The sequence below is a fragment of the Martinezella miluonensis genome (assembly GCF_900094545.1).
In the GTDB taxonomy this organism is placed as follows: Bacteria; Pseudomonadota; Alphaproteobacteria; order Rhizobiales; family Rhizobiaceae; genus Rhizobium; species Rhizobium miluonense.
In genome coordinates this window covers 1-45383 of record NZ_FMAH01000052.1, presented here as the reverse complement: position 1 = coordinate 45383, position 45383 = coordinate 1, and the positions used below count along the sequence as shown (strand labels likewise).

The window sequence follows — 45383 nt, the reverse complement described above, 5'->3', positions numbered from 1 at the left end:
CGCCTACATGACCTTTCCCAAAGAGCACCGGGCGAAGTTGCACTCGACGAATCCAATCGAACGTCTCAACGGCGAGATCAAACGCCGCACCGAGGTTGTCGGTATCTTTCCGAACGATGAAGCCATCATCCGTCTCGTCGGCGCACTGCTCATGGAGGCGAACGACGAGTGGACCGTCCAGCGAGGGAGATACCTGACCCTTGAGACCATGGCTCAAATGAGCGATGATCCCCAAATCAGCTTGCCTGCTGTGGCGCGCTGATAATCGCTCCGACCTGGGGCGGAAAGCACGGCAAGCAGCCGGTAGCTACACCACCTACATGGACACGATCGCGAAACTCAAGCGCCTCGGAATCCACGCCCCGAAACGGGGCCGATAAAGCTTAGGAAACAAGTATTTAATTGTGCCGCGCACAACATTGTTTTGCACCGCAGAATGTAAAAAACTTGGCATACAACGAATAAAAGAACACACTAATGATTGTTCTGATCCGTTTTCTCTCGGGAGGAGAAACATCATGGAACTGCTTCGCCTGCTCACCCCCTTCGACTATACGTTGATGCTGCTTCTGGCCGCCATCTTTGTATTTAGCGTGTTGGAAGGCGGGCATAAAAAGCACTAGGCGCGCCCGCCTGAAGGCGATGCAGCTTGCCGTCACGCGATCGCGTCCTGAATGGAAGCGCCTCGTGTCTTTGCATGAAAGGCTCAGGCGATCGAATTGCCGGCGTGAAGATTTGGAACGCGCCTAGGTCGATTGCAGCTGCGCCATTACCTGATGATGAAGGTAAGCCGCAGCTTCCTTCGCCTCCTGCTGGTGGCTCGTCCAGTCATCTCGTCTTTTCCCCAGATAGGCATCGCGCACATAGGCGAGAGTTTTCGCGGCGAACTCCCCGCGCTCGCCGCCAGCCGCATTTGAGCGAGACTAAGCAGCACATTTCGCTCATCGCCTGGCAAATTCGCAAGCAAGGACGCCCCCGCACTTCGCGCGGCGGACGTGATCGTTGGGAATTCGGGCATTGAAAATGTAGAGGCTGGCCCCAGCAGCGTTACGCTCTTGCCGCGCCTGAGCCAGCGGAAGGATGATTTCAAGGTCGAAAAGAGGTTCGGGAACAGCGCCGGCTTCGAAGCTTGCAGCCTTTCGCTATAGATGAATTCGCTTTGCTGCAAACGCCGGCGCGGAAAGATCGGATTCCCGCAATACCATAAGCTCGATGCAGCCCGGCTAACTGGGACTGACAGGGTGACGCCCGAAAACCCTCAGCAGGCGAGCGCGCAGCCTCTATCATGGAGCGTGCCCATCCAAGAGCCATTGCGAGGCATCGCGTCGCAAGTAGATTATCCAGCCTCTAATGAATTGGCTTTTACTGCCATGTATCATCGCATGAAATAACGCCCCTCTCTTCACGAATCCCACGTATTTCCTTCGCAAGCCTCGCGCAAACGATCCTTGAGAGAATTTTCCTTGTCGGCAAAACGCTGGACAAAAGGAGATATATTCATGGGATACGACTGGGACGGCAGCAAAACACGACGAATACGAAAACTGAAATACGGGATCTCTCTGCTCCTCTTCGCAATATTCCTGGCCGCGCCGACGATGTTCCTGCTGCATCTCCGTTGATGCCGAGGCGCCCTCGCCTGTGGGTCTTATTTGCCTGAGATCGATGCGGGGGACAGAGTACTCCAAACGCAATCCGACCGGAGAGACGGATCGAGACGCTACGCCTGGGCCGTAACGCAAGCGGCACCCGAGCCTTGCTCGCTCATCGCCTTCGGAAGAAGAAGATGATCCCTGCTAGGATTAAAATAGCCGGAATGCCGATAATGCTGAAAAAGAGCGCACATGACTTGGAAACCGCGCCCAAGCCGTCGGCGTCAATCAGCGTCAAATTTCAGCTAAGTGCTTGAAAAGATGGTGGGTGATGTAGGGCTCGAACCTACGACCCGCTGATTAAGAGTCAGCTGCTCTACCAACTGAGCTAATCACCCGTACCGCTTGCTGGCGGCGTGACCGGGCATATAAATAGGATCGGTTTGATTGTCCAGCGGCCAAACGAATTTTCTTTGATTATTTCTCAAAAAAATTTCGGAGGCCGCCGAAAAGCCTTTAAAATCAAAGCTCAAGAATTCCGGAGGCAACACGCACGGCTTGGCCGCCAATGCGGGCATTGGCGATCTGGCCGCCGTCGACATCGAGATGAAGATGAATCAGCGAGGGGCGTCCCATCTCGATTCCCTGCTCGATAATCACGGGATGATGTCCATCCGGCAGTCCGTCGAATTGATTGATCGCTCCGGAGAGCGCCGCCACCGCCGCACCCGTCGCTGGATCCTCGACAATACCCATCCCCACAGGGAACATGCGAGCATGGAACTTGGCGACATGATTGATGCCGCCGCGACAATAGATGAAGGCGGAGGCAAGCGCGCCGTCGACGAAGGGAACCGTCTTTTCCCAAAGCTGCAGATCGAATTCCAGCCGCTCGGCAGCGCCGACATCGTGCACAGGCACGAGAAGGAACGGCACACCGGCGCTCCAGATGGAGGGGACGTGATTCTCGAAACCGATCTCTGTGATCTTCAGGCTGAGCGCATTGGCAATATCGGCCCTGTCGAGCGGCAGCGGGATCTGTTGCGATTTTCTCGGCAGATCGAATTCGGCAAAGCTCGCCTTGCTCTGCCTAAGTTTGATCGCGCAGCGCACCGGCCCGACCCGCTCGTCCAGCACGCAAACGAGATCGAGATCGCCGCCATGGCTGGCATGGGTCTTCTCCGCAAGCGCGATCGCCGTGCCGACGGTTGGATGCCCGGCAAAGGGCAGTTCGCGGCCGGGCGTGAATATGCGCAGGCTGGCAGTGTGCGCCTGATTCTGCGGCGGCAGCACGAACACCGTCTCAGAGAGATTCATCTCCCTGGCGATCGCCTGCATCGCCTCGTCGCTCAAGCCCTCGGCATCGAAGATGATCGCTAGAGGATTGCCCGCCAGCTTGCTGTCGGTGAACACATCATAGACACTGTAGCTGCGCGCCAATCCCGCCTCCATTCACGCTTCCACATTTGATTATTCATAACGGCAAGCGACTCCAGCGCAAGCCCAAGCTATTTCCCTCTTCCGAAGAACCAGGCGAGGATAGGCAGCATCGCCACGCTGTAGTGATGCGCCGCCGGATCGGCCGAGCGAATGGCGACCGCTCCATCGACCTCGTCTTCTTCGGAAACCAGCATATGCTCTTCGATCCTGCGCAGCATATCCTCAGCTGTCCAGGGGAAGTGAAAAACGCGAAAAAGAGTGACCGAACGGTTCACATGCGTGCCGTAATAGCCAGGCTCGACGACCGCATCGTTGAGATCGAGGCCGGTCTCCTCCAAAACCTCGCGGCGCATATTGCCCTCGACATCGCAATACCCGTCCACGACGTCGCTTTCATCCATCGATCCGGCGGCGCAATAGACCTGGCCAGGATTGGCCGTATGCGGCGCCATGCGGATTGCGATCAGCGCTCCATCGGAGGAAATCGCCACAGCAAAGGCAAAGAGGTGAAAGCCACCCGCCGCTCTTTGCTTGCGCCACCAGAGAAAGGTGGAAAATGGCGCCAGATAGGCTTCTGCCCTCACCACGCCATCGCTGATCGACACTCGATGCTGGAACACCATACGACCATCATAAAGCGACGGATTGGCGGCAACTTCCTTTGCCCAATTCTCTCGCACCGCTTCCAACTCGTGCTGATGGAAAGGATGTTCGCCGGGCAACACGGCAAGATCCATCCGCGAAACGGGAAAAACACTGCCTTCCGGCGGCCAGCCGGCCAAGTCGTTCTGTTCTGAAATGGTCATATCAGGTCCAATGTCATGACGACGGGGCAATGGTCGGAGGCTTTTGGCCTGTCCCAGCCGACGCGCGGATAGCGCTCCACCTCCTGCCCCGGTGGAAATATTGTTCGAAAAGGCTGACCCGAACGGACAATGTCGGGCGCGCGCGTTGCATTGGCGCGCGCCAGAGCCGGTGACAGCCAGATATAGTCGAGCTGGCAGAGCCGCTGCTCCTGCGGTCCGCGGGCGTGATAGAGCGTCCAACGGTCGAGCTCTTCCCGGCGGCTCACGATATTTTCAGCAAAGCCATCATGGCTGAAAACATCGAGCGCGCTCTCCTTTTCTTCCATGCGCGGCTCGAAACGATAGCCGGTGCGGCGCGTGCCAATGACGTCGATCCACTCCTGATAGTCGTTCATGTCGCCGCAGATGGCAAAATTCTTCGTCGCCGTATGACCTGCGCCGAAACGATCTTCCATGATGCGGCGAACGGCCAAGGTCTCTGCGCGGCGGATCGGCATGGTCGCATGACGCCCATCCACGCCTTCGCGCGCCGGCCCCATCGATTTCAGATGAACCACATAGAGCGAGAACGGCACACCGCCAATATGAAGATGCAGTTCCAGGCAATCGCGCTTGAAGATTTTGTCTTCCGCATGAAGGCCGAGCTCAGCGAGTTCATCGTTGAAAAGGCCGAAATCGCCGTAGGTCACCATGGCGTGACTTTTGATGTCGTTGAGCACGATCGGCTGGCCATCGCGCGTTTCCTCGCGCATCATCACGGCGACATCGATGCCGCGGCTGTCATTACCCTCGATCAAATATTTCTGGCGATAGCCATTGCCGACCATGCGGTAGAGATAGCCATATTCGAAGGCCTGCAGCGCCGCCATGTTGTCGACTTCCTGCAAGCAGATGATGTCGGCATCCGCATCCGCAATCGCCAGCGCCGTCATCTGCCTGGTGTCATCGGTCGCGGCGACCACGCGCGCCGCTTCCAGTTGCTGATAGACCTCCTCGTTGCGAACATCGAAGAGCTGCAGCACGCGATCCTGACGCAGCTGATTGCGAAAACCGGTGTAATCGAAACGGGTCAGAAGGTTTTCGACATTGAATGTCGCAAGGCGCAGGGACATGAAGCATTCCAGTTTGCAAGAAGAGTGTGAGCCGGCTTACTATACTCGCATCAGCCGGCCTTGGCGGTAACGGTCGATTTGAACTTGCCCATCAGATACGGACCGGAAAGAACCGGAGCATATTTCGGCTCTTTACCCGGCGTCAGACATGAGGGCAGGCAGGCGATCTCGGCAAACCAGTTCGGCTGATGGAAGAAAGCAAGGGATTGCCGGCGCTGCATGCCACCCTCTTCCGGCGGCGGATTGACGACGCGGTGGACGGTCGAAACCCAGCGATCATTGGTCCACAGCGCCATCAGGTCGCCGATGTTGATGACGAAGGCCCCGTCGACCGGCGGCACCGGCGTCCAGTTCCCGTCCGGGGCAATGATTTCGAGCCCTTTCGAACCGGGCTGTGGCAACAGGATGGTCAGGCTGCCGTAATCGGTGTGCGCCCCGGCGCGAAGCTGGCCCGGCTGCGGCGGCACATGCTGCTCCGGATAATTCAGCGCCCTCAGTGCGCTGATCGGCGCATCGACATAGGAATCGAAGAAGTGCTCATCGAGACCAAGCGCCGTTGCAAACACGCGCATGATGCGCGCCGCCAGATCCTCCATCGCCCCGTAATAGGCCTTCCATGCCTCAACGAACCCTTCGGGTCCTTCCGGCCAGATGGTGGCGGCATAGCAGAAGCCGAGCGCTTCCGGATCGCCCATGCCTTCGGGAACGGAAAGCGGGCCGCCATTGAAGCTTTCCTTCAGATCCGGCGGCGTATCGACATTGCGCGATTTCGCCAGTGCTTCGGTTCCCGGCCCGAGATAGCCGTAGGGATAAGCGGGATAGAGCGTTTTGGCTTGCTGCTTCACCTCGGCCGGCAGGTCGAAGAATGTCTGCGTCTTCTTCCAAACCTGGCCGATAACGGCATCGGCGACGCCGTGATTGGCAATTGCCAGAAAGCCGGTCGAGCGGCATATCCGATCCACCTCCGCGCCGAGCCGCTTTTTCTCGTCATGATCGGCCGCTTCGAAGGCACCGAGATCGAAAATCGGAAAGCTATGATCGGACATGCGCGACTCCCATTCGTGACGTCGAGCAAATCAAGCATAGGCGGCGGCGGGGAACAACCATCTTGTCCCCTTGCTCGATCAAAGCCGCCATGCCGAGCGGATGGCGACCGGATAATCGTCGCCCGCCGTGACTGGCTCGCGGCTATAGGCGCGCAGCACCTGTCCGTCCGGCATCGACAACCTCACCGCATAACGCTCGCCCTCATAGAGAACGGAATCGACCCGGCAGGAAATACCTTCCGCATCGGCAACCACGTCCTCCGGGCGCACGAGGATATCTGCACTCTCCGAGCCGCCCGCACGGTTGCCCCACAGGCCTCGGAAGGACCGCCAATCGATGCGGCGTGTTCCGCCATCAGGGAAGCCAAGCGACAGAATGGCACCCTGCCCGACAAGGCCACCGACCATCTTGCCTTCTGGGCGCGCATAGATTTCCGCCGGCGGCGCCACCTGCAACAGCCGCCCCTCGGACATGACGGCGACATCGGTGGCGAGCGCCATCGCCTCGCTCTGATCATGCGTCACGTAGATCATGGTGGCACCCGAGCGCTGATGGAACTCCCGGAAAGTTTCCTCCATCTCCTTCTTCAGATGACGGTCGAGGTTGGCGAGCGGCTCGTCGAGCAGCACGACATCGGGCGATGTCACCAGGCAGCGCGCTAGCGCCACGCGCTGGCGCTGGCCGCCGGAGAGGTCGGCGGGCCGACGCTCCGAATAGTCGGCCAAACGCACGGTCGCCAACGCCTCGCGCACCTTTTCGCGGTAGCGTTCGCCGGAAATGCCGCGCACCTTCAGCGGATAGCCGACATTGTCTGTCACGTTCATGTGCGGCCAGAGCGCGTAGGACTGGAACACCATCGCCATGTTGCGCCGCTCTGGCGGCAGCATGTTCCCCGCATCCGCCAACAATCGCTCGCCGAGATGGATGGAGCCATCGGTCGGCTGCTCGAAGCCGGCGATCATCCTGAGAACCGTCGTCTTGCCGCAGCCGGAGGGACCAAGCAGTGCCAGGAAGCCCCCCTCACGCACGTCGAGCGACAAGGCATTCACGGCAGCGCGTCCGCCTGTGCCGAAATCCTTGCTGATGTGATTGAGGATCAGCTTCGCCAAGGCACAACTCCCTTCGGCAGGCGCCTGGCTATGATTTCCAGAAGCACCATCATGACAACGACCATGGCGATGACGATGACCGACATGGCGGAGGCAAGATCGGCGCTGCCGCCATCGTCGAGATTGTAGATGATGACGCCGAGCGTCTGCGTGCCGGCCGACCAGAGCAAAGCCGAAACGGTCAACTCGTTGCAGGCGATGAGGAAGACGAGGATCACCGAGGCACCGGCCGCCGGCGCAATCAGCGGCACGATGATGTCTGTAAGACGACGGAAGAACCCGGCGCCCGAGAGACGCGCGGCCTCCTCCAGCGCCGGATCGAGCTGCAGGAAGGCGCTCATGACCGGCTTCAGGCTGACGGCGAAATAGGCGGAGAAATAGGCAAGCAGGATGATCCAGATCGTCCCGTAAAGCGTGACATTGAGGATCGGCAGAGGTGCAGCAAACACCAGAATGAAGCAGACGGCGATGATGATGCCCGGAAGCGCATAGGGGATCTCGATCATGCCGCTGACGATGCGGCTCAGCATGTCCTTGCGCCGCGTCAGCGCATAGGCCGCAAGCACTGTCACCAGCAGGAGACCGAGTGATGTCATGCCCGCCAGGAACAGCGAATTGGAAAAGGCGGTTCGTGTGACCGTTTGCCGAAACAGGATCTCCGTGAACGCGTTAAGCGATGCTGTCTTCAAAGTCAGCGGCACGCCATAGGTCGGCACCAGCGCGCCAGCGACCAGCGCCAGAAACGGCGCGACGAGCATGACGAACAGGATGGCGCAAAGCATCGGCATCGCAAGATAGCGCCATCGGCCAAGCGAAAAGGCAGCCGCTGCACCGGAAATGCCGATGACGCGATAGTCGCGCCCCTTCAAGGCCCTGCCCTGTACCGCAAGCCCTGCAACCGCAATAACGGCGATCATCGCCGACAACACGGCAATATCGCCGAATGTCCGCGGGCCGAAATTGGAGAATTTCGTGAAGATCAAGGTCGACAGCGTATAGATCGAGGCGGGGATGCCGAGGATCGCGGGAATGCCGAAATTGCCGATAGAGGAGACGAAGGCAATTGCAGCCCCGGCGATGATACCGGGCAGTGACAAGGGCAGGATGATATCGCGGAAGACACGCAGTCCGGATGCGCCCGAGAGCCTCGCGGCCTCGACGCCATCGCGCGGCAGCGCCATCAAACCGGCACGCAGAGCCAGATAGACCAGCGGCGCATGCTGGACGCCATAGAGAAGCGCAATACCGCCGACCGAATAGAGCGGCTGCGGCGAGCCGAGCGGCGGCGCGATATGCAGCGCTTTCAGCAACGGGCTCGATGGTCCGGACATCTGCACCCAGGCGAGTGCCGTCACCTGCGGCGGGATCATCATCGGCAGCACAAAGAGGAAGCCGAGGAGCCCCCTGCCCGAAAGATCGGTCAGAGTCAGCAGGAATGCAAAGAGGCAACCAAGAACAACAGAAACGATGGTGCCAAGCACGGCCGTCTCCATCGTATACCAGGCCGAGCGCCAGAGCGCAGGGTCGCTGATGAGTTCATAGGTGCCGCCCTTGAGCAGCGCCTCGATACCGACAAACGCCAGCCGCGCCAGCGGCAGGACGCTGAGCAGCAGCACGACGGCGACAACAAAAGGAAACAGCCAGGCCGGCTGGCTGTTTCCCCTACGCACATATCCGTACATCTAAAATCCGGGCCGGATTACTTCGACTTGAAGTAGGTGGAGAAGGTCTTCAGGTCCTGATCCGTATTCTTGAGAGCATCGGCGGCATTCAACGGCAAAAGCTTGATGCTGTCACGTGCCGGAAAACCTTCCGGCAGCGGCGTGCCGTTGCGGGCCGGGATATAGCCAAGCTTCAGGAAGCCTTCCTGGCCCTTTTCGGACAGGACGTAATCGACGAACTTCTTGGCGGCATCGGCGTGCTGCGTACTGGCGAGAATGCCGACCGGCTCGGTGACGGCCGAAACGCCTTCCTTCGGGAAGACGAATTCCAGCGGAGCGCCCTTGGCCTTTTCGCGGATCGGCATGTAGTCGACGATCATGCCATAGGCCTTCTCGCCGGATGCGACGGCCTTGAGCACGGCGCCATTGCCGCCCGAAGCGATCGCGCCGTTCTCGGCAAGGTTCTTGTAGTAGTCCCAGCCGAGGCTGCTGACGCCGGCGAGCGTCTGTGCGTGAATGAGAGCAGCGCCCGAAGCAAGCGGGCTCGGCATTGCGACGAGGCCCTTGGCTTCCGGCTTCACCAGATCCTGCCAGCTTGCCGGCTTCAGCGACGCGGCAGTATTATAGACGATGCCGGTGGTGATCAGCTTGGTGGAATAGTAATAGCCATCGGCGTCATAGAGCGACGCATCGTAATTCGCGGCTTCCGGCGACTTGTAGGCCAGGAGCTTGCCGGCTTCTTTCAGGCGCTCGAGGGTCACCGTATCGGCGATCAGCAGAACGTCGGCAGCAGGCGCGCCGGCCTGCATTTCCGCCTGCAGCTTGGCGATGATCTGCGGCGTGCCATCGCGAACCCAATCGACCTTGATGCCGGGATTGGCAGCCATGAAGCCATCGACGGTCGCCTGCGCATCGGCATTCGGCTGACTGGTGTAGAGGACGAGATCGGCGGCGTTGGCAGCACCGGAGAAAAGAGCGATGGCCAAGAGGCCGGCAAAAGCGGAAACAAAGGTCTTCATGAAACGTCCTCGGCTGGGTTGTAGAAGGTTGTCTAGACGCGCGGCTTAACATGATTGTGACAGTTGAATTTGAATAGATTGTCGTTCGTATGATGATTGAATCTTGACCATCGCCGCTTCGCGCTATTTTCTGACGCACGTATTTCAGATGGGATCGAGGAGGACAGATCTATGGAATATCGCCTGCTTGGCCGCTCCGGCCTCAAAGTTTCCACCATCACCATGGGCACCATGACCTTCGGCGGAGTCGGCTGGGCCAAGACCGTTGGCGATCTCGGCATCAAGGAAGCGAAGAAGCTGGTGGACATGTGCGTGGATGCCGGCGTCAACCTGCTCGATACCGCCGACGTCTATTCGCAAGGTGCCTCAGAGGAAATCCTCGGCGAGATCATCGGCGGCCCGCGCAAGAACGGCGTGCTCATCGCCACTAAGGCTCGCTTCTCGATGGGTCCCGGAGTGAACGATACCGGATCTTCCCGCCAGCATCTCATCCAGGCGTGCGAAGCCAGCCTGAAGCGCATGAAGACCGACGTGATCGACCTCTATCAGCTGCATGAGTGGGACGGGCAGACCCCGCTCGAAGAGACGATGGAAGCGCTCGACACCTTGGTTCGCCAGGGCAAGGTCCGCTACATCGGCTGCTCGAACTTTTCCGGCTGGCACATCATGAAGGCACTCGGCGTCAGCGAGCGCGACAGGCGCGAACGCTTCGTCAGCCAGCAGATTCACTACACGCTGGAAGCCCGCGACGCCGAGAACGAACTGGTGCCTGTTAGCATCGACCAGGGCCTCGGCATCCTCGTCTGGAGCCCGATTGCCGGCGGCCTGCTGTCTGGCAAGCATCGCCGCAATCAGGCAACGCCGGAAGGCACGCGCCAGTTCGCCGGCTGGACGGAACCGCCGATCCGCGACGAAAACCGGCTGTGGAATATCGTCGATACGCTGGTGGAGATCGCCGACGGCCGCGACGTCTCGGCAGCCCAAGTTGCGCTCGCCTGGCTTATCGGCCGTAAGGGCGTGACCTCGGTCATCATCGGCGGCCGCACCAAAGCCCAGTTCAAGGACAATCTCGCCAGTGCCGAACTGAAGCTGACGGACGAGGAGCGCAAGCGTCTTGACGATGTCAGCCTATCGCCGCTGATGTACCCCTATTGGCACCAGGGCAACACCGCCAGCGACCGGTTGAGCGAGGCCGACCTTTCGCTGATCGGCCCGCATCTGGCAAAGTAAGAAACTCCTTCTCCCCCTCGGGGAGAAGGTGCCCAAAGGGCGGATGAGGGGGTGGCGTGGCACTTTCAGTGTCCACCACAACGGTGCAACGCCCCCTCAACCAGCGCCCCTTCGACAAGCTCAGGAGCGCATCCTTCTCCCCGCCGGGGAGAAGGTAAATCAGGCCGCCAACGCCCCGATCTCTCTGGCAATCAACTTGCCGAGCCGTGAGATGCCCTCTTCGATCATCTCGTCATTGGCGCAGGAGAAGCTGACACGGAATGTGTTTGCGCCGGTGCCGTCGGCAAAGAAGGCCTGACCGGGAACGAAGGCAACCTTCGCCGTTTCCAGAGACCGTGCCAGCAGCTTCGCCCCATCCATGCCCTTCGGCAGGGTGATCCACACGAACATGCCACCCTGAGGTTTCGTCCAGCTTACGCCGTCCGGCATGTATTTGGCGAGCGCCGCCAGCATACAGTCGCGACGGTGGCTGTAGGTCTTGCGAACCTTGGCAACCTGCGCATCAAAACCGCGTTCGGCAACCTGATGGATGGCGATCTGGTTGATGGTCGAGGAATGGAGATCCGCCGCCTGCTTCATCAGCACCAGTTTGCGAATGACGGGCGCATTGGCAACGACGAAGCCGACACGAAGTCCCGGCGCCAAGGTCTTGGAAAAGCTGCCGCAATAGATCGTGCGCGTGTCGTTGATATTGCCCTTGCGCGCGATTTCCAGCGCTAGGATCGGCGCGACCGGCTCGCCGTCATAGCGCAGCGACTGATAGGCGGCATCTTCGATGACGGCGATATCCAGTTCCTCGGCAAGATCGAGCAGCTTTTCGCGGCCGGCCAGATCGACGGTCTCGCCCGTCGGGTTGGCGAAATCTGCCGAGAGATAGGCAAACTTCACCCGCCCGCCAGCCTTCGTGGCAGCGGCGCTATAAGAATCCGGCGTGCGGTTGCCATTCGGCGTCAGTTGATCATAGGTAGGCTCATAGGCGTTGAAAGCCTGCAGCGCGCCGAGATAGGTCGGCGCCGTAACCAGCGCGGTATCCTTCGGTGACAGAAAGAGCTTGCCGAGATAATCGAGACCCTGCTGCGAACCGGAAACGATGAAGACGTTTTCAAGCTCGCAGGGGATGCCGAGCGCCGCCATCTGTCCAACCAGCCATTCGCGCAGCGGCTTGTAGCCCTCGCTGACCGAATATTGCAGCGCTGCATTCACCGTCGGGCCTGAAAAGATATCGGCATAGGCCTGCTTGAACTCCGCATCCGGAAACAATGCAGGATCGGGAATGCCACCGGCAAACGAGATGATATCAGGCCGCTCCAGCAGCTTCAGCAATTCGCGGATTTCAGAGGCGCGCATACGGCTCGAGCGCGTCGCAAAGATATTTTCCCAATTCAACATGGGGCTTCCTCGTAATTTTTGGTCTTTCCAGCACAAAATCACGCAACAAAAGATAAGTCAACATTGCTGACCTAATTTGTTTGTGAGGGTGACAAGGAAAAGGGATTGCTCAGCAGAAGGACGTCGTTCAAGCAACATGCACGTCGATTTGAACCCCTCTCGAAAGACCTATACACCCAACTGCCGAAGTGTTATTCTTACATTCTGTCAATCGATAGGAAAAACGTAAGAATGGCGACCGCAACCCTCTCATCGAAATTTCAGATATCGATTCCAAAAGAAGTGCGCGATCAACAACACTGGAGCGCGGGCCAGGAATTCGTCTTCATTCCAAAAGGCAAAGGCGTGCTCCTTATGCCTGTTCCGACGTTGGAAGATCTCAGGGGGATGGCGCGTGGCGCAAATCCAGAGAACTACCGCGATCGGGACGACCGCTTTTAATGCGCGTCGTCGATAGTTCCGCGTGGATCGAGTGGATTCTTGATAGCACTGTCGGACGGCAACTGTCCGATCAAATTCCCGAACCCGAAAACTGCATCGTTCCGACGATAGTTCAGCTTGAACTTTCCAAATGGCTTCTTCGAGAACAAGGCGAAGACGCCCTGAACAACTTCATTGCCTATACGATGCTATGCAACGTCATATCGTTGGACACAACAATCGCTCGCCGCGCCGCTGAGATCTCCGTGCAACACAAGCTTGCCACTGCCGATGCGATCATCTATGCGACCGCCCTTCAGCACGAGGCTGACGTTCTGACCTGCGATGCACATTTCAACGGGCTGGAAAGCGTAATCTATCACCCGAAGGCAATAGATTGACATGACAAGCGACAATCCCACCTCTTCCTTTTACGACGAAAACGCCATCATCTACGCTGCACGCGAACGCAACCTGCCGCAAAACCGGCTTGATGAATTCCTGGCTGCTCTTCCAGCAGGTGCCTCCATTCTCGAACTTGGCTGCGGCGCAGGACAGGATGCGGCATATATGATCTCGCGCGGCTTCGACGTGACCCCGACCGATGGCTCTACCGAGCTTGCCAAACAGGCGGAGGCCCTGATCGGTAGACCCGTCCGGATCATGAGGTTCGAGACGCTGGACACCGGCGCTGCTTTTGACGGCATATGGGCGGAGGCTAGCCTCCTTCATGTACCTCGCTCCAACCTCCCAAATGTCTTCGATCGGATTCTACGGGCGTTGAAGGACGGCGGCATCTTCCATGGCAGTTTCAAGGCCGGAGATGCGGAAGGGCACGATACCCTCGGCCGCTACTATAATTATCCCTCGGCCGAATGGCTGATGGCTCTCCTCAGCGAAGGCGGATGGAAAGACATCGCCATGACCGAAGCTGACGGCGGGGGCTTTGACGGCAAGCCGACGAAATGGCTCTACGTCTCAGCCAAAAAATAGAAAGGCCGGAGCTTTCGCCCCGGCCCTCTATTCCGGCAGTGCCGAAAGCTTAGTTGACGGCCTTGTCGACCAGCTTGTTCTTGCCGATCCAGGGCATCATGCCGCGCAGCTTGGCGCCGACTTCTTCGATCTGGTGGCTGTCGTTCAGGCGGCGGATGCCCTTGAAGCGGGCAGCGCCGGAACGATATTCCTGCATCCAGTCCGAGGTGAACTTGCCGGTCTGGATGTCCTTGAGGACGCGCTTCATCTCAGCCTTGGTTTCTTCGGTGATGATGCGCGGACCGGTGACGTATTCGCCCCACTCTGCGGTGTTCGAGATCGAGTAGTTCATGTTGGCGATGCCGCCTTCATAGATCAGGTCGACGATGAGCTTCACTTCGTGCAGGCACTCGAAATAGGCCATTTCCGGAGCGTAACCGGCTTCGACCAGGGTTTCGAAGCCAGCGCGGATCAACTCGACGAGACCGCCGCAGAGAACGACCTGTTCGCCGAAGAGGTCGGTTTCGCACTCTTCGCGGAAGTTGGTTTCGATGATGCCCGAACGGCCGCCGCCAACGCCGCAGGCATAGGAGAGAGCGAGTTCAAGCGCATTGCCGGAAGCGTTCTGGTGAACGGCAACGAGGCAGGGAACGCCGCCGCCCTTCTGGTATTCGCCGCGAACCGTGTGGCCCGGGCCCTTCGGGGCGATCATGACAACGTCGACCGAAGCCTTCGGCTCGATGAGGCCGAAGTGAACGTTGAGGCCGTGAGCAAAAGCGATGGCAGCACCGTCGCGGATGTTCGGAGCGATATCGGCCTTGTAGATGTCGGCCTGGAGTTCGTCCGGGGTCGCCATCATCATCAGGTCGGCCCAGGCAGCTGCTTCGGCAACCGTCATGACCTTGAAGCCATCGGCTTCTGCCTTCTTGACAGTCGGCGAGCCGGCCTTGAGCGCGATCGCAACGTTCTGTGCGCCGCTGTCCTTCAGGTTGAGCGCATGAGCGCGGCCCTGAGAACCGTAGCCGATAACGGCGACCTTCTTCGACTTGATGAGGTTGAGATCGGCATCACGATCGTAATAGACGCGCATTGTTTGTCCTTCCCTTTGCTTGTCTGGTGTAAACTTAGATTTGCTCAGACGGTCGCCGCTGCTTCCGCCAAAACCTTTTCCGTGCCGTAAAGCTTGAGGAAAGCCGTTACAGCCTTCTCCGCCTGACGGCTGGAATCCTTCAAACCGGGTTCACCGAGCAGCATGCGCACATGCAGATCGGAAACGATGAGCCCGTAAAACGTGTGATATGCCTCGTCGGCATCCATGAAGCGCAGCAACCCTGCCCGCTTGCCGGCATCGATCAGGCCGCTGGCACGGCGGTCGATCTGCCGGCGGCCGCGCTCCAGCAAGAGCTTGCCGAGCTTGGAGCCGTCGCGGTTTGACTGGCCGATCGCCAGACGGTTCAGCGCGAGCGAGACGTCGCCCGCCAGAACTTCCAGCAGATCTCGGGCAAAGACGACAAGATGGTCATGCAGGCTCGATACCGTCAGCCGCTCACCGTTGCGCTCGAAGGTGCGCACCTTGCTCGCCTGATAGGCGATCATCGCCGATAGCAGACCGTCGCGGTCGCCGAACCACTTGTAAAGGCTTTCCTTGGAGCAATTGGCAGCGCGCGCGACACCCGAAGTCGTCAGCGCCTTTTCGCCGCCGTCGACGAGCAGACGCAACGCCTGCTCCAGAACGGCGTTCTGGCGCGGCGAAAACTCGCTCGACTGTCCTACTTCGCTCAGCACGATGCTACTCCCAAATGCGTACCGTACGGTACGGTTCGTGAGGCGTTATGCAGCACGCTGCAACGGGCGTCAAGCGGAATTCGTTGCTGCACTGCGCTAAAAAGATGGAGAGTGGTTGCCATGCGGAATGCGCGCCGGATAAGCCTTGCCGACGTATAGGTTTCTGTTCGAGATTCTTTGATGAAAGCCGCATTCGACCATAATCGCGAGGCATCGCTCGCCCAAACCCCGGCCCACAGCCAAACCGGCAAAGGCGAGCGACGGACGCTTGAGCGCATTGTCGGGATCTGCCTTGCGATCGGCCTGATCCCGCTGCCCGCGTCAGCTCATTTAACGGCAAAGCAGCTCAGTAAGCCCGCCGGACACTATTGCGGCAAGCTTCTTTCCAGCGGTGATCTGGTGGATGTCGAAACGTCCCTGCAAGTCGACAGGCGAGGCCATATCTCCGGGACCTATCGCTTCGATGATGACGGCAACACCACAACCGGTACCTTGTCGGAAATCGGGGCGAGCCAAGGCGGCGTACGAACACTGCGTTGGTTCGACAGATATGGAATGGGGTTACTGACGATCCGATTCAGGTCCGACTACCGTCATTTCGAAGGCCTGTGGGGACCACAGGATGTCGATCCCAGCTACACCTGGAACGGCGATGACTGCGATGCTCCGACCAGCTGATCAGAGCCTGGCGCCACGAATAAAGACGGAAACCTATTCGGCTGCCGCGGCACTACGCATGGCCTCGACGTCCTTCAGCGGCGGCAGGCCGTAGAGGCGACTGTACTCCCGGCTGAATTGCGAAGGGCTCTGATACCCAACGCGATGACCGGCCGAACCGACATCGAGCTGCTCAACGATCATCAGCCGCCGCGCTTCATGCAGCCGAAGCTGCTTCTGATATTGCATCGGCGACAGAGCGGTAACGGTCTTGAAATGGTGATGCAACGAGGAAACGCTCATCCCAACGCGCTCGGCCAGCTCTTCGATGCGCAGCGGCTGCGTATAGTTGCCGCGAAGCCAGGCGACGGCACGCGCAACCCTATTGCTCTGGCTTTCCGCCATGGCGACCTGCAGCAGTCTAGGACCGTTCGGGCCTGTCAGCAGACGATAAAGGATCTCCTGCTCGATCAATGGAGCCATGGCCGGAATATCTTCTGGCCGATCAAGTAATCTGAGCAGCCGCAGCGAAGCATCGAGCAGTTCCGGCGACGCCGCATTGATCGCGATCCCACGCACGGGCTCGGCTGTCAGTGCCTGACGCGGAATGCTGACACGCGACAACAGCTCCTTCAGCCGCTCGCTATCGAGCGCCATGCCGAAGCAAAGATAAGGCGCGTCACTGCCGACATTGGTCACCTGCGTCGATACGGGCAGGTCGAGGGCGGTCAAAATATATTCGCCGACACCGTAATTGTAGGTTTCAGCACCGATCGTCAGGCTCTTGCGACCCTGAACCACGATTGCAAAGCAGGGCCGATAAGCCCCATGTTGCCACACCGTCGCGGCCGACTGCCGATAGAGATGAAGACTGTCTATCGGCGTGCGGTGTTCCCCGTCTCCCGTGGCGAAACGTGCAACGATGGATGCGAGTTCCCGATTGGGATTGAAAGGCAGTGTCATTCGCAACCAACTGTTTTCGAGTAGATATCGAAACCTATCTAGGTAACGTCGTTCGATCGCGAAAGACCCGCCGCGCATTTAGATTCGCAGGATCGTACATAAAGCTTGCAGGATCGCTCTAACGCTCCGGCCCGCTCCCATTGCATAGTCGGCCATCCCAATTCCACTCCCACCTCCTCCGAAGAACAAGGAAATCTCCCATGCCTATCGCAAAGGGTTATGCCGCGACCGACGCGTCGAAGCCGCTCACCCCCTTCACCTTCGAACGCCGCGAGCCGAATGAGGACGACGTCGTCATCGAGATCAAGTTCTCCGGCATCTGCCATTCCGACATTCACCAGGCCCGCAACGAATGGGGCAATGCAAAATATCCGATGGTACCGGGTCATGAGATCGCCGGCATCGTTAGCGCCATCGGCTCGAATGTAACCAAATTCAAGGTCGGCGACCGCGTCGGCGTCGGCTGCTTCGTCAATTCGTGCACGACGTGTGCCACCCGCGACCTCGATCTGGAACACTACATGCCGGGCGTGGTCCAGACCTACAACGACTTCGAAGCCGATGGCACAACGCCGACTTATGGCGGCTATTCGGATTCGATCGTTGTCAAGGAAGGCTACGTCCTCTCCATCCCCGAAAATATTCCGCTCGACGCTGCGGCTCCGCTGCTCTGCGCCGGCATCACGCTTTACTCGCCGCTGCACCACTGGAAAGCCGGTCCCGGCAAGAAGGTCGCGATCGTCGGCATGGGCGGCCTCGGCCATATGGGCGTCAAGATCGCCCATGCGATGGGCGCTGATGTCACCGTTCTCAGCCAGTCGCTTTCCAAAAAGGAAGACGGTCTGCGTCTCGGCGCTGACCATTACTACGCGACCAGCGACGCCGAGACCTTCACGACACTCGCCGGCACCTTCGACCTCCTCATCATGACGGTTGGTATCGCTCTCGACTGGAACGCCTATCTCGGCCTGTTGAAGGTCGACGGCAGCATGGTCGTGGTCGGCGCGCCTGAGCATCCGGTCCCGGTCCATGCCTTCTCGCTGATCCCCGGCCGCCGCAGCCTCTCCGGCTCGATGATCGGCTCGATCAAGGAAACCCAGGAAATGCTCGATTTCTGCGGCAAGCACAACATTGCCTCGGAGATCGAGGTGATCAATATCGATCAGGTCAACGAAGCCTATGAGCGCGTGCTGAAGAGCGACGTGCGCTACCGCTTCGTCATCGATATCGCCTCGCTGGCCTAACCAGAAAAGGGGCGGCGTCCGATCCGGACGCCGCCCTCTCCTTATTCCTCGCGCATGGTTTCCTTTTGCGTGATCAGCCGGGCGCTATGCTGCCGGCTGATATAGATCCACAGCCAGCTCCAGGCGACCGCGATGCGCCAGCGTACGCCGATCAGGAAGTAGATGTGGGCAAGACCCCACACCCACCAGGCGAGCCATCCCCTCAGCTTCAGCCAGCCGAAATCGATAATCGCGGCACTCTTGCCGATCGTCGCGAGACTGCCTTGATGGCGATAATGGAACGGACCGGGGGTCGGTTTTCCGGCAAGCTTCGCCTTAATCACCTTGGCGACATAGGCTCCCTGCTGCTTGGCAGCCGGAGCGATTCCCGGCACCGGACTGCCGTCATCGCGCATGACGGCTGCGGTATCCCCGATCACGAAGACATCCCCCTTGCCCGGCGCCCGCAGATCCTTGTCGACCACGGCCCGGCCGGCACGGTCTGCCGGAATATCCAGCCACTTTGCGGCCGGCGATGCTTCAACGCCGGCTGCCCAGACGATGGTGCGGCACGGCACGAAAACATCGCCAATCGTCACGCCCTGCGCGGTGCACGAAGTCACGGGCTTGCCGAAGCGCAGGGCGACACCATGCGATTCCAGCTCGCGGCGCGCATAGTCGGAAAGATCCTCCGCGAAAGCAGCCAGCACCCGCGGGCCGGCTTCGACGAGAATGATCTTCGCCTTGCTTGTATCGATATTGCGGAATTCCTTCGGCAATGTCGTCCTTGCCAATTCCGAGATGATGCCGGCCAGCTCGACGCCCGTCGGCCCTGCCCCGACGATGACGAAGGTCAGGAGCGCCTCACGGATAGCAGGGTCCGTTTCCATTTCCGCCTGCTCGAAGGCCAGCAGCACGCGGCGGCGGATGGTCGTGGCATCCTCGAGCGTCTTCAATCCCGGCGCTACCGGCTCCCATTCGTCATGGCCGAAATAGGCATGGGTGGCGCCGGTCGCCAGCACCAGCGTATCGTAAGGGATCCTTTGTCCGTTCTTCAGAAGTACCTGATGCGCCTCGCTGTCGACACCGACGACTTCGGCGAGCAACGTCGTCACCTCAGGCCTGTCCCTGAAGAAATTGCGGATCGGCCACGCGATCTCCGACGTGGCGAGCAAGGTGGTCGCGACTTGATAGAGAAGCGGCTGAAACAGGTGGTGATTGCGCCGGTCGATCATCGTTATGCGGACGGGAGCGCCTTTCAGATCGTTGACGACCTGCACCCCGCCGAAACCGCCCCCGACAACGACAACACGATGATCCTGCATGGCAACACCTCATGGCTATGTTTCGCTGAAAACGTAGGGTTGAGACGAGTAGGCAGCAACTCTCTTTTATGCATGGCACCCCTGCGCACCCACGATACTGAGAAGCACCTACTGCGCATAACCGACAGGAATGGCCGCGCCACCTTTAAGTTCCTCCATGGAGATCGAGGCTGAGACATCGAAAAGCTCGACCTTGCGCACGAGCTGCTTGTAGATGACGTCATAATGCTCGACGCGCGGCAGCACGATCTTCAGAATATAATCGTAATTGCCTGTGAGCCGATGCGCCTCGACGATCTCCGGAACATCGCCGATCGCCTTGCGGAAGGCCTCGATCCACTCGTCGGCGTGATGCGCCGTCTTGATCATCGCATAGACGGTGGTCGGCACCCCCATCTTCTCGCGATCGAGCACGACGATGCGCCGGGCGATATGGCCGCTTTCCTCCAGCCGCTGGATACGGCGCGAGCAGGCAGAAACCGATAGAGCCACGCGATCGGCAAGTTCCGTCACCGATGTGCCGGCATCGGCCTGCAAAATTTCGAGAATCTTTCGGTCACGTTCGTCAAGCATGTGCGGCAGCCTTTCATTATCGCGCCGTTATTTTGCACAAAATACGATTTATGCGCAAATAATTGCAGATTTGGTTGCCGATCTCACAAAGATTGCAAACATAAGGCGCATGAATCGCAGCACTATTGCCCCACCTACGAACAAGAAGCGGAGAACAGCAGTATGCGCACCATAGGCCTCATCGGCGGCATGAGTTTCGAGAGCTCGGCGGTTTATTATCGCCAGATCAACGAGATGGTCCGCGACCGCCTGGGTGGCCTCTCCTCCGCCGAAGTGCTGATGTACTCCGTCAATTTCGAAGAAATCGTCGCCCTGCAGAAGGCCGGACGCTGGGACGACGCGGCTGCTCGCCTCGGCGGTGTAGCCCATCGCCTGCAGGCAGCAGGCGCCGAATGCGTGCTCATCTGCACCAACACGATGCATCTGATCGCGCCGGAAGTCGCTTCGCGTATTTCCGTGCCGCTTATCCATATCATCGATGAAACCGCAGCAGCGCTGAAGGCCGCAGGCCGGGTAAAGCCGCTGCTGCTTGCCACGCGCTACACGATGGAACATGGCTTCTATGCCGAGCGCATGGCCCAGAACGGCATCTCCATCATGGTTCCCGGCCCCGAAGACAGGACCGTGACCCACGACATTATCTTCAGCGAACTCTGCGCCGGCATCATCAAAGACGAGTCGCGCCGGAAGCTGCATGACATCATCGAGCGCGCCAAGTCCGAAGGCGCCGACAGCGTCATTCTCGGCTGCACCGAGATCTGCCTCATCCTCGATCCGAACGCTCTGATCCTGCCCGGATTCGACACGACAACGATCCATGCCGAAGCCGCTGTCGACTTCGCCCTTGCGGATGAAAAGGCTTGCGGCGCTCGCGCGGCATAGACATTAGTTTACTTGACTCAGTCAAATAAATAATGGACATCGTCTCTTTAGCTGAGGAGGCGATGTCCATGACCCTTGATGCCGAATTCGCAACCATTGATGCCGTCCGCGACTTCAATCGCTTCTATACGAACTTTCTCGGCGTCCTGAACAAGGCCTATCTGGATAGCCCCTACACGCTGACGGAAGCGCGCGTTCTGTTCGAGGTCGGCGTGCGCGGCGATGTTGCTGCCTCGGCGCTGACGCGTGACCTGCATCTGGACCCCGCTTATCTCAGCCGCATCGTCAAACGCTTCCGCGAGGACGGTTTGCTCGAAACGAAGCCCGATCCCGACGACGCGCGCAGCCAGGCCATCAACCTCACCGACAAGGGACAGATCCAGCTCCAGGAATTCGTCCGCCGCTCCCGCGCCCAGATCACCGAATACTTCGACAGGCTTTCGATCGGCGAGCCCGAGCGTATCGTCGAAGCCATGCGGACGATCCAGGACACGCTCGGTGCAAACCGCGGCTCGGCGCCACCCGCCATCATCCGTCATCACCGCTATGGCGACATCGGCTGGATCGTGCAAAGTCAGGCGCGCTTCTACTGCGGGGAACTCGGCTGGGATCATCGTTTCGAGGCCCTTGCCGCCGAAGTCGCCGGAAAATTCTTGGCCAACTTCAACCCGGAAAAGGACCGATGCTGGATCGCCGAGCACAGCGGCCTGAACATCGGCTCCGTCATGATCGCCGACGGCGGCAACGGCATCGCCAAGCTCCGGCTGCTCTATGTCGACAAGATGGCGCGCGGTCTCGGCCTCGGCAAACTGCTGGTCGACGAATGCATCCGCTTTTCCCGCAAGGCCGGCTATACAAAGCTCTCGCTCTGGACAAACGACATCCTCGATACCGCGCGGGCTATCTACATCAAGGCCGGCTTCAGGCTCGTGGCCGAGGAAAAACACCGCATGTTCGGCCCGGAATTGAACGGCCAGACATGGGAGCTTGATCTGTAAGGGCAGATCCGTGCGCACAGACGGGCGCGACAAGGACGCGATCCAGGTGGCGATCAACGATCAATAACGGCAACGAAACCGGCCACTAGACCGCCCGTCGCCGACAGCAGCGGGCAACGATTATGTTGCGGCGCAAAAATCGCTTGATTTGGAAACGATCATTTCCTAAAAGAGTCGCATGACGACGGACACCATCGATATCGCGCCCAGGCTGCGCGGTCGCCCCAGGGAATTCGACATGAACGCAGCGCTCGATGAAGCGCTGCGGGTCTTTTCCGAGCGCGGCTATCATGCCGCCTCGATCAGCGAGTTGACCGAAGCGATGAGCCTGACCGCCGGCAGCGTCTACAAGGCCTTCGGCGATAAGCGCGGCGTATTTCTCGCCGCCTTCGATCGCTATCGCCGCGTACGGCAGCGACTGATCGACGAAGTTCTTGCCAAGGCCCCAAATGCGCATGAAAAACTGCGCATATTGGTGACCTTCTTTGCCGAGGCATCATGCGGCGAGATCGGCCGCAGAGGTTGTCTCGTGGTCGGTAGCGCGACCGAACTTGCACTTTTCGACGAGGAGGTCGCCAACCGCGTCGGCGTGGCTTTCGATTTCGATGAGCGGCGCATCCTGGAACTTATTCGCCTGGGTCAGACGGATGGATCCGTGGCGACGCATGTCGACCCAGAAAGCACGGCTTGCGCCTTGCTTGCCCTCACCAAGGGCATGCGCGTCATCGGAAAAACCGGCCGTAAAACTGAACACATGCTCGCCGCCGCGGAGGCGGCAATGAAACTGCTGAATTGATTTTTCATGGAATTTTCCGGGCAAACTTCCCTGCCCGCATCGAGGACAAGACATGTCTGCAAATGCCGCCGCCAGACGGGAGAGCACACCGCTCCCTGAAGAGACCATTTCGCCACTGCTGACCTTTATGTTTGCCGCCGCCTGTGGGCTGGTGGCTGCCAATCTCTATTATGGCCAGCCGCTGGCCGGCCCCATCAGCCAGTCGCTCGGCTTCACACCCGCCGCCACCGGCCTCATCGTCACGTTGACGCAGATCGGCTACGGCCTCGGCCTGTTGCTGATCGTCCCGCTCGGCGACCTTTTGGAAAACCGCAGGCTCATCCTGACGCTGGTGGCGCTCTCAGCCGTAGCACTGGTCGGTGCGGCCTTCGCCTCGTCGCCGTCGCTGTTCCTGCTCGCTTCGCTCTGTATCGGCCTCGCCTCCGTTGCGGTGCAGGTCCTCGTGCCCTTTGCCGCCCATATGGCACCTGACGCCAGCCGCGGCGCCGTCGTCGGCAACGTCATGAGCGGCCTGCTCTGCGGCATCATGCTCGCCCGCCCTGCTGCAAGCTTTCTGTCCGAGCTATTGTCCTGGCATGCGGTCTATATCATCTCGGCCGGCATCATGATCGCGCTGATCGTCATCCTGCGCGCAGCCCTGCCGACCCGCGTGCCACACACGAAGCTGCACTATGGACAGCTGCTGTCCTCCATGGGGCATCTCGCGCTTCATACCCCTGTCCTGCAGCGGCGTGCGCTGTATCAGGCATGCATGTTCGGCGCCTTCAGCCTCTTCTGGACGACAACGCCGCTGCTGCTGGCAAGCCCTGCCTTCGGCCTGACGCAAAACGGTATTGCCCTTTTCGCACTCGCCGGTGCGGCAGGTGCCGTCGCTTCGCCGATTGCCGGACGTGTTGCGGACCGCGGCTGGACAAAGCTCGCCACCACCTTCGCTCTGGTGATTGCGATCGTCGCTTTCCTGATCGGCCATTTTTCCGGTAGCGGATCGTTGCTGGCACTGATCATGCTGACGCTGTCAGGCATCATGCTCGATTTCGGCGTCCAAACCAATCTCGTGCTTGGTCAACGCGCCATCTTCGCGCTCAGCGCCGAACATCGCAGCCGTCTCAACGGGCTCTATATGGCGACCTTCTTTGCCGGCGGCGCCCTCGGCTCGGCGCTCGGCGGCTGGGCCTATGCCACCGGCGGGTGGAACATGGCGTCCTGGATCGGCGTCGCCTTCCCGGTCATTGCTCTGCTCGCCTTCCTGACAGAACGCAAGAACTGATCAGAACGGCTGCGGCACAGCCTGCCGCAGCCAGTCACATTCCTGCAAGCCCGCACCATTGAAGGGATCGACCAGCGTGCCGGAAACGATGCCCGCCAGGATTTGCGGCGCCGGCGGCACCCTGGCGATAGTGGCGACCAGTCGGTCGCGAATCCACGCCAATGCAGCCGAATCCGATTGGTAAAAGGGCGTGAATGCCAGTGACAACAGCTGGAACAACCGCACATGCATCCGCCGCGCTTTGGCATAGGCCGAAAGCGCGGCCTCCAGCTTGTCATGTTCCGCAAGCGCATGCGCCAACGCCGCCACATCGAGCAGGGCCATGTTGGCGCCCTGCCCGAGCTGAGGGCTGGTGGAGTGGGCCGCGTCGCCAACAAAAACCGTCCGCCCGCTATAGGGCACCATCACCGTGCGATGGGCGTAGCGCGCCAACGTCAGCTGCTCCCAATCGCCAATTTGCTCCAGCAACGGCTCGCATTCCGGCCAGTAGCCGCGGATCGTGTCCTTCCAGCGGTCGAGTCCACGCTTGCGCACTTCATCGGCATCCGCGACTTTCAGGCTCCAGAACAATGCCGCCTGTTTCGGCATATCCGGCTTTCTGCCGCCGATCGGCAAGACGCCGATCATCACGCTCGCCTTGTCGTAACGCTGCGTCAGCGACGCTTGATCGACCAGGCCGTCGGGACAATCGAGCGTCGCCCAGAAGGCGCCGTAGGTGAGGTTCCGCGCGCGCGGCTTGACGGGTGACGCCGCCACCAGCTCCGAACGCGCGCCGCTGGCATCGATGACAAGATCGTAAGGTCCGAGGCGCTCACCGCCTTCGACGGAAAGATAGCTGCCACCACCTTCCTCAATCACGCCGACAACGCGCTGCCCTGTGTAAATCGGATGTCTCCGCGCAGAGACCTCATCATAAAGCGTGTCGAACAGTGCGGCGCGATGGACGCCGAGCCCGTAGCGACCGCCCGGCAACGCATTGTAGCGCACATCGAGGACAATGCGGCCACGGGTGGCTTCCGTGCCGAACAAGCGGTCGATCCGATTGCCGGCCGCATGGATCGCCGGGCCGAGCCCAAGCGATTCCAGCACGGTCAGCCCCGTCGGCTGCAGCATCAAAGCAGAGCCGACCGGCGCGGGGCTATCGAAGCGTTCAATAATGTCGGTCGCGTGACCGGCGCGGGTCAGAAAAAGAGAGGCGGCAAGGCCGGCAGGCCCGGCGCCGACAATGGCGATCTTCAGAGGCTTCACTGTGGGGCTCAGTCCGGCGATTGATCAAAACTGGCGCGCGCCGCGCGCACGGCGTCGTGATTGGCCTCAGCCCAATTCAAAAGCTGCGCCAGCGGCTCATAAAGCGAATAACCAAGATCGGTCATGCGGTACTCGACGCTCGGGGGTTTGGTCGGAAAAACCTCGCGGCCGATATAGCCATCGCGCTGGAGCTCGCGTAGCGTCTGTGTCAGCATGCGCTGCGAGATATCGGGCACCATGCGGCGCAGCTCGCCAAAGCGATAGGACCGCTGTGCCAGTGCTTCCAGCAACAGCACCGACCACTTGCCGCCGATTTGCGAGATCAGATCCCGCACCGGGCAGTCTGTAAAAGTGACCTTGCTGATATCGACGGCACGCAACGGTACCTTCGTGCTACGCAGATTGACGACAGTGCTTGTGCTCAAGGCGGTTCCCTTTTGGTAACGTAGAGCCAAAAAACTGCCTCCTTTACAGATCGAAGTCAAACCCCAATCTAGTGCTAGTCTCTTTTTGAGAGCAACCAGACTCCTGCAAATCTGCGGCGGTCAAACAAGGAAAAAGACATGAGCAGCACTCTTCTCGTCACCGGCGCCGCCGGGCAGCTTGGCCAGCGCGTCATTCATCACCTGCTGGAGACTTATAAGGTCGCGCCCGGCCGCATCATTGCAGCAACCCGCAGCCCGGAGAAGCTTGCCGACCTAGCCGCCAAGGGCGTGGTGACCCGCAAGGCCGATTTCGATGACGCCGCCACCCTGCCGGCCGCCTTCGCCGGTGTCGACCGGCTGCTGATCATCAGCACCGATGCGCTCGCCGTCCCGGGCCTGCGCCTGAAGCAGCAGACGGTTGCCGTCGAGGCCGCGAAAAAGGCCGGCGTGAAGCATATCCTATACACCTCCATGCCGGCCCCGGAAGGTTCGCTCGTCACCTTCGCACCTGACCACCTCGGCACCGAAAACGCCATCGAGGCCAGCGGCATCGGTTACACGATCCTGCGCGACGCCTGGTACTTCGACAACTATCTGCTGGGTCTGCCGCACAGCCTCGAAGTCGGCAAGTGGTATACCGCGACCGGCAATGGCCGCGTCAGCAATATCAGCCGCAACGATTGCGCTCTCGCCATCGCCGCGGCGCTGGCGTCCGACAAGACCGAAAACGCCACCTATACGCTGACTGGCTCAACTGCCCTCACGATCGAGGACGTCGCAAGCGTCGTCAGCAAGATCACCGGCCGGCCGCTTGAGGTCGTGCAGGTCAACGACGAGCAGTTCGCCGCCGGCCTCACCGGCGCCGGCCTGCCGAAATTCGTGATCGACATGCTCGTCTCCGCCGACGCCAACACCCGCGCCGGCAATTTCGACATCCTGACCAACGATTTCAACAAGCTGACCGGTAAGGAACCGCAGACGCTGCGCAGCTTCGTCGAGGAACACAAGGCCGCATTGCTCGGCTGAGTTTTGGAGCGGCTGAGCAAGACGTCTTTGCCGCTACCTCAAGTATAGCCCCTCACCCCAGCCCTCTCCCCGCAAGCGGGGCGAGGGAGTTTTCACGCCTGAAGCATGAGCTCTAATCGAGTGATGGAATCATTGGTTTGCGCTGTTGTCCCTTCTCCCCGCGATGCGGGGAGAAGGCTAGGATGAGGGGCCTGGCACAATAGCTCGCCACCGGCGCTTTACCCGACCAATCCGAAATGTTCAGCTTCAAACCGTCTGCCCACAGGCCCGGCGGAAGCGCCGCACCGTTTCGGCCATGCCGTATTCCAGCGCATCGGCGGTCAAGCCGTGACCGATGGACGTCTCGGCAAGCTTCGGAATGCGCTTGAGGAGCGCAGGCAGGTTGGCGACCGTCAGGTCGTGACCGGCATTGACGTCAAGGCCGTTAGCGAAGGCGGCATCAGCGGTCTTTCCGAGCATCTCCAGAAAGACGGCAGCCCGTTCCGGCGCATCGTAGCAGCCGCCGTAAGGACCGGTGTAGAGCTCGATGCGATCGGCACCGACTTCCTTGGCGATCTTCACGGCGTCGGCATCGCCGTCGCCATCGGCAAACAGCGAAACGCGGCAGCCAATCTTCTTGTACTTGGCAACGACATCAGCCAGCAGAGCACGGTTCTTGCGGAAATCCCAGCCATGATCGGATGTCGCCTGCGTGGGATCGTCCGGTACGAGCGTCACCTGTTCGGGCTCAGCCGAAGCGCAGAGATCGAAGAGCTCATCGGTCGGATAGCCCTCGATGTTGAACTCCGCCTCGGGAAACTCGTCGTCGATCAGCGCACGGATATCGGGCAGATCGGAAAAGCGGATATGCCGCTGATCGGGGCGCGGATGAACAGTCAAACCGCTGGCGCCAGCAGCAAGCGCGATGCGGCCAAGCCCGGTGACGCTCGGCCAGGGAAGATCACGCCGATTGCGCAGCATCGCGATGGCGTTGAGGTTCACGGAAAGCTTGGCAGGCATGATCGAAATCCCTGATTTTCAAAGCGGATGGTAGCGTCGTTTTATGCCATTACGGCCAGCAAAACCAACGAGATTCCGACATCAATCCATGCAAAACTTTGATAGGCGCACCGCACCAGTGTCACTACACAGTGACGGATCTATGGAGAGGCCTGAACGTCGTGCTAGCGGACGATCGTCAGCGTCTCGGCGGCGCGGGTAATGGCGGTATAGAGCCAGCGCTCGCGCGTATCGCGAAACGCCCAGCTCTCATCGAACAGCACCACATTGTTCCATTGCGAACCCTGCGCCTTGTGCACCGTCAGCGCATAGCCATAATCGAACTCGTCATAGCGCTTGCGGGTCGACCACGGGATCTCGCCCTCGACATCCTCAAAGGCCTGCTTCAGCAGCTTGATCTTGGCAGCACCTCGATCCATGTCGTCGTCTTCCGGGCGGATCAAAAGATTGATGCCAGGTTTCGTCGTTTCCCTGGAAGAGGTCATGACCTGCCAGAGCGAGCCGTTGAGCAGCCCCTTGGCGGGATCGTTGCGCAGGCAGACCAGCTTGTCGCCGGATTGCGGATAGTCGGCCGTAAAACCTTTAAGCTCGCGCAAGCGCTGATTGTAGCGTCGGCGCGTCCTGTTGGTGCCGACCAGAACCTGATCGGCCTCCATCACCAGCGGCTGCGTGACCTCGTTCTTCGAGATCACCTGCGCGGTGCCATAGTCGCCGTGCATGATTTCCTTGCCCTCACGCACCTGCATGGCGAGCTGGATAATCGGATTGTCACGGGCCTGGCGATGAATATCCGTGAGCAGATAATCCGGCTCCTCGTTCGTGAAGAAACCGCCGCCGGAAACCGGCGGGAGCTGCCCCGGATCGCCCAGCACCAGAATGGGCGTCCCGAAGCTCATCAGATCCTTGCCGAGCGCTTCGTCCACCATCGAGCATTCGTCGACGATGATCAGCGCGGCCTTGGCGACCGGGCTCTGGCGATTGATGGTGAACATCGGGGCGATGGATGTCTTACCCGTCTCCTCATCCTCGACGGCTTCCTCGCCGCGTGGCCGGTAGATCAGCGAATGGATGGTCTTGGCATTCGAGGCGCCCCGCGAGCGCAACACCTGCGCCGCCTTACCCGTAAAGGCCGCAAACAGCACCTCGCCATCTACATGCTCGGCAAAATGCCGCGCAAGCGTCGTCTTGCCCGTGCCGGCATAGCCGAAAAGGCGAAACAGCGGCGAGCGCCCTTCCTTCAGCCACTTGGCGACTGCCTGGAGCGCTTCATCTTGTTGCGGCGCGAATTGCATGGGCCGAAATGGCAGGATTCGGCGGCAGGAAGCAAGCAGTAAAAAATACCCGGTGGCTAGGGAATAAAATCGGGAGCACCGGTGTCTCATGTCCGGCAACGCAAAATGCGGGGCCTGGACTACTATCGTCCACCACCCGAGGAGAGACATCATGAAGACTCTGAGTTTCCTGGCCGCGCTGGCTGCGGCATCGGCCTTTGCCACAGCAGCTTTCGCCGCAGCCCCCGTCAAGACGGTCGAAAGCGCCAAGGGCAAGGTCCTTGCCGGCGAAAACGGCAAGACGCTCTATACCTTCAAGAACGACAAGGCTGGCGAGTCCAATTGCAACGACGATTGCGCAAAAGCCTGGCCGCCGTTCATGGCCGATGGCAAAGCCAAGGCAGAGGGTGCATATTCGATTATTACCCGCAAGGACGGGATGAAACAGTGGGCAAAGGACGGCATGCCGCTCTACTTCTTCGTCAAGGACGCGAAGTCCGGTGATGTAGCCGGCGACGGCTTCAAGGGCCTCTGGAATGCCGCACGGCCCTGACCGGACCGAAAACGGCGCGGCGGGAGCCTCCCCCGCGCCGGATGGTTTCGAGGCGGAGGTGCTGGCGCTCCTCCCCTCGCTGCGACGCTATTCGCGCAGCCTCACCCGTTCGGATGCCGATGGCGAAGACCTGCTTCAGGATTGTGTTGAGAAGGTTCTGACTCGGCGCAGCCAATGGCGCGGGCTGAACCTGCGCGGCTGGGTGCTCACCATCATGACCAATCTCTATCGCAACGGACTGCGCCAGCAGGGCAACCGCAGCTTCGTCGATATCGATGAAAACAGCCACTTGTCCGCAGCCGAAACCGACAACGACCCACTGCAACGGTCACGCCTGGAAATGGCCCTGAACAGCCTCGGCGAAGACTATCGCGCCGTGCTGATGCTCATCGTCGTCGAAGGCTACAGCTATCAGGATGTCGCGGAAATGCTCGATATCCCGATCGGCACCGTAATGTCGCGCCTATCGCGCGCCCGTCAGAAGATGACCAGCCTGCTGAATACAGACAATATTGTCACGCTTCGGAGACCAAGATGAACGAAAACAATCCGACCGTGACCGAAGCGGACCTTCACGCCTTTGCCGATGGTTTACTGCCGCCGGAAAAGCAGGCGGAATTGAAAGTATGGCTGACCGAAAATCCCGAAGACGCCGCTGCCGTTGCGGCATGGCAGGCGCAGAACGATGAAATCCGGGCCATGTTCTCCCCCTATGCCGTATCGAAGGACGGCGACGCGGACCTCATTTCCAGAAGCGGAAGCACATCCACTGTTCAGGCGTTTCCAGCACGACCAAGCCGCAGACTGATGATGCTCGCCGCCTCGCTGGCGCTATTCGTCGCCGGCGCAGCAGCAGGCCATTTCGGCCCAGATCTTTTCGCACAGCCCGAATTGCAAATGACCGCCATCGAGGCCTTGCCGCAGCAGGCGCATTCAGCCTTCGTCGTCTATGCCAGCGATGTCCGCCATCCGGTCGAAGTCGGCGCGGATCAGGAGGCGCATCTCGCCACCTGGCTCGGCAAGCGCATGAACATTGCCGGCCTCAAGGTGCCGAGCCTGCAGAAACTGGGCTTCCAGCTGGTCGGCGGCCGGCTGCTGCCGATCAACGGCACGCCCGGAGCCCTGTTCATGTATGAAAATGCCAGCGGCCAGCGCCTGACGGTGCTGTTGGGGCGTAATAGGGGAAACACCACGACGAGCTTCCGCTTTGCCAGCAACGACGCCGTCGAAACCTTCTACTGGATCGATGGCCATCTCGGCTATGCCGTCACCGGCGAGATCTCACGCGATATGCTGCGGCAAGTGGCGGACGAATGCTACAAGCAATTCTCGTCCTAGCCTATTAAGAGCGCTGAAGCGTTTCCGCGATTGCCTTAGCGCTGCGGATCGTTTTCCAGCGCGATCGGCTTTCCGTGCGGCGTTGCCTCCACCGCGCGTTGCCAGCTCTTCTGCAAGGTCAGGATCGCATCGGCATCGGCAATGCCCTTCGCCACAAGCAAACCAGACAACGCCGCCACCCAGCAATCGAAATAGTCGCTGCCGTCAGGTGCGCGACCTGGCTTGTGCAATTCGGCTGACAGCCGCTCCGCCCATTCGCTCCAGGCAAACAAGCCCTTCTCATGGAGGTGAACGGTCATAGCAAAAGCGTCCGCCGCCCAGGGCTCTGGAAAGACCGGCTCGCCATCGGTAGACTTCGGCAACCCCGGCGATTGCGCCAGAGGCGATGCAACCTCACACGCGCTCAAGATAGCTCTCCCAAGCATCGATCGAGATCGTCAGCGAAGGATCAGCACCCTCACCCCAAATTTCAACACCGTCGAAAACGACAGTGTAAACCCATTGCGGATTTTCGCCGCGGCCATGAGCGTTGTCGTCGGGGAACACGAACGAGCCCTGCACGGCCTCGACAACACCCCTCTTGGCGCGGGCGTAGCGCGGCAATCTGGTGTGGCCGGTCGGATTGAAATTCTTCGTCCGCACATGATCGCCGACGGCGAAAAGCGGTGTGGTATCGACCGGCCGGTCGCAAGGACCACCTTTGGTCAAAACGCCATCGACCATATCCGCCTTCAAAACCCGCTTCGGCACCCTGCCCTGCTCAAGCGAGTGACCGGTGCGTAGCTCCTCGGCCGTGGCGAAACCGTGCCGCTCCAGCAGCGTATCGACGGCACGAGTCCAGATTTCGTAGTAGCTGGCGCCAAGATAGCTGGCCGGCGGAATGTTTTCGCGCGCATGCCGGCTTTCATCAAGGTTCCAGGCGTCGAAGGCGCCGCAGGAAAGCGTGATGCCGAGCGCACGCTTTTCCCACTCCGCATGAAAATAGGGCTCGTTCGGCTCCGGGGCGACCGGACCGAAGCCCATCTGGCCGCCGAGATCGTGTGGACCGTTCATAGCGCGGCCCCCGGCGCCTTGGCGAGCGCAGTTCCGATCATGGCATCGCGGCTGACAAGATCCGCCAGCGCCGCCTCGTCCATGCCTTCGGAACCGGCGGGCCGCTCCGGGATCACCAGATAGCGAAGTTCCGCCGTCGAATCCCAGACGCGGATTTTGGTTTCCTGTGGCAATGCCAGACCGAATTCGGCCAGCACGCCGCGCGGATCGATCACGGCGCGCGAACGATAGGCCGGCGCCTTGTACCAGACGGGCGGCAGCCCGAGCACGGCCCACGGGTAGCAGGAGCAAAGCGTGCAGACGATCAGATTATGCGTTTCCGGCGTGTTGAACACCGCGCGCATATGCTCGCCCTGGCGGCCGGTAAAGCCGAGGCTTGCGATCGCCGCTGTCGCGTCGCGCCGCAGCCAGTCCGCAAAATCGGGATCGCTCCAGGCCTTCGCCACCACCTGCGCGCCATTGCGCGGCCCGACCTTCGTCTCATAGGTTTCGACGATACGGTCGATCGCCGCCGGGTCGATCAGCCCCTTTTCAGTCAGCAGCGTCTCGAGCGCCTTCACGCGCGCCTGCATGTCGGAATAATGGTTGTCGTGGTGATGGTGATGATCGTGATGATCGTCGTCATCATGCGAGTGTCCGTGGGACATGGCCGTCTCCTATCGCTTGCCGATTACTTTAGCATCGGCCAGAGACTGAGCACCAGCAGGACGGCCATGGTTATGTTGAACCATTTGAGCCGAACGGGATCGGCCAGCCAGTCACGCAGCGCCGAGCCGAAGCCGGCCCAGGTCGACACGCTGGGCACGTTCACGGCGGCAAATGCTAGCCCGACGAGAAGGACGCTGAAGAGATAAAGCTGCTCGTTGGTATAGGTTGCCATGGCGGTAACTGCCATCACCCAGGCTTTGGGATTGACCCATTGGAACGCGGCAGCGCTCATGAAGCTCATCGGCTGCGCAGAATCCTCGCTTTCGGTCAGGCTGCGAGACGTGCCGATCTTCCAGGCGATCCAGACGAGATAGGCGCCGCCCGCGAATTTCAGCACGGTGTAGAGCAGCGGCACAGTATGCAGCACAGCCCCCAGGCCCAGGCCGACGCCGAGCAGCAGCGACAGAAAGCCAACGCCGATGCCGAGCATGTGCGGGATAGTGCGCCGGAAACCGAAATTCACACCAGAAGCAAACAACATCATGTTGTTTGGCCCTGGGGTGATCGAGGTTGTGAATGCAAAAAGTAAGAGGGCCAGAAATGTATCCAGCGCCATAATGCCTCCTTGGACACCGTACGTGACGAGGGGCGGCATCCAAAATTCTTCTCATGATACGCGGTTCGTGCACGCCAACTACGGCGACGCATGGTCGAGCCGACATTAGTTCGCAGGCAATACTAAAGCCATAGGACGATTGTCACGGTGACATCAAGGTCGCCGATTGCAATCCCGTGGAATGAACCTATCCTTCCCTCTGTAAAGCGAGGACATGCCATGCGAGACCCCATCCCGACAGTCACCCTCCCCTCCGGCATTGCCGTTCCCGCGCTTGGTCAGGGGACCTGGAACATGGGGGAGAGTGCCGCCAAGGCCAGAGACGAGATCACCAGCCTAAAAACCGGCCTCGATCTCGGCATGACGCTGATCGACACGGCAGAAATGTATGCCGACGGCGGCTCGGAGGAGATAGTCGGCAAGGCGATCGAAGGACGGCGCGACGAGGTCTTTCTGGTCAGCAAGGTCTACCCCGCCAATGCAAGCCGCAAGGGCGCAGTCGAAGCCTGCGAACGCAGTCTGAGGCGCCTGAACACCGATCGCATCGATCTCTATCTGCTGCATTGGCGCGGAAACTACCCCCTCGAAGAGACCGTGGAGGCTTTCGAAGGACTGAAGGCAGCAGGCAAGATCGAGGCCTGGGGCGTCTCGAATTTCGACGTTGATGATATCGATGAGCTGCTTTCCGTGCCGAATGGCGGCAATGTCGCCGCCAATCAGGTGCTCTACAATCTTGGCCGGCGCGGCATCGAATACGATCTGCTGCCCTGGTGCCAGGACCGCAGCATTCCGATCATGGCCTATTCGCCGATCGAGCAAGGCCGCCTGCTCCATCATCCCGAGCTGATCCGCATTGCCAAGACCTATCAGGCCACGCCAGCCCAGATCGCTCTCGCCTTCCTGCTGGAACGCGACGGCGTGATATCGATTCCGAAATCATCGAATGCGCAGCGTGTCGAGGAGAACCGTGACTCCATAGATGTCGACATGACCGATGAGGATTGGGCCATCCTCGACGCCGCCTTCCCACCGCCATCGCGAAAGAAATCATTGGAAATGCTGTAGGTTCAGGCAGCGGCCTTCTGCTGCGCAACAATCAGCTCGATTGCCCGGAAGACATCGATCTCCTGTCAATCAGCAGGATCGCGATAGGTGGGATAGAGCGAAAAGGCGGCCGCGGCGATCTGGTCGACAGTCCGCCGCTTCGTCCGACGCCCGGCAAGCGTAGCCTTGGTGTAGACGCCGAAATGATCCTCGGTCACGCCCCAGCCTGCATAGAAGGGGGCGGCATAGCAGCGAACCGGAATACCGCGCAGCAGCGCATCGAAACCGAACTGGCTCGAGACCGTCCAGACCTCGTCGACGACATCTAGTATCGACGCTACCGACACTTCATCGTCAAGAAGGATTGCATCGCCTTTTGATGCATCATCTGTAAGATACCACTTACGAAGTCCGGCCATCACATCCGGATGGGTTCGGATCAGGCATTGCGCGCCGCTTGCCAGTCCTTCCGTAAGCATCCGCTCGAAGGAAGCTGGCGAGCCAAGTGCTCTGCCGACCCAAACATCACCAACGACCTGATCGACCAAAAGGATGCGACGCTTTGCCGTCCGCTCGATACGAGGCGGTTGATGAGGAAGATGATTGTATTTCGAAAGCTTGTTGAGAACGATCTGCTCTCGGATGGTGCGGCCGAGATCGCCAGCCTCCTCGGTGCCTTCTATGAGACGCTCAAGCCGCGACGGTCGGCCTGCATCGACAGGTAGGCCGAGATCGTCGATGACGATGGAAAGCGGAACGGCGCCGGCCTTGCCGAGCCCCATGGACCGCAGAAAGCCATCTTCCAAATGCCAATGCCGTAGTTGACGAAACCGCGCAATCCTGGCCGCCGTCTTGGCAGGTGCGCGGCCGCCCCAGGAGACGACACCGCCTATGCCTGGAGAAAGGATCGACGCCAGCTTCTGCGAACCGAAATAATGTCCGAGCCAGGGAAAATCGCCGCGCACGAAGAACGCCGCGCCAAGGCGCATGTCCGCCGGCGGATGCCACGGCTTTTCACCGAGATCAGGCAAAACCTCGCCAGCAACGATTGCCACCTTCTACCCCCGCTGCAAATAGAGCCGACAATCCGGACCGGGCATCGCAGAAATTAAGCGACGCCCGCGAGCCGGTCAACGATGCAGCTCTTACATTCCCTGCGAGCCGCGGTTCATCGCTGCAATGCCGGTGCGGCAGACTTCGATGAGGCCGAGCGGCTTGATGATGGCGATGAACTGATCGATCTTCGAAGACTTGCCGGTGATTTCGAGAATGAAGTGCTCGACGGTCGCATCCACCACCTTGGCATGGAAGGCATCGGCCAGCCGCAGCGTTTCGGCGCGGGTCTCGCCGCTTCCCGTGACCTTCAGCAGCGCCACTTCGCGCTCGATCGGCCGTTCCTGGCCAAGTTCGCGGGCACGCACCGTGAGATCGACGACGCGGTGAACGGGAACAATACGCTCCAGCTGGGCCTTGATCTGCTCCAGCACCTGCGGCGTGCCGCGGGTTACGACGGTGATGCGCGACAGATGCGCCTGATGCTCGGTCTCAGAGACGGTCAGGCTTTCGATGTTGTAGCCCCGGCCGGAGAAGAGGCCGATGACGCGGGCGAGAACGCCGGGCTCGTTGTCGACGAGTACCGAAAGCGTATGGCTCTCGGCCGCCGCGGTTTCCGGCGAAATGAAATAGGCTGAGCCCGTGGGTTGAAGGTGTGCGTTCATTATTCCTGTTCCGTTTCCTCGGTTTTGTTCGGTATGCCAGCGAGATCGGCCGAGGCGCGGCTCCCGCCGCGCCCCTGGCTATCGATCAAACCAGCTGGCGACCCTTGGCGTCGATGGCGTTGGCAACGGCCTCATCGGTCGCTTCGTCCGGCAATAGCATCTCATTATGCGCCTTGCCCGAGGGGATCATCGGGAAGCAGTTGGCGAGATTGGCGACGCGGCAATCGAAAATGACCGGCTTGTTGACGTCGATCATCTCCTGGATGGCGGCATCGAGATCGCCCGGCTTCTCGCAACGCAGGCCGACTGCGCCATAGGCCTCGGCCAGCTTGACGAAATCGGGCATCGCTTCCGTATAGGAGTTCGACAGGCGGTTGCCATGCAGCAACTGCTGCCACTGACGAACCATGCCCATATACTGGTTGTTCAGGATGAAGATCTTGATCGGCGCGTTATGCTGAATCGCCGCCGACATTTCCTGAATGCACATCTGGATCGAGGCATCGCCGGCAATATCGATGACCAGGCTTTCCGGATGAGCGATCTGCACGCCGAGCGCGGCCGGCAGGCCGTAGCCCATGGTGCCGAGGCCGCCCGAGGTCATCCAGCGGTTCGGCTGTTCGAAACCGTAGAACTGTGCCGCCCACATCTGGTGCTGGCCGACTTCGGTCGTGATGTAGGTATCGCGATGCTTGGTCAGCTCATAGAGACGCTGGATCGCATATTGCGGCATGATGACGTCATCGCTCGGCTTGTAGGCGAACGAATTGCGCGCACGCCAGCGAGTGATGCTGGTCCACCAATCGCCGAGGCGGTCGGCGGCCGGCTTCTGCGGCAGCGCCCGCCACAGGCGGACCATATCTTCCAGAACATTGCCGACATCGCCGAGGATGCCGATATCGACGTGAACGTTCTTGTTGATCGAGGAAGGATCGATGTCGATGTGGATCTTCTTCGAATTCGGCGAGAAGGCATTGAGGCGGCCGGTAATGCGGTCGTCGAAGCGCGCGCCGATACAGACCATGACATCGCAATCATGCATCGCCATGTTGGCTTCGTAAGAACCATGCATGCCGAGCATGCCGAGCCAGTTCTTGCCCGAAGCCGGATAGGCGCCGAGACCCATCAGCGTCGAAGTGATCGGGAAACCTGTCAGCTCGACGAGTTCGCGCAGCAGCCTGGAAGCTTCCGGACCGGAGTTGACGACACCGCCGCCGGAATAGATGACCGGCTGGCGTGCATTCTTCATCAGTTCGATCGCCTGGGTGATTTTGTTGAGATCGCCCTGAACCTTTGGCTGGTAGCTCTTCTGGGCGTCATGCGCTTCCGGCGGCGTATAGGTGCCGGTGGCGAACTGAACGTCCTTCGGGATGTCGACGACAACAGGACCAGGACGGCCGGTCTGCGCGATGCGGAAGGCTTCATGAATAACGGCGGCCAGCTGGTTGACGTCCTTGACCAGCCAGTTGTGCTTGGTGCAGGGCCTGGTGATGCCGACCGTATCGCATTCCTGGAAAGCGTCCGAGCCGATCAGCGACGTCGGAACCTGACCCGTCAGGCAGACGAGCGGGATCGAGTCCATCAAGGCATCCTGCAGCGGCGTGACGGCATTGGTCGCGCCCGGACCGGAAGTAACCAGCATGACGCCGACCTTGCCGGTGGAGCGGGCATAGCCTTCGGCCGCATGGCCGGCGCCCTGTTCGTGGCGAACCAGAATATGCTGGATGTCGTCCTGCTGGAAGATCTCGTCGTAGATCGGAAGCACCGCGCCGCCCGGATAACCGAAGATGTGTTCGACGCCGTTGTCCTTGAGCGCCTGCAACACGATCTCCGCGCCTGTCATTCGATTGCCGCTCGCCTGATTATCTGTGCCGGTCATACGTTTGTTCCGCTGTCTGCTGGAGGTTTGGGAAGATGAAATCTCGATTTCGGGCATAAAAAAAGGCCCCTCGGGGAGCCTGTCATCTAGCGCATGGGTGGCTGTCGCCGGATGGTTACACCATCCTGCCCATGCGCCTTCCCACCACGATAAGAATAATCGAGTTTTTCATGGGCCGAAGTGATAGACAGAAAATTTCGAAGCGTCAACGCGTGAAGCAATAAAAAATCGCGCTCGCCCCTATACCAGATAAAAAGCGCCTATTGCCGACAGGGTTTTGTTAAGCCGCACTCCCTATGCTTTACCATCTAACGCTTGGGGTAGCCGTTTGCTCAACAACGATCTGCAGACATCAGGCAAAGCGGGAGATCTTGATCGCCGCGATAAGCTAAAGCCGGGAAATCGTTTCCTAGGCCGCGTCGTCGCCTGCAACGGCTCGCGGGCAACGATAGCAGCCGTCGCAGAAGCTGGCGGCACCGATCTGACCGAACTCTGGTCTGTCGGAAAGCTGATCTCCATCAGCGTCGGGAAGAACCGCGTCGCCGCCCTTGTCTATTCCATGAACACCGAAAGCGTCGGCTGGGGCGAAGGGCAGGACAACCTCTTCCGCATCGAAGTGGAATTGCTGGGCGAGGTTCGGGTCGAGCCGGACGGCCGTGAAGAATTTTCCAGCGGCATTTCCGCCTATCCCTATCTCGGCGCCATCGCGCACCGCATCCGCGCCAGCGACCTCATGCGTATCTTCGATGCCGGCAAGGGCGACAGCTGCGTCGTCGGCAAGCTGACGCAGGACGAAAGCATCGACGCCTCCATCCATATTCCATCGATGCTGTCGAAGCATTTCGCCGTCGTCGGTTCGACCGGCGTCGGCAAGTCGACCGCCGTTTCGCTGCTATTGCACAAAGCGATAAGCGCCGATCCGAAACTGCGCGTGCTGATCCTCGACCCGCACAACGAATTTGCCGCCGCCTTTCCCCGCCATGCCGTCGTTATCGATACGGATACGCTTGACCTCCCCTTCTGGTTGATGCGGCTCGAAGAGTTCGGTGAAGTCGTCTTTCGCGGTCGCCCGGCGATACCGGAAGAGCTCGACGCCCTGCGCGATCTTATTCCCGAAGCCAAACGCGCCTTTAGGGGCAGCGATTCCGCATTGATGCGACGCCAGACCGAAAGGGCCTCGGTGACGGCCGATACGCCGCTCCCTTACCGCATGGCCGATCTGCTGGCGCTGATCGACGAGCGCATCGGCCGGCTGGAAGGCCGTCAGGAAAAGCCACATCTGCGCTCGCTTAAGATGCGCATCATCTCCGCGATCAACGATCCGCGCTATCACTTCATGTTCTCCAACAACACGATCACCGATACGATCACGGAGACCATCGCCAAGATCTTCCGCATTCCCGGCGACGGCAAACCGATCTGCACCTTTCAGCTTGCCGGAATCCCGTCCGAAGTCATCAATTCCGTAGCCTCGGTTCTCTGCCGCATGGCGTTCGAACTGGCGCTCTGGAGCGACGGCGCAATCCACATGCTGGTCGTCTGCGAAGAAGCGCATCGCTACATTCCCGCCGATCAGAGCCTCGGCTTCTTCCCGACGCGGCAAGCGATCGCCCGCATCGCCAAGGAAGGGCGAAAGTACGGCGTGTCGCTTGGCATCATCACCCAGCGTCCCGGCGAACTCGACCAGACGATCCTGTCGCAATGCTCGACGCTCTTTGCGATGCGTCTTGCCAACGACCACGACCAGGAAATCATCCGCTCGGCCATACCGAACTCCTCGATCTCGACGACCAGCTTCCTGTCGTCGATCGGCAATGGCGAAGCCATCGCCTTCGGCGCGGCCATTGCCGTGCCGATGCGCATGCGCTTCTCTCGCGTCAATGAACACCTGCTGCCGAAAGCGACCGGCAGCGTGGCGAAGGTCAGCGACGAGTCGCCGGATACCGTCGACCTGCGCACGATCGTCAACCGTATGCGCGCGATTTCCGGCCCCGATATCGGCTCCCTGCAGCAAAGCTACGGCGCTGCCAGCGAGGCACTCGCCAATATCAGGAACGATCCTGATGATATGCCGGTCGAGCAGCCCGCATGGCGCCCGGCGGAAGCACAGGCGCCGCTGAACGAACCCTATCGACCGGATATGCTGCCCCGTGCCGCCGCCCCACAGACTGCCGCACCGGTACAGACGTCGATCGACAGCAGGCTTGCCGAACTGCGCCGCGAATTCCGCAGCAGCGACCCGGCAATCCCACGCACCGTCCCTGCAAGGGAGGAGGTACCTGCGCCGCCAAGGCGGGAACCTGGCCTCTCACTGCGGGACAGCCTTTTGAAGAAGCCGCTGGGCAGTCTTTACGACAAGGACTGACGCCGCAAATCAGGGGCTGAGCCGTTCCCAGCTTTCGTCCATCTGATTGCGAAACCAGGTCATCTGCCGCTTGGCATATTGTCGGGTCGCAGCCGCTCCGGTTTCGAGAACTTCATCGCGCGTCATCTCGCCTTTCAGCATGGCGGCGATCTGCGACACGCCGATCGCCTTCATGACCGGCATATCCGGTGACAATTCCTGCGCCAGCAGGGATCGAACCTCGTCTTCCGCGCCCATCGCCAGCATTTTCTCAAAGCGGCCGTTGATGCGCTGATGCAGCACCTCACGGTCGGGCAGCACGACGATCTTCCGCGCGCGGTCGGGATCGATCACGACAGGGCCTTGCTTGCCCTGATAGGCCGCGATGGATTGGCCGGTCGCTTCGATCACCTCCAGCGCACGAACGATACGCTGGCCATCCTGGCGGTTGAGGCTTTCCGCAACCGAAGCATCTCGATCAGCCAGTTCGCAATGCAGAACTTCTGCCCCTTCCGCCAGGAGCCGCGCACGCAGGCGGTCGCGAATCTCGGCGGGAATGGCGGGCATATCTGAGAGGCCGCCTGCCAGCGCCTTGAAATAAAGGCCTGTCCCGCCAACGAAAACGGGCAATCGCCCATGCTCGCGCAAGCGCTCGACAAGTTCGGTAGCCTCGCGCAGCCAGGCGCCTGTGGAGTAAGCCTGCCCCGCAGGGACATGACCATAAAGATGGTGCGGAATGTCCTCCATATCCTCTTCGGAAGGCCGGGCGGTCAGGACGCGTAGAGTATCGTAGACCTGCATACTATCGGCATTGATGACCACGCCATCGTGTGAACGCGCCAATTCGACCGCAAGCGCGGACTTGCCGCTCGCTGTCGGCCCGGTTATCAGGATCGCGTCGATATTGCTCATAAGGTTTCTGCTCATGACCTTCGTTGCCACGCTTATTGCCAATCCGTCAAACCCCGTTCTTGCTCCGGCGATAGCCGAACAGGCAGCGGAAGCCATCAGAGCCTCAGGACTTTACTGGCTGGCCGACGGCATTGCCTGCGATATCGCGCTGCGCGACGATACGGATCTACAAGCCGCAGAAGCCGACATCCTGACCGTGATCAGCAGCAAGCCGATCGATCTCGTCATTCAGCAAGCGGAAACCCGCCGCAAGAAGCTGCTGATCGCCGACATGGACTCGACCATGATCGGCCAGGAATGCATCGATGAACTGGCAGCCGAGGTCGGCCTCAAGGAGAAAGTCGCCGATATCACTGCGCGCGCGATGAACGGCGAGATCGCCTTCGAGCCGGCTCTGCGCGAGCGCGTCGCTCTGCTGAAGGGACTGCCACTTTCCGTTGTTGACGAGGTTATTGCAAAGCGCATCACGCTGACGCCGGGCGGTCCTGAACTGATCGCCACCATGAAGGCGAAGGGCTATTACACCGCCCTCGTCTCGGGCGGCTTTACCGTTTTCACCAGCCGCATCGCAGCGACGCTAGGCTTCGATGAAAACCGAGCCAACATCCTGCTGGAGGAAAGCGGCCTGCTGACTGGCTTCGTCAAGGAGCCCATTCTCGGCAAGCAGGCCAAGGTCGATGCCTTGAACGAGATTGCCGAAGAACTCGGCATTTCCACCGACGACGCTATAGCCGTCGGCGACGGCGCCAACGATCTTGGCATGCTGCAGCTTGCCGGCTCCGGCGTTGCGCTGCATGCCAAGCCAACGGTCTCCGCTCAGGCCAGAATGCGTATCGACCATGGCGACCTCACCGCCCTGCTCTACATCCAGGGCTATCGCAAGACGGACTTCATCAAACCGTAGAACGGCGCAAACCGCCGGATCGGGGCCACAGATGATCATCACCGAAACCGACCGACTCATCATCCGCAACTGGCGCGAGACGGACCGCGACCTGGCCTACGAGATCAATTCCGACGAGACCGTCATGGAGTTCTTCCCCTTCCGCCGCAACCGCAAGGAAGCGGACGCCTTCTTCGACCGCGTTCACTCGATGATCACGGAAACCGGATTTGGGCTCTACGCGCTGGAGCTGAAGGAAGGCGGCGAGGCAATCGGCTATTGCGGGCTGATGAGGACGGATCACCTCGAACCGGCCATTCCGGCGGGAACGATCGAGATCGGCTGGCGGCTGGTGACGCGACAATGGGGTAAGGGACTGGTCAGCGAGGCGGCGCGCGCTTTGCTGGCTTATGGCTTCGAAAAGCTCGGTCTGAACGAGATCGTTTCCTTCGCCGTGCATAATAATGTCAGATCGACCGCCGTGATGGAGCGGATCGGCCTGCATCGTGTCGAGGGCGGCGATTTCGATCATCCCAATGTGCCGGACACTCACCCTCATCTCAAACGCCACGTTCTCTATCGGCTGACTGCTGCCGAGTGGCGCTCAAAGCAATGACCCCTATCGAAACACTGCGACTGATCCTGCGGCCATGCTTGGATGAGGATCGCGAGCTGTTCCATGAGCTCAGCGCCGATCCGGCCGTGCTTGAGTTCTTCCCCTTCCGCCGCAGCCGCGAGGATGCAGACGCCATCTTCGCCATGATCCAGGACATGACGCCTGAACCCGGCTTCGACCTTCTCGTCATGGTCTTGAAGCACAGCGGCGAGACAATCGGGTTCTGCGGGCTATCGAAATTGCAGCTCGCGCCCATTCTGCCGCAGGATGTCGTGGAGATCGGCTGGCGAATCTCAGCACGCCATTGGAACAATGGCTATGCGACCGAATCCGGCTTGGCCCTTCTGCACCAAGCCTTCACCATCCTAGAGATCAAAGAAATCCTGTCGATTGCGGTGCATGACAACAGGCGCGCACTTTCAGCGATGGCCAAGATCGGCATGCAGCCCGATCCGGGCTGCGATTTCGACCATCCTCAAATTCCGGAGACGCATCCGCATCTGAAGCGCCACGTCGTCTATCGCCTGAGTGCCGCCGAATGGCGTGCAGAGCAGGCCGGACAGGCGACGCGCTGAATTCCTATTCCAGCGGAACGGCGATAAAGCGCAAGTCACCGTTCGGAGACGCGATCATCATCTGCGCGTTGCGGCGTCCCTCACGCTTCAGCGAAGATACCTTGTCCGATGCAGCACCGGGCGTCTGAACGAATTCCTGCGCGACCTCGACGACGACATCGCCCGGCTTCAGACCCTTTTCGGCCGCTGCAGAACCCGGCGCGACTTCCGTAATGACGACGCCGTCGACGCTGTCGGCAATGCCGAAGCTCTTGCGGTTTTCGGCGGTCAGCTTTGCAAGCTTCATCCCGAGCAAGGCCGAGCTCGCCTGGGTTTGCGGTTGCGCCTGCGGCGACTGCTGCGGATTGCTGCCCTGGTCCTGTCCGTCCATGCCGTCATTGTCGTCATCACCCTCGTCGGGATTGATGACCCCGTCATGCTTGCCATTGCCATCCGGCGCGAGCTGCGGATGCTTTCCCTTGTCGCTGCTTGCCGCTGCGGCCTGGTTGCTGTCCTCCAGCCGGCCAAGCGTCACCTTGACGGTCTGCTCCTTGCCGTCGCGGAAGATGGCGACATCCACTTCCTTGCCGACCGAGCTTTCAGCAACGATGCGCAACAGGTCGCGCGTCTCATCCACCTCTTTGCCGTCAAACTTCAGGATGACGTCACCCGCCTTGATAGTGCCGTTGTCGACGGGGCCGCCCTTGATGACGCCGGCCACGAGCGCGCCTTTCGCGCTGCCAAGACCGAGGCTGTTGGCAACATCATCCGTGACCGGCTGGATGCGCACGCCGAGCCAGCCGCGGCGGGTCTCACCGAAATTCTTCAGTTGATTGACGACGCCTTCCGCCAATTCCGACGGAACGGCAAAGCCGATGCCGATCGAACCGCCGCTCGGAGAGATGATGGCGGTATTGATACCGATCACCTCGCCCTTCATGTTGAAGAGCGGGCCGCCGGAGTTGCCCTTGTTGATCGCCGCATCCGTCTGGATAAAATTGTCGTAAGGGCCGGCATTGATATTGCGCCCACGCGCCGAGACGATCCCGATGGTCACGGAACCGCCGAGGCCGAAAGGATTGCCGATCGCCATCACCCAATCGCCGATCCGCATCTTGGAGGAGTCGCCGAACTTGACCGCCGTCAGCGGATGCTTCGGCTCGACCTTGAGCACCGACAGATCGGTCTTCGTGTCCGTTCCGATCAGCTTGGCCTTCAGCTTGGTGCCGTTCGGAAAAATCGCCTCGATATCGTCGGCGCCTTCGATGACGTGGTTGTTGGTGACGATATAGCCGGCGGGATCGATGACAAAGCCAGAGCCGAGCGAGCTCACCTTGCGGTTGCGATCGTCGTCTTTCTTGTTGTTGAAGAAATCGTTGAATTCATCCTGGTAGGGCGAATTATCCGGCAGCTTCGGCGTCGCCGGCCCGTTTCCCTCATCCTTTACCTTCTGCGACGTGGAGATGTTGACGACGGCGTCGAGCAGGCCGGAGGCCAGATCGGCGACCGAGGCCGGGCCTGCATTCAGCGTCGGGTTCATTGTCACCGTCGGTGAGGTCGCTGGCGGCGTCTGGATGTTGGAGGTTGCCGGCACCTGAGCGCCGGCCGCCGCACCGCTATTTTGTACCTGAGCGAAAGCCTGTCCTGCACTCCCCACAACCGGGCCGGCAATCAAAGCTATGCTGGCCAGCAAAGCGCAGGAACGTCTGAAAGGCAGGCGATTGATCGGGGCCATCAGGCATCCTCATTGAGAAAGGGAAATCTTGTATAAGCATCAACATAAGGCGGAATGATGAAGCGTGAAATCACCTTTTTGCGATATCCCCGAACCTCGATCCGACCGCTGGATTCATCGCAAGTGTGACGCTGTTTCGCAAAAGAAAAAGGGCCGCCGTGAGCAGCCTGTGTGGAAACGTTTGGAGGCTCCGGTTTGACCGGGGCCTCTTTTGGTTTCTGGGTCTATGCGGGTTTTGATGTTATGTTTATGGTG

Annotated in this window: 46 protein-coding genes and 1 tRNA gene; 20 read left to right on the top strand and 27 right to left on the bottom strand. The window is 60.1% G+C overall.

Going from position 1 to position 45383, the window contains the following annotated elements:
* Positions 1-262 (top strand): transposase (locus GA0061102_RS28410; RefSeq protein WP_208858713.1); only part of this gene is annotated, 262 nt, incomplete at its 5' end.
* Positions 263-1914: 1652 nt separating this feature from the next.
* Here the strand turns inward: GA0061102_RS28410 and GA0061102_RS28405 are convergent.
* The 8 genes from GA0061102_RS28405 to GA0061102_RS28370 all read right to left on the bottom strand — a co-directional run bounded on the left by GA0061102_RS28405 (position 1915) and on the right by GA0061102_RS28370 (position 9786).
* A tRNA-Lys gene (locus tag GA0061102_RS28405) sits at positions 1915-1990 on the bottom strand.
* Between the two features lie 124 nt (positions 1991-2114).
* Positions 2115-3032, bottom strand: a complete 918-nt coding sequence (locus GA0061102_RS28400; protein ID WP_167668080.1) for a PhzF family phenazine biosynthesis protein — start codon at positions 3030-3032, stop codon at positions 2115-2117.
* A 68-nt stretch (positions 3033-3100) separates the two neighbouring features.
* Positions 3101-3838 carry an NUDIX hydrolase gene (locus GA0061102_RS28395; protein ID WP_092855462.1) on the bottom strand — a complete coding sequence of 246 codons (738 nt, stop codon included), beginning with the start codon at positions 3836-3838 and terminating at the stop codon, positions 3101-3103.
* Positions 3835-4950, bottom strand: coding sequence for an endonuclease/exonuclease/phosphatase family protein (locus GA0061102_RS28390; RefSeq protein WP_092855460.1), 1116 nt, complete (start codon positions 4948-4950; stop codon positions 3835-3837). The genes GA0061102_RS28395 and GA0061102_RS28390 overlap by 4 nt, the downstream gene beginning before the upstream one ends.
* Before the next feature lie 50 nt (positions 4951-5000).
* Positions 5001-5996: an isopenicillin N synthase family dioxygenase gene (locus GA0061102_RS28385; RefSeq protein ID WP_092855458.1), complete on the bottom strand. Its 996-nt coding sequence runs from the start codon at positions 5994-5996 to the stop codon at positions 5001-5003.
* 78 nt (positions 5997-6074) lie between these two features.
* Positions 6075-7106 (bottom strand): ABC transporter ATP-binding protein, encoded by a 1032-nt coding sequence (locus GA0061102_RS28380; RefSeq protein ID WP_092855456.1) that lies wholly within the window; start codon positions 7104-7106, stop codon positions 6075-6077.
* Positions 7094-8788, bottom strand: coding sequence for an ABC transporter permease (locus GA0061102_RS28375; protein WP_092855454.1), 1695 nt, complete (start codon positions 8786-8788; stop codon positions 7094-7096). Before GA0061102_RS28375 ends, GA0061102_RS28380 begins: the two co-directional genes overlap by 13 nt.
* A 17-nt stretch (positions 8789-8805) precedes the next feature.
* The gene (locus GA0061102_RS28370; protein WP_092855452.1) at positions 8806-9786 is read right to left on the bottom strand and encodes an ABC transporter substrate-binding protein; all 981 of its coding nucleotides are present in this window, start codon (positions 9784-9786) and stop codon (positions 8806-8808) included.
* Between the two features lie 171 nt (positions 9787-9957).
* On the opposite strand from GA0061102_RS28370, the gene GA0061102_RS28365 reads away from it, so the two are divergent.
* Entirely contained in the window at positions 9958-11016 is a 1059-nt protein-coding gene (locus GA0061102_RS28365) for an aldo/keto reductase (protein ID WP_092855450.1), read from the top strand.
* Positions 11017-11175: 159 nt separating this feature from the next.
* Here GA0061102_RS28365 and GA0061102_RS28360 read toward each other — a convergent pair whose 3' ends face one another.
* The gene (locus GA0061102_RS28360) at positions 11176-12405 is read right to left on the bottom strand and encodes an aminotransferase-like domain-containing protein (protein ID WP_092855448.1); all 1230 of its coding nucleotides are present in this window, start codon (positions 12403-12405) and stop codon (positions 11176-11178) included.
* A gap of 231 nt (positions 12406-12636) precedes the next feature.
* Here GA0061102_RS28360 and GA0061102_RS28355 point away from each other — a divergent pair, with 231 nt between their 5' ends.
* From GA0061102_RS28355 to GA0061102_RS28345, 3 genes are read left to right on the top strand one after another with little or no spacing between them, the layout of a single operon-like run.
* Positions 12637-12846: an AbrB/MazE/SpoVT family DNA-binding domain-containing protein gene (locus tag GA0061102_RS28355; protein WP_004115803.1), complete on the top strand. Its 210-nt coding sequence runs from the start codon at positions 12637-12639 to the stop codon at positions 12844-12846.
* Positions 12846-13226 carry a type II toxin-antitoxin system VapC family toxin gene (locus GA0061102_RS28350; protein ID WP_092855446.1) on the top strand — a complete coding sequence of 127 codons (381 nt, stop codon included), beginning with the start codon at positions 12846-12848 and terminating at the stop codon, positions 13224-13226. Before GA0061102_RS28355 ends, GA0061102_RS28350 begins: the two co-directional genes overlap by 1 nt.
* 1 nt (position 13227) lies before the next feature.
* Entirely contained in the window at positions 13228-13818 is a 591-nt protein-coding gene (locus tag GA0061102_RS28345; protein ID WP_092855444.1) for a class I SAM-dependent methyltransferase, read from the top strand.
* Between the two features lie 49 nt (positions 13819-13867).
* Here GA0061102_RS28345 and ilvC read toward each other — a convergent pair whose 3' ends face one another.
* Positions 13868-14887 (bottom strand): ketol-acid reductoisomerase, encoded by a 1020-nt coding sequence (gene ilvC / locus GA0061102_RS28340; RefSeq protein ID WP_092855442.1) that lies wholly within the window; start codon positions 14885-14887, stop codon positions 13868-13870.
* 44 nt (positions 14888-14931) lie between these two features.
* Positions 14932-15582: a TetR/AcrR family transcriptional regulator C-terminal domain-containing protein gene (locus tag GA0061102_RS28335; protein ID WP_092855439.1), complete on the bottom strand. Its 651-nt coding sequence runs from the start codon at positions 15580-15582 to the stop codon at positions 14932-14934.
* Between the two features lie 180 nt (positions 15583-15762).
* Between GA0061102_RS28335 and GA0061102_RS28330 the strand changes: the two genes are divergently transcribed.
* Complete coding sequence (locus GA0061102_RS28330; protein ID WP_092855437.1) at positions 15763-16260, top strand: hypothetical protein; 498 nt, start codon at positions 15763-15765, stop codon at positions 16258-16260.
* Between the two features lie 33 nt (positions 16261-16293).
* Here GA0061102_RS28330 and GA0061102_RS28325 read toward each other — a convergent pair whose 3' ends face one another.
* Positions 16294-17202, bottom strand: coding sequence for an AraC family transcriptional regulator (locus GA0061102_RS28325; protein ID WP_092855435.1), 909 nt, complete (start codon positions 17200-17202; stop codon positions 16294-16296).
* A gap of 200 nt (positions 17203-17402) precedes the next feature.
* On the opposite strand from GA0061102_RS28325, the gene GA0061102_RS28320 reads away from it, so the two are divergent.
* The gene (locus GA0061102_RS28320; RefSeq protein ID WP_092855433.1) at positions 17403-18446 is read left to right on the top strand and encodes an NAD(P)-dependent alcohol dehydrogenase; all 1044 of its coding nucleotides are present in this window, start codon (positions 17403-17405) and stop codon (positions 18444-18446) included.
* 41 nt (positions 18447-18487) lie between these two features.
* On the opposite strand, the gene GA0061102_RS28315 is transcribed toward GA0061102_RS28320, so the two are convergent.
* Positions 18488-19750, bottom strand: coding sequence for an NAD(P)/FAD-dependent oxidoreductase (locus GA0061102_RS28315; RefSeq protein ID WP_092855432.1), 1263 nt, complete (start codon positions 19748-19750; stop codon positions 18488-18490).
* Between the two features lie 108 nt (positions 19751-19858).
* A complete protein-coding gene (locus GA0061102_RS28310; RefSeq protein ID WP_092855430.1) occupies positions 19859-20323 on the bottom strand; it encodes an Lrp/AsnC family transcriptional regulator in 465 nt (154 codons plus the stop codon).
* Between the two features lie 162 nt (positions 20324-20485).
* Between GA0061102_RS28310 and GA0061102_RS28305 the strand changes: the two genes are divergently transcribed.
* From GA0061102_RS28305 to GA0061102_RS28290, 4 genes are all read left to right on the top strand, one after another.
* On the top strand, positions 20486-21205 hold the full coding sequence (locus GA0061102_RS28305) for an aspartate/glutamate racemase family protein (protein WP_092855428.1): 720 nt from the start codon (positions 20486-20488) through the stop codon (positions 21203-21205).
* A gap of 68 nt (positions 21206-21273) precedes the next feature.
* Positions 21274-22203 (top strand): bifunctional helix-turn-helix transcriptional regulator/GNAT family N-acetyltransferase, encoded by a 930-nt coding sequence (locus GA0061102_RS28300; RefSeq protein WP_092855465.1) that lies wholly within the window; start codon positions 21274-21276, stop codon positions 22201-22203.
* Between the two features lie 178 nt (positions 22204-22381).
* Positions 22382-22999: a TetR/AcrR family transcriptional regulator gene (locus GA0061102_RS28295; RefSeq protein WP_092855426.1), complete on the top strand. Its 618-nt coding sequence runs from the start codon at positions 22382-22384 to the stop codon at positions 22997-22999.
* Positions 23000-23051: 52 nt separating this feature from the next.
* Positions 23052-24266, top strand: coding sequence for an MFS transporter (locus tag GA0061102_RS28290; protein WP_092855424.1), 1215 nt, complete (start codon positions 23052-23054; stop codon positions 24264-24266).
* On the opposite strand, the gene GA0061102_RS28285 is transcribed toward GA0061102_RS28290, so the two are convergent.
* Together GA0061102_RS28285 and GA0061102_RS28280 are read right to left on the bottom strand one after the other, a co-directional pair.
* The gene (locus GA0061102_RS28285; protein ID WP_092855422.1) at positions 24267-25514 is read right to left on the bottom strand and encodes an FAD-dependent oxidoreductase; all 1248 of its coding nucleotides are present in this window, start codon (positions 25512-25514) and stop codon (positions 24267-24269) included.
* A gap of 8 nt (positions 25515-25522) precedes the next feature.
* Positions 25523-25939, bottom strand: a complete 417-nt coding sequence (locus tag GA0061102_RS28280) for a winged helix-turn-helix transcriptional regulator (protein WP_092855420.1) — start codon at positions 25937-25939, stop codon at positions 25523-25525.
* A 138-nt stretch (positions 25940-26077) separates the two neighbouring features.
* On the opposite strand from GA0061102_RS28280, the gene GA0061102_RS28275 reads away from it, so the two are divergent.
* Entirely contained in the window at positions 26078-26965 is an 888-nt protein-coding gene (locus GA0061102_RS28275; RefSeq protein ID WP_092855418.1) for an SDR family oxidoreductase, read from the top strand.
* A 246-nt stretch (positions 26966-27211) separates the two neighbouring features.
* On the opposite strand, the gene GA0061102_RS28270 is transcribed toward GA0061102_RS28275, so the two are convergent.
* Together GA0061102_RS28270 and GA0061102_RS28265 are read right to left on the bottom strand one after the other, a co-directional pair.
* Positions 27212-27964 carry a pyridoxine 5'-phosphate synthase gene (locus GA0061102_RS28270; protein ID WP_092855416.1) on the bottom strand — a complete coding sequence of 251 codons (753 nt, stop codon included), beginning with the start codon at positions 27962-27964 and terminating at the stop codon, positions 27212-27214.
* Positions 27965-28128: 164 nt separating this feature from the next.
* Positions 28129-29256, bottom strand: coding sequence for an ATP-dependent DNA helicase (locus tag GA0061102_RS28265; RefSeq protein ID WP_092855414.1), 1128 nt, complete (start codon positions 29254-29256; stop codon positions 28129-28131).
* A 151-nt stretch (positions 29257-29407) separates the two neighbouring features.
* On the opposite strand from GA0061102_RS28265, the gene GA0061102_RS28260 reads away from it, so the two are divergent.
* The 3 genes from GA0061102_RS28260 to GA0061102_RS28250 are packed head-to-tail and all read left to right on the top strand — an operon-like array spanning position 29408 to position 31126.
* Entirely contained in the window at positions 29408-29788 is a 381-nt protein-coding gene (locus tag GA0061102_RS28260; protein WP_092855412.1) for a COG4315 family predicted lipoprotein, read from the top strand.
* Entirely contained in the window at positions 29772-30326 is a 555-nt protein-coding gene (locus GA0061102_RS28255; protein WP_092855410.1) for an RNA polymerase sigma factor, read from the top strand. The genes GA0061102_RS28260 and GA0061102_RS28255 overlap by 17 nt, the downstream gene beginning before the upstream one ends.
* Entirely contained in the window at positions 30323-31126 is an 804-nt protein-coding gene (locus tag GA0061102_RS28250) for an anti-sigma factor family protein (RefSeq protein WP_092855408.1), read from the top strand. Before GA0061102_RS28255 ends, GA0061102_RS28250 begins: the two co-directional genes overlap by 4 nt.
* Positions 31127-31161: 35 nt before the next feature.
* On the opposite strand, the gene GA0061102_RS28245 is transcribed toward GA0061102_RS28250, so the two are convergent.
* From GA0061102_RS28245 to GA0061102_RS28230, 4 genes are read right to left on the bottom strand one after another with little or no spacing between them, the layout of a single operon-like run.
* A complete protein-coding gene (locus GA0061102_RS28245) occupies positions 31162-31533 on the bottom strand; it encodes a nitrile hydratase accessory protein (RefSeq protein WP_092855407.1) in 372 nt (123 codons plus the stop codon).
* Entirely contained in the window at positions 31520-32179 is a 660-nt protein-coding gene (gene nthB / locus GA0061102_RS28240; RefSeq protein ID WP_092855405.1) for a nitrile hydratase subunit beta, read from the bottom strand. The genes GA0061102_RS28245 and nthB overlap by 14 nt, the downstream gene beginning before the upstream one ends.
* A complete protein-coding gene (gene nthA / locus GA0061102_RS28235; protein WP_092855403.1) occupies positions 32176-32826 on the bottom strand; it encodes a nitrile hydratase subunit alpha in 651 nt (216 codons plus the stop codon). Before nthA ends, nthB begins: the two co-directional genes overlap by 4 nt.
* A gap of 23 nt (positions 32827-32849) precedes the next feature.
* Complete coding sequence (locus GA0061102_RS28230) at positions 32850-33443, bottom strand: LysE family translocator (protein WP_092855401.1); 594 nt, start codon at positions 33441-33443, stop codon at positions 32850-32852.
* A gap of 219 nt (positions 33444-33662) precedes the next feature.
* Between GA0061102_RS28230 and GA0061102_RS28225 the strand changes: the two genes are divergently transcribed.
* Positions 33663-34508 carry an aldo/keto reductase gene (locus GA0061102_RS28225; protein WP_092855399.1) on the top strand — a complete coding sequence of 282 codons (846 nt, stop codon included), beginning with the start codon at positions 33663-33665 and terminating at the stop codon, positions 34506-34508.
* 65 nt (positions 34509-34573) lie between these two features.
* Here GA0061102_RS28225 and GA0061102_RS28220 read toward each other — a convergent pair whose 3' ends face one another.
* The 3 genes from GA0061102_RS28220 to GA0061102_RS28210 form a co-directional block, all read right to left on the bottom strand.
* A complete protein-coding gene (locus tag GA0061102_RS28220) occupies positions 34574-35542 on the bottom strand; it encodes a capsular polysaccharide export protein, LipB/KpsS family (protein WP_425348571.1) in 969 nt (322 codons plus the stop codon).
* Positions 35543-35632: 90 nt separating this feature from the next.
* Positions 35633-36205 carry an acetolactate synthase small subunit gene (gene ilvN / locus GA0061102_RS28215; protein ID WP_047633834.1) on the bottom strand — a complete coding sequence of 191 codons (573 nt, stop codon included), beginning with the start codon at positions 36203-36205 and terminating at the stop codon, positions 35633-35635.
* 85 nt (positions 36206-36290) lie between these two features.
* Complete coding sequence (locus GA0061102_RS28210) at positions 36291-38084, bottom strand: acetolactate synthase 3 large subunit (RefSeq protein ID WP_092855397.1); 1794 nt, start codon at positions 38082-38084, stop codon at positions 36291-36293.
* Positions 38085-38412: 328 nt separating this feature from the next.
* Between GA0061102_RS28210 and GA0061102_RS28205 the strand changes: the two genes are divergently transcribed.
* Positions 38413-40449 carry an ATP-binding protein gene (locus GA0061102_RS28205; protein ID WP_092855395.1) on the top strand — a complete coding sequence of 679 codons (2037 nt, stop codon included), beginning with the start codon at positions 38413-38415 and terminating at the stop codon, positions 40447-40449.
* 9 nt (positions 40450-40458) lie between these two features.
* Here GA0061102_RS28205 and miaA read toward each other — a convergent pair whose 3' ends face one another.
* Positions 40459-41355 carry a tRNA (adenosine(37)-N6)-dimethylallyltransferase MiaA gene (gene miaA, locus GA0061102_RS28200; RefSeq protein WP_092855393.1) on the bottom strand — a complete coding sequence of 299 codons (897 nt, stop codon included), beginning with the start codon at positions 41353-41355 and terminating at the stop codon, positions 40459-40461.
* Between miaA and serB the strand changes: the two genes are divergently transcribed.
* The 3 genes from serB to GA0061102_RS28185 are packed head-to-tail and all read left to right on the top strand — an operon-like array spanning position 41354 to position 43414.
* Positions 41354-42244, top strand: coding sequence for a phosphoserine phosphatase SerB (serB, locus tag GA0061102_RS28195; protein ID WP_092855391.1), 891 nt, complete (start codon positions 41354-41356; stop codon positions 42242-42244). The genes miaA and serB overlap by 2 nt on opposite strands.
* Before the next feature lie 31 nt (positions 42245-42275).
* Positions 42276-42839, top strand: coding sequence for a GNAT family N-acetyltransferase (locus GA0061102_RS28190; RefSeq protein WP_092855389.1), 564 nt, complete (start codon positions 42276-42278; stop codon positions 42837-42839).
* Entirely contained in the window at positions 42836-43414 is a 579-nt protein-coding gene (locus GA0061102_RS28185; protein ID WP_092855387.1) for a GNAT family N-acetyltransferase, read from the top strand. The genes GA0061102_RS28190 and GA0061102_RS28185 overlap by 4 nt, the downstream gene beginning before the upstream one ends.
* 4 nt (positions 43415-43418) lie before the next feature.
* Here GA0061102_RS28185 and GA0061102_RS28180 read toward each other — a convergent pair whose 3' ends face one another.
* Positions 43419-45128 (bottom strand): Do family serine endopeptidase, encoded by a 1710-nt coding sequence (locus GA0061102_RS28180; RefSeq protein WP_092855385.1) that lies wholly within the window; start codon positions 45126-45128, stop codon positions 43419-43421.
* Positions 45129-45383 lie beyond the last annotated feature (255 nt).

Coding starts and splice junctions, on each gene's coding strand:
- GA0061102_RS28395 (WP_092855462.1), bottom strand. CDS start 3,838: ATGACCATTTCAGAACAGAACGACTTGGCCGGCTGGCCGCCGGAAGGC.
- GA0061102_RS28390 (WP_092855460.1), bottom strand. CDS start 4,950: ATGTCCCTGCGCCTTGCGACATTCAATGTCGAAAACCTTCTGACCCGT.
- GA0061102_RS28385 (WP_092855458.1), bottom strand. CDS start 5,996: ATGTCCGATCATAGCTTTCCGATTTTCGATCTCGGTGCCTTCGAAGCG.
- GA0061102_RS28375 (WP_092855454.1), bottom strand. CDS start 8,788: ATGTACGGATATGTGCGTAGGGGAAACAGCCAGCCGGCCTGGCTGTTT.
- GA0061102_RS28370 (WP_092855452.1), bottom strand. CDS start 9,786: ATGAAGACCTTTGTTTCCGCTTTTGCCGGCCTCTTGGCCATCGCTCTT.
- GA0061102_RS28365 (WP_092855450.1), top strand. CDS start 9,958: ATGGAATATCGCCTGCTTGGCCGCTCCGGCCTCAAAGTTTCCACCATC.
- GA0061102_RS28360 (WP_092855448.1), bottom strand. CDS start 12,405: ATGTTGAATTGGGAAAATATCTTTGCGACGCGCTCGAGCCGTATGCGC.
- GA0061102_RS28355 (WP_004115803.1), top strand. CDS start 12,637: ATGGCGACCGCAACCCTCTCATCGAAATTTCAGATATCGATTCCAAAA.
- GA0061102_RS28350 (WP_092855446.1), top strand. CDS start 12,846: ATGCGCGTCGTCGATAGTTCCGCGTGGATCGAGTGGATTCTTGATAGC.
- GA0061102_RS28345 (WP_092855444.1), top strand. CDS start 13,228: ATGACAAGCGACAATCCCACCTCTTCCTTTTACGACGAAAACGCCATC.
- ilvC (WP_092855442.1), bottom strand. CDS start 14,887: ATGCGCGTCTATTACGATCGTGATGCCGATCTCAACCTCATCAAGTCG.
- GA0061102_RS28330 (WP_092855437.1), top strand. CDS start 15,763: ATGAAAGCCGCATTCGACCATAATCGCGAGGCATCGCTCGCCCAAACC.
- GA0061102_RS28325 (WP_092855435.1), bottom strand. CDS start 17,202: ATGACACTGCCTTTCAATCCCAATCGGGAACTCGCATCCATCGTTGCA.
- GA0061102_RS28320 (WP_092855433.1), top strand. CDS start 17,403: ATGCCTATCGCAAAGGGTTATGCCGCGACCGACGCGTCGAAGCCGCTC.
- GA0061102_RS28315 (WP_092855432.1), bottom strand. CDS start 19,750: ATGCAGGATCATCGTGTTGTCGTTGTCGGGGGCGGTTTCGGCGGGGTG.
- GA0061102_RS28310 (WP_092855430.1), bottom strand. CDS start 20,323: ATGCTTGACGAACGTGACCGAAAGATTCTCGAAATTTTGCAGGCCGAT.
- GA0061102_RS28305 (WP_092855428.1), top strand. CDS start 20,486: ATGCGCACCATAGGCCTCATCGGCGGCATGAGTTTCGAGAGCTCGGCG.
- GA0061102_RS28300 (WP_092855465.1), top strand. CDS start 21,274: ATGACCCTTGATGCCGAATTCGCAACCATTGATGCCGTCCGCGACTTC.
- GA0061102_RS28295 (WP_092855426.1), top strand. CDS start 22,382: ATGACGACGGACACCATCGATATCGCGCCCAGGCTGCGCGGTCGCCCC.
- GA0061102_RS28290 (WP_092855424.1), top strand. CDS start 23,052: ATGTCTGCAAATGCCGCCGCCAGACGGGAGAGCACACCGCTCCCTGAA.
- GA0061102_RS28275 (WP_092855418.1), top strand. CDS start 26,078: ATGAGCAGCACTCTTCTCGTCACCGGCGCCGCCGGGCAGCTTGGCCAG.
- GA0061102_RS28270 (WP_092855416.1), bottom strand. CDS start 27,964: ATGCCTGCCAAGCTTTCCGTGAACCTCAACGCCATCGCGATGCTGCGC.
- GA0061102_RS28265 (WP_092855414.1), bottom strand. CDS start 29,256: ATGCAATTCGCGCCGCAACAAGATGAAGCGCTCCAGGCAGTCGCCAAG.
- GA0061102_RS28260 (WP_092855412.1), top strand. CDS start 29,408: ATGAAGACTCTGAGTTTCCTGGCCGCGCTGGCTGCGGCATCGGCCTTT.
- GA0061102_RS28255 (WP_092855410.1), top strand. CDS start 29,772: ATGCCGCACGGCCCTGACCGGACCGAAAACGGCGCGGCGGGAGCCTCC.
- GA0061102_RS28250 (WP_092855408.1), top strand. CDS start 30,323: ATGAACGAAAACAATCCGACCGTGACCGAAGCGGACCTTCACGCCTTT.
- nthB (WP_092855405.1), bottom strand. CDS start 32,179: ATGAACGGTCCACACGATCTCGGCGGCCAGATGGGCTTCGGTCCGGTC.
- nthA (WP_092855403.1), bottom strand. CDS start 32,826: ATGTCCCACGGACACTCGCATGATGACGACGATCATCACGATCATCAC.
- GA0061102_RS28230 (WP_092855401.1), bottom strand. CDS start 33,443: ATGGCGCTGGATACATTTCTGGCCCTCTTACTTTTTGCATTCACAACC.
- GA0061102_RS28225 (WP_092855399.1), top strand. CDS start 33,663: ATGCGAGACCCCATCCCGACAGTCACCCTCCCCTCCGGCATTGCCGTT.
- ilvN (WP_047633834.1), bottom strand. CDS start 36,205: ATGAACGCACACCTTCAACCCACGGGCTCAGCCTATTTCATTTCGCCG.
- GA0061102_RS28210 (WP_092855397.1), bottom strand. CDS start 38,084: ATGACCGGCACAGATAATCAGGCGAGCGGCAATCGAATGACAGGCGCG.
- serB (WP_092855391.1), top strand. CDS start 41,354: ATGACCTTCGTTGCCACGCTTATTGCCAATCCGTCAAACCCCGTTCTT.
- miaA (WP_092855393.1), bottom strand. CDS start 41,355: ATGAGCAGAAACCTTATGAGCAATATCGACGCGATCCTGATAACCGGG.
- GA0061102_RS28190 (WP_092855389.1), top strand. CDS start 42,276: ATGATCATCACCGAAACCGACCGACTCATCATCCGCAACTGGCGCGAG.
- GA0061102_RS28185 (WP_092855387.1), top strand. CDS start 42,836: ATGACCCCTATCGAAACACTGCGACTGATCCTGCGGCCATGCTTGGAT.
- GA0061102_RS28180 (WP_092855385.1), bottom strand. CDS start 45,128: ATGGCCCCGATCAATCGCCTGCCTTTCAGACGTTCCTGCGCTTTGCTG.